This window comes from Pseudomonas sp. RIT357 (assembly GCF_000632245.1).
GTDB lineage: Bacteria > Pseudomonadota > Gammaproteobacteria > Pseudomonadales > Pseudomonadaceae > Aquipseudomonas > Aquipseudomonas sivasensis.
This window is the reverse complement of record NZ_JFYX01000034.1, coordinates 53,753-108,883: the sequence shown is the minus strand read 5'-3', so window position 1 is coordinate 108,883 and position 55,131 is coordinate 53,753. Positions and strand designations below refer to the sequence as shown.

At 58.6% G+C, this 55,131-nt stretch carries 62 protein-coding genes and 3 pseudogenes (2 of these 65 only partly in view); 19 read left to right on the top strand and 46 right to left on the bottom strand.

Annotation, left to right across the window (positions count from 1 at the left end; all coding sequences use genetic code 11):
• Positions 1-90 carry the end of a helix-turn-helix domain-containing protein gene (locus tag BW43_RS09300; RefSeq protein ID WP_032888697.1) on the top strand. The gene continues 789 nt to the left of window position 1, outside the view, so 90 of the gene's 879 nt are visible here — the last part of the coding sequence; its start codon lies beyond the left edge, outside the window; it ends in the stop codon at positions 88-90.
• Here BW43_RS09300 and BW43_RS29015 read toward each other — a convergent pair.
• Complete coding sequence (locus tag BW43_RS29015) at positions 83-259, bottom strand: hypothetical protein (protein ID WP_163033154.1); 177 nt, start codon at positions 257-259, stop codon at positions 83-85. The genes BW43_RS09300 and BW43_RS29015 overlap by 8 nt on opposite strands.
• A gap of 100 nt (positions 260-359) precedes the next feature.
• A complete protein-coding gene (locus BW43_RS09305; RefSeq protein WP_032888694.1) occupies positions 360-1,265 on the bottom strand; it encodes a LysR family transcriptional regulator in 906 nt (301 codons plus the stop codon).
• A gap of 107 nt (positions 1,266-1,372) precedes the next feature.
• Here BW43_RS09305 and BW43_RS09310 point away from each other — a divergent pair, with 107 nt between their 5' ends.
• On the top strand, positions 1,373-2,239 hold the full coding sequence (locus BW43_RS09310; RefSeq protein ID WP_032888692.1) for an MBL fold metallo-hydrolase: 867 nt from the start codon (positions 1,373-1,375) through the stop codon (positions 2,237-2,239).
• Between the two features lie 34 nt (positions 2,240-2,273).
• The gene (locus tag BW43_RS09315) at positions 2,274-2,888 is read left to right on the top strand and encodes an NAD(P)-dependent oxidoreductase (protein ID WP_032888690.1); all 615 of its coding nucleotides are present in this window, start codon (positions 2,274-2,276) and stop codon (positions 2,886-2,888) included.
• A 40-nt stretch (positions 2,889-2,928) separates the two neighbouring features.
• Here the strand turns inward: BW43_RS09315 and BW43_RS09320 are convergent, their stop codons facing one another.
• A complete protein-coding gene (locus tag BW43_RS09320) occupies positions 2,929-3,807 on the bottom strand; it encodes a LysR substrate-binding domain-containing protein (protein ID WP_032888687.1) in 879 nt (292 codons plus the stop codon).
• A 110-nt stretch (positions 3,808-3,917) separates the two neighbouring features.
• Between BW43_RS09320 and BW43_RS09325 the strand changes: the two genes are divergently transcribed.
• The 4 genes from BW43_RS09325 to BW43_RS09340 all read left to right on the top strand — a co-directional run bounded on the left by BW43_RS09325 (position 3,918) and on the right by BW43_RS09340 (position 9,480).
• Positions 3,918-5,543, top strand: a complete 1,626-nt coding sequence (locus BW43_RS09325; RefSeq protein ID WP_032888684.1) for a 5-guanidino-2-oxopentanoate decarboxylase — start codon at positions 3,918-3,920, stop codon at positions 5,541-5,543.
• Positions 5,540-6,982 (top strand): aldehyde dehydrogenase family protein, encoded by a 1,443-nt coding sequence (locus BW43_RS09330; protein WP_032888683.1) that lies wholly within the window; start codon positions 5,540-5,542, stop codon positions 6,980-6,982. Before BW43_RS09325 ends, BW43_RS09330 begins: the two co-directional genes overlap by 4 nt.
• Positions 6,983-7,219: 237 nt before the next feature.
• On the top strand, positions 7,220-8,407 hold the full coding sequence (locus tag BW43_RS09335) for a CynX/NimT family MFS transporter (protein WP_032888680.1): 1,188 nt from the start codon (positions 7,220-7,222) through the stop codon (positions 8,405-8,407).
• 137 nt (positions 8,408-8,544) lie between these two features.
• Positions 8,545-9,480, top strand: coding sequence for a LysR family transcriptional regulator (locus BW43_RS09340; RefSeq protein ID WP_032888678.1), 936 nt, complete (start codon positions 8,545-8,547; stop codon positions 9,478-9,480).
• A gap of 3 nt (positions 9,481-9,483) precedes the next feature.
• On the opposite strand, the gene BW43_RS09345 is transcribed toward BW43_RS09340, so the two are convergent.
• From BW43_RS09345 to BW43_RS29010, 3 genes are all read right to left on the bottom strand, one after another.
• Positions 9,484-9,846, bottom strand: a complete 363-nt coding sequence (locus tag BW43_RS09345) for a 5-carboxymethyl-2-hydroxymuconate Delta-isomerase (RefSeq protein ID WP_032888675.1) — start codon at positions 9,844-9,846, stop codon at positions 9,484-9,486.
• A 46-nt stretch (positions 9,847-9,892) separates the two neighbouring features.
• A complete protein-coding gene (locus BW43_RS09350) occupies positions 9,893-10,816 on the bottom strand; it encodes a LysR substrate-binding domain-containing protein (protein ID WP_032888674.1) in 924 nt (307 codons plus the stop codon).
• A gap of 106 nt (positions 10,817-10,922) precedes the next feature.
• Entirely contained in the window at positions 10,923-11,069 is a 147-nt protein-coding gene (locus BW43_RS29010) for a hypothetical protein (protein ID WP_163034878.1), read from the bottom strand.
• 197 nt (positions 11,070-11,266) lie between these two features.
• Here BW43_RS29010 and BW43_RS09355 point away from each other — a divergent pair, with 197 nt between their 5' ends.
• Together BW43_RS09355 and BW43_RS09360 are read left to right on the top strand one after the other, a co-directional pair.
• Positions 11,267-12,571, top strand: a complete 1,305-nt coding sequence (locus tag BW43_RS09355; protein ID WP_032888673.1) for an MFS transporter — start codon at positions 11,267-11,269, stop codon at positions 12,569-12,571.
• Positions 12,571-13,329, top strand: a complete 759-nt coding sequence (locus BW43_RS09360; protein ID WP_032889270.1) for a substrate-binding domain-containing protein — start codon at positions 12,571-12,573, stop codon at positions 13,327-13,329. Before BW43_RS09355 ends, BW43_RS09360 begins: the two co-directional genes overlap by 1 nt.
• Here BW43_RS09360 and BW43_RS09365 read toward each other — a convergent pair.
• Positions 13,321-14,223: a LysR family transcriptional regulator gene (locus BW43_RS09365; RefSeq protein WP_032889268.1), complete on the bottom strand. Its 903-nt coding sequence runs from the start codon at positions 14,221-14,223 to the stop codon at positions 13,321-13,323. The two genes, BW43_RS09360 and BW43_RS09365, sit on opposite strands and share 9 nt — an antisense overlap.
• Before the next feature lie 211 nt (positions 14,224-14,434).
• Between BW43_RS09365 and BW43_RS09370 the strand changes: the two genes are divergently transcribed.
• Together BW43_RS09370 and BW43_RS09375 are read left to right on the top strand one after the other, a co-directional pair.
• On the top strand, positions 14,435-15,277 hold the full coding sequence (locus BW43_RS09370) for a DUF6216 family protein (RefSeq protein ID WP_032888670.1): 843 nt from the start codon (positions 14,435-14,437) through the stop codon (positions 15,275-15,277).
• A gap of 68 nt (positions 15,278-15,345) precedes the next feature.
• The gene (locus tag BW43_RS09375) at positions 15,346-16,236 is read left to right on the top strand and encodes a hypothetical protein (protein ID WP_256226603.1); all 891 of its coding nucleotides are present in this window, start codon (positions 15,346-15,348) and stop codon (positions 16,234-16,236) included.
• 515 nt (positions 16,237-16,751) lie between these two features.
• On the opposite strand, the pseudogene BW43_RS29325 reads toward BW43_RS09375, so the two are convergent.
• Positions 16,752-16,844 (bottom strand): annotated as a pseudogene (locus BW43_RS29325) (VOC family protein); the annotation flags it as partial.
• A 311-nt stretch (positions 16,845-17,155) separates the two neighbouring features.
• Between BW43_RS29325 and BW43_RS09380 the strand changes: the two are divergent.
• The 4 genes and pseudogenes from BW43_RS09380 to BW43_RS09390 all read left to right on the top strand — a co-directional run bounded on the left by BW43_RS09380 (position 17,156) and on the right by BW43_RS09390 (position 20,626).
• Positions 17,156-18,049 (top strand): hypothetical protein, encoded by an 894-nt coding sequence (locus tag BW43_RS09380; RefSeq protein ID WP_032888667.1) that lies wholly within the window; start codon positions 17,156-17,158, stop codon positions 18,047-18,049.
• A gap of 76 nt (positions 18,050-18,125) precedes the next feature.
• Positions 18,126-18,857 (top strand): annotated as a pseudogene (locus tag BW43_RS29625) (PAS domain-containing protein); the annotation flags it as partial.
• Between the two features lie 45 nt (positions 18,858-18,902).
• Positions 18,903-19,409, top strand: coding sequence for a methyl-accepting chemotaxis protein (locus tag BW43_RS29620; RefSeq protein ID WP_370467935.1), 507 nt, complete (start codon positions 18,903-18,905; stop codon positions 19,407-19,409).
• Positions 19,410-19,588: 179 nt separating this feature from the next.
• On the top strand, positions 19,589-20,626 hold the full coding sequence (locus BW43_RS09390; protein WP_032888665.1) for a GGDEF domain-containing protein: 1,038 nt from the start codon (positions 19,589-19,591) through the stop codon (positions 20,624-20,626).
• 289 nt (positions 20,627-20,915) lie between these two features.
• On the opposite strand, the gene umuC is transcribed toward BW43_RS09390, so the two are convergent.
• Positions 20,916-22,193 carry a translesion error-prone DNA polymerase V subunit UmuC gene (gene umuC / locus BW43_RS09395; RefSeq protein WP_032888662.1) on the bottom strand — a complete coding sequence of 426 codons (1,278 nt, stop codon included), beginning with the start codon at positions 22,191-22,193 and terminating at the stop codon, positions 20,916-20,918.
• The gene (locus tag BW43_RS09400; RefSeq protein WP_032888659.1) at positions 22,186-22,611 is read right to left on the bottom strand and encodes a LexA family transcriptional regulator; all 426 of its coding nucleotides are present in this window, start codon (positions 22,609-22,611) and stop codon (positions 22,186-22,188) included. Before BW43_RS09400 ends, umuC begins: the two co-directional genes overlap by 8 nt.
• A 281-nt stretch (positions 22,612-22,892) precedes the next feature.
• Here BW43_RS09400 and BW43_RS09405 point away from each other — a divergent pair, with 281 nt between their 5' ends.
• On the top strand, positions 22,893-23,264 hold the full coding sequence (locus BW43_RS09405; RefSeq protein ID WP_032888657.1) for a hypothetical protein: 372 nt from the start codon (positions 22,893-22,895) through the stop codon (positions 23,262-23,264).
• A gap of 57 nt (positions 23,265-23,321) precedes the next feature.
• Here the strand turns inward: BW43_RS09405 and BW43_RS09410 are convergent, their stop codons facing one another.
• The 36 genes and pseudogenes from BW43_RS09410 to BW43_RS29615 form a co-directional block, all read right to left on the bottom strand.
• Complete coding sequence (locus tag BW43_RS09410; protein WP_081797754.1) at positions 23,322-24,404, bottom strand: acyltransferase; 1,083 nt, start codon at positions 24,402-24,404, stop codon at positions 23,322-23,324.
• Positions 24,405-24,630: 226 nt separating this feature from the next.
• Positions 24,631-25,428: a DNA adenine methylase gene (locus tag BW43_RS09415; protein WP_032888654.1), complete on the bottom strand. Its 798-nt coding sequence runs from the start codon at positions 25,426-25,428 to the stop codon at positions 24,631-24,633.
• 148 nt (positions 25,429-25,576) lie between these two features.
• The gene (locus BW43_RS09420; protein WP_032888652.1) at positions 25,577-26,119 is read right to left on the bottom strand and encodes a lysis system i-spanin subunit Rz; all 543 of its coding nucleotides are present in this window, start codon (positions 26,117-26,119) and stop codon (positions 25,577-25,579) included.
• Positions 26,101-26,664, bottom strand: a complete 564-nt coding sequence (locus BW43_RS09425) for a glycoside hydrolase family 19 protein (RefSeq protein WP_032888649.1) — start codon at positions 26,662-26,664, stop codon at positions 26,101-26,103. Before BW43_RS09425 ends, BW43_RS09420 begins: the two co-directional genes overlap by 19 nt.
• A gap of 48 nt (positions 26,665-26,712) precedes the next feature.
• Positions 26,713-27,759, bottom strand: a complete 1,047-nt coding sequence (locus tag BW43_RS09430; protein ID WP_032888646.1) for a phage late control D family protein — start codon at positions 27,757-27,759, stop codon at positions 26,713-26,715.
• Between the two features lie 97 nt (positions 27,760-27,856).
• Positions 27,857-28,063, bottom strand: coding sequence for a tail protein X (locus BW43_RS09435; protein WP_032888644.1), 207 nt, complete (start codon positions 28,061-28,063; stop codon positions 27,857-27,859).
• Positions 28,038-28,883, bottom strand: coding sequence for a phage tail protein (locus tag BW43_RS09440; RefSeq protein WP_032888642.1), 846 nt, complete (start codon positions 28,881-28,883; stop codon positions 28,038-28,040). Before BW43_RS09440 ends, BW43_RS09435 begins: the two co-directional genes overlap by 26 nt.
• 10 nt (positions 28,884-28,893) lie before the next feature.
• Positions 28,894-31,755, bottom strand: a complete 2,862-nt coding sequence (locus BW43_RS09445) for a phage tail tape measure protein (RefSeq protein WP_032888639.1) — start codon at positions 31,753-31,755, stop codon at positions 28,894-28,896.
• 150 nt (positions 31,756-31,905) lie between these two features.
• Positions 31,906-32,190 (bottom strand): phage tail assembly protein, encoded by a 285-nt coding sequence (locus BW43_RS29320; RefSeq protein ID WP_234452500.1) that lies wholly within the window; start codon positions 32,188-32,190, stop codon positions 31,906-31,908.
• Positions 32,191-32,229: 39 nt separating this feature from the next.
• A pseudogene (locus BW43_RS29315) lies at positions 32,230-32,505 on the bottom strand (phage tail assembly protein); the annotation flags it as partial.
• A gap of 14 nt (positions 32,506-32,519) precedes the next feature.
• Positions 32,520-33,023 (bottom strand): phage major tail tube protein, encoded by a 504-nt coding sequence (locus BW43_RS09455; RefSeq protein ID WP_032888635.1) that lies wholly within the window; start codon positions 33,021-33,023, stop codon positions 32,520-32,522.
• A 12-nt stretch (positions 33,024-33,035) separates the two neighbouring features.
• Positions 33,036-34,202: a phage tail sheath family protein gene (locus BW43_RS09460; protein ID WP_032888633.1), complete on the bottom strand. Its 1,167-nt coding sequence runs from the start codon at positions 34,200-34,202 to the stop codon at positions 33,036-33,038.
• Positions 34,203-34,303: 101 nt separating this feature from the next.
• Positions 34,304-34,729 (bottom strand): phage tail protein, encoded by a 426-nt coding sequence (locus tag BW43_RS09465; RefSeq protein ID WP_032888630.1) that lies wholly within the window; start codon positions 34,727-34,729, stop codon positions 34,304-34,306.
• Positions 34,726-36,675, bottom strand: a complete 1,950-nt coding sequence (locus BW43_RS28445) for a phage tail protein (protein WP_081797752.1) — start codon at positions 36,673-36,675, stop codon at positions 34,726-34,728. The genes BW43_RS09465 and BW43_RS28445 overlap by 4 nt, the downstream gene beginning before the upstream one ends.
• Positions 36,668-37,276, bottom strand: a complete 609-nt coding sequence (locus BW43_RS09470; RefSeq protein ID WP_032888628.1) for a phage tail protein I — start codon at positions 37,274-37,276, stop codon at positions 36,668-36,670. Before BW43_RS09470 ends, BW43_RS28445 begins: the two co-directional genes overlap by 8 nt.
• The gene (locus BW43_RS09475; RefSeq protein ID WP_032888626.1) at positions 37,273-38,160 is read right to left on the bottom strand and encodes a baseplate J/gp47 family protein; all 888 of its coding nucleotides are present in this window, start codon (positions 38,158-38,160) and stop codon (positions 37,273-37,275) included. Before BW43_RS09475 ends, BW43_RS09470 begins: the two co-directional genes overlap by 4 nt.
• Positions 38,157-38,483, bottom strand: coding sequence for a GPW/gp25 family protein (locus BW43_RS09480; RefSeq protein ID WP_032888624.1), 327 nt, complete (start codon positions 38,481-38,483; stop codon positions 38,157-38,159). The genes BW43_RS09475 and BW43_RS09480 overlap by 4 nt, the downstream gene beginning before the upstream one ends.
• Before the next feature lie 5 nt (positions 38,484-38,488).
• Complete coding sequence (locus tag BW43_RS09485) at positions 38,489-38,767, bottom strand: hypothetical protein (RefSeq protein ID WP_032888621.1); 279 nt, start codon at positions 38,765-38,767, stop codon at positions 38,489-38,491.
• A gap of 56 nt (positions 38,768-38,823) precedes the next feature.
• The gene (locus tag BW43_RS09490) at positions 38,824-39,357 is read right to left on the bottom strand and encodes a phage baseplate assembly protein V (RefSeq protein ID WP_032889258.1); all 534 of its coding nucleotides are present in this window, start codon (positions 39,355-39,357) and stop codon (positions 38,824-38,826) included.
• Positions 39,358-39,386: 29 nt separating this feature from the next.
• Entirely contained in the window at positions 39,387-39,902 is a 516-nt protein-coding gene (locus BW43_RS09495; protein WP_032888619.1) for a hypothetical protein, read from the bottom strand.
• Positions 39,902-40,561 carry a hypothetical protein gene (locus BW43_RS09500; RefSeq protein ID WP_032888617.1) on the bottom strand — a complete coding sequence of 220 codons (660 nt, stop codon included), beginning with the start codon at positions 40,559-40,561 and terminating at the stop codon, positions 39,902-39,904. The genes BW43_RS09495 and BW43_RS09500 overlap by 1 nt, the downstream gene beginning before the upstream one ends.
• Positions 40,558-40,878 (bottom strand): hypothetical protein, encoded by a 321-nt coding sequence (locus tag BW43_RS09505; protein WP_032888616.1) that lies wholly within the window; start codon positions 40,876-40,878, stop codon positions 40,558-40,560. The genes BW43_RS09500 and BW43_RS09505 overlap by 4 nt, the downstream gene beginning before the upstream one ends.
• Before the next feature lie 2 nt (positions 40,879-40,880).
• Entirely contained in the window at positions 40,881-41,876 is a 996-nt protein-coding gene (locus tag BW43_RS09510) for a major capsid protein (RefSeq protein WP_032888614.1), read from the bottom strand.
• Positions 41,877-41,938: 62 nt separating this feature from the next.
• On the bottom strand, positions 41,939-42,277 hold the full coding sequence (locus BW43_RS09515) for a head decoration protein (RefSeq protein WP_032888612.1): 339 nt from the start codon (positions 42,275-42,277) through the stop codon (positions 41,939-41,941).
• The gene (locus tag BW43_RS09520; RefSeq protein WP_032888610.1) at positions 42,274-43,404 is read right to left on the bottom strand and encodes a head maturation protease, ClpP-related; all 1,131 of its coding nucleotides are present in this window, start codon (positions 43,402-43,404) and stop codon (positions 42,274-42,276) included. Before BW43_RS09520 ends, BW43_RS09515 begins: the two co-directional genes overlap by 4 nt.
• Positions 43,401-44,882, bottom strand: coding sequence for a phage portal protein (locus tag BW43_RS09525; RefSeq protein ID WP_032888607.1), 1,482 nt, complete (start codon positions 44,880-44,882; stop codon positions 43,401-43,403). The genes BW43_RS09520 and BW43_RS09525 overlap by 4 nt, the downstream gene beginning before the upstream one ends.
• Entirely contained in the window at positions 44,882-45,088 is a 207-nt protein-coding gene (locus BW43_RS09530) for a phage head-tail joining protein (protein ID WP_032888605.1), read from the bottom strand. The genes BW43_RS09525 and BW43_RS09530 overlap by 1 nt, the downstream gene beginning before the upstream one ends.
• 1 nt (position 45,089) lies before the next feature.
• Positions 45,090-47,114 carry a phage terminase large subunit family protein gene (locus BW43_RS09535; RefSeq protein WP_032888603.1) on the bottom strand — a complete coding sequence of 675 codons (2,025 nt, stop codon included), beginning with the start codon at positions 47,112-47,114 and terminating at the stop codon, positions 45,090-45,092.
• A gap of 3 nt (positions 47,115-47,117) precedes the next feature.
• On the bottom strand, positions 47,118-47,720 hold the full coding sequence (locus BW43_RS09540; protein ID WP_032888601.1) for a hypothetical protein: 603 nt from the start codon (positions 47,718-47,720) through the stop codon (positions 47,118-47,120).
• A gap of 248 nt (positions 47,721-47,968) precedes the next feature.
• A complete protein-coding gene (locus BW43_RS09545; RefSeq protein WP_032888599.1) occupies positions 47,969-48,469 on the bottom strand; it encodes a hypothetical protein in 501 nt (166 codons plus the stop codon).
• 32 nt (positions 48,470-48,501) lie between these two features.
• Positions 48,502-48,846, bottom strand: a complete 345-nt coding sequence (locus BW43_RS09550; protein WP_032888597.1) for a phage holin family protein — start codon at positions 48,844-48,846, stop codon at positions 48,502-48,504.
• 189 nt (positions 48,847-49,035) lie between these two features.
• Positions 49,036-49,518, bottom strand: coding sequence for a hypothetical protein (locus tag BW43_RS0127625; RefSeq protein WP_032888595.1), 483 nt, complete (start codon positions 49,516-49,518; stop codon positions 49,036-49,038).
• 328 nt (positions 49,519-49,846) lie between these two features.
• Entirely contained in the window at positions 49,847-52,537 is a 2,691-nt protein-coding gene (locus tag BW43_RS09555; RefSeq protein ID WP_032888593.1) for a DUF5906 domain-containing protein, read from the bottom strand.
• Positions 52,534-52,719, bottom strand: a complete 186-nt coding sequence (locus BW43_RS28440) for a TraR/DksA C4-type zinc finger protein (RefSeq protein WP_371260738.1) — start codon at positions 52,717-52,719, stop codon at positions 52,534-52,536. Before BW43_RS28440 ends, BW43_RS09555 begins: the two co-directional genes overlap by 4 nt.
• Positions 52,720-52,729: 10 nt before the next feature.
• Complete coding sequence (locus BW43_RS09560) at positions 52,730-53,218, bottom strand: phage regulatory CII family protein (protein ID WP_032888591.1); 489 nt, start codon at positions 53,216-53,218, stop codon at positions 52,730-52,732.
• Between the two features lie 142 nt (positions 53,219-53,360).
• On the bottom strand, positions 53,361-53,600 hold the full coding sequence (locus BW43_RS29615) for a YdaS family helix-turn-helix protein (RefSeq protein ID WP_177326450.1): 240 nt from the start codon (positions 53,598-53,600) through the stop codon (positions 53,361-53,363).
• Positions 53,601-53,723: 123 nt separating this feature from the next.
• Between BW43_RS29615 and BW43_RS09565 the strand changes: the two genes are divergently transcribed.
• The 3 genes from BW43_RS09565 to BW43_RS09575 all read left to right on the top strand — a co-directional run.
• Positions 53,724-54,494, top strand: coding sequence for a S24 family peptidase (locus BW43_RS09565; RefSeq protein ID WP_032888587.1), 771 nt, complete (start codon positions 53,724-53,726; stop codon positions 54,492-54,494).
• Between the two features lie 132 nt (positions 54,495-54,626).
• On the top strand, positions 54,627-54,827 hold the full coding sequence (locus BW43_RS09570) for a hypothetical protein (protein ID WP_032888585.1): 201 nt from the start codon (positions 54,627-54,629) through the stop codon (positions 54,825-54,827).
• A protein-coding gene (locus BW43_RS09575; protein ID WP_032888583.1) for a deoxynucleotide monophosphate kinase crosses the window boundary here: on the top strand, positions 54,824-55,131 show its 5' portion. The gene runs 274 nt beyond the window's last position; the window shows 308 of its 582 coding nt (coding positions 1-308); its start codon is at positions 54,824-54,826; the stop codon falls past the right edge of the window. Before BW43_RS09570 ends, BW43_RS09575 begins: the two co-directional genes overlap by 4 nt.

The following is a 55,131-nucleotide window of genomic DNA, read 5'->3' as shown; positions in this document are numbered from 1 at the left end:
ACTAACTTTTCCCGGCTGTTTCGCCGCCGGGTCGGATTCTCACCCAAGGCGTTTCGCGAGCAACTCAAGGCCGAATCGACAACTACCTGAGCGCACTGAAACTGCCGGTGTGGGGGACACATTGGTCCTGGTTGCAGCTGATCGCAAAGGTCGGCTGCATACGGGTCTGCTCCACACGGTAGGCGGCAGTCCCGTACAGTGCGCTGGCCAAGGCGCAGAGAGTGAAAATCATCAGGTACTTTCTGGTTTTTATGCTCATGACAGAGACCTCTGGACGGATCTACATGACGCTGTTTAAAGCATAGGCCAGTCAGGGCGAGTTGCCATTATTGGACGACATTCAACAGGGTTATGTCGCCTCAGAGACCGATGTCCCACGCCGGCTCTTCGGGGAACCTCACCACCAGAAAATCCAGCAGGCTGCGCAACGCCGACGGCATGTGTTTGCGTGAGGCGTAGACCGCGTAGATGTTCATCTGCCGGGGTTCGGCGTGGGGTAGCAGGCGCACCAGTTCACCACGTCGGATGTGATCGCCGGCCTGGTAGCTGGGCAACATCGCCACCCCAGCGCCGGCCAGCGTCAGGCGTAGCAGCGTGCTCGCCTCGTTGGCGGTGATATTGCCGTGCACCGGCACCGACACGTGCTCGCCACTTTCTTCGAAATGCCACAGGCTTTTGCCGAAGTACGAGTGGGTCAGGCAGTTGTGCCGGGCCAGGTCTTCGACTTTTTGTGGGGCCGGATGCTCGCGCAGATACGCGGGGGTGGCGCAGACCACCGAGCGACAGACGGTCAGGCGCCGTGCGATCAGGTTCGGGTCCAGGTCATTGCTGGTGCGGATGGCCAGGTCGATGCGCTCGTCCACCAGATTCACCGTGCGATCGAGCATTTGCAGGTCGACCGTGACCAAAGGGTAGCGTTTGACGTACTCGGCAATCGCCTCGGCCAATTGCGCCTGGCCAAACGAGGTGCTGACACTCAGGCGCAGCAGGCCACGGGGCGCGTCATCGGGCTCACTGACGGCGGCCTGCATGTCGCCGCACAACTCCAGCAATTGGCGGCAGCGCGGCAAGGTCTCACCGCCCGCCGCCGTAAGACTAAGTTTGCGCGTGGTGCGGTGCAGCAGGCGCGCGCCGACCCAGTCTTCCAACTCGGCGAGGTAACGCGATACGACCGGCCGCGACAGGTCCAGATGGTCCGCGGCGGCGGACTGGCTGCCCAGGTCCACCACGGTGACAAACACGCGCATTGCTTGAAGACGATCCATGATTTGCCCGATTTCAGAAACAAACTATGTTCCAGCATCGCATTTTTAGTCTCGTTTAGTGCAACTAAGCTCTGTGCATCCTTTGAACCGATTGCTGGAGCTGCCCAATGCTTTCAACCCTCAAGCGCATGACCCTAGCCACCGCCGCCCTGGCCTTTGCGGCCCATGCCTCGGCGGCCGACTTGACCCTCGACGTGTACAACCCTGGCGAAGCGGCGATCTTCCCGGTGACCTCGGTGCTGGTCAGCGGCGCCAAAGACGCGATCCTGGTGGACGCGCAATTCGGCAAGGGCCAGGCCGAGCAACTGGTGCAAAAGATCCGCGCCAGCGGCAAACACCTGACCACCATTTACATCAGCCATGGCGATCCGGATTACTACTTTGGCCTCGACACCCTGACGGCCGCGTTCCCGGACGCCAAGGTGCTGGCTCCGCAACCGGTGGTCGACCACATCAACGCCACCGTGGCCGGCAAACTTGAGTTCTGGGGCCCGAAAATGGGCGCCGACAAACCGGCTAAAACCATCGTGCCACAGGTGCTGCAAGGCAATAGCCTGACCCTTGAAGGGAAACAGTTGGACGTTATCGGCCTGGACGGCCCGCAGCCGGATCGCAGCTTTGTGTGGATCCCGTCGATCAAGGCGGTGGTCGGTGGCGTCGTGGTTGCCCAAAACATCCATGTGTGGATGGCAGATACCCAGGGCGCGCAATCCCACAAAGACTGGCTGGCCACCCTGCAACGCATCGAAAACCTGAAACCGCGTACCGTGATTCCGGGTCACTACCTGGGTACGCCGTCCGTGGCGTCGGTCACCTTTACTGCCGACTACATCAAGGCCTTCGACGTAGAAACCTCCAAGGCCAAAGACTCCGCCGCCCTCATCGCGGCCATGAAAAAGCGTTACCCCACCCTGGCGGACGAAAGCTCCCTGGAACTGAGCGCAAAAGTCGCCAAGGGCGAAATGAAGTGGTGAAAACTCTCAAACCTTAACCGTACAGGAGAACGTCATGAGCAAGATCGCAATCATTGGGGCTACGGGCCGTGCCGGCAGCCAATTGCTGGAAGAAGCGTTGCGTCGTGGGCACAGCGTGACCGCCATCGCGCGTAACACCGACAAACTGGCAGAGCGCCCGAACGTCACTGTCAAACAAGTGGACGCGTTGGACGCCGATGCCCTGCAACAGGCCATCAGCGGCAACGACGTGGTGATCAGTGCCGCGCACTTCGCCACCCTGCCCGCCAGCGCCGTGATCGGGCCGGTGAAAAAGGCCGGTGTCAAACGCTTGCTGGTGGTGGGCGGTGCGGGTTCGCTGTTGCTGCCGGGTGGCGGTCGCGTGATCGACAGCGAAGGTTTCCCTGCTGAGTACAAGGCAGAGGCCAGCGCAGGAGCTGAATTCCTTGAGACCCTGCGTCAGGAACAAGAACTGGATTGGACTTTCCTGTCGCCATCGGCTCTGTTCGATGGCACCGAGCGCACCGGTAAATTCCGCCTGGGCCAGGATGATTTGCTGGTGAGCAGCGAAGGTACAAGCTCGATCAGCTTTGCCGACTATGCCATCGCGATGATTGACGAAGTGGAAACACCGAAGCACTCGCGCCAGCGTTTCACCGTCGGTTACTGACATTTGTGGGAGGGGGCTTGCTCCCTCCCACATTTGCCCTTCAGTGTTCTGGAGATTGTGCCTGGCTGACTAACCAATCCATCAGAGCTTCGAGCCCGGTCGACGGCGTCGTCCCCGGCGGATACACCAGGTAATACCCCATCCCCGTCTGTACCCGCAGTTCATACGGCATCACCAACCGCCCCGCCTTCACATCCTCGCCAATCAACGCACTGTCGCCTATCGCCACCCCGGAACCCTGGGAGGCCACCGTCATCGCCAAGTCCAGCGTTTCGAAATGATGGCCCTGGCTCAAATTGCTCAAGCGCGTGTTAGCAGCCTTCAACCATAACGCCCAGTCCCGTTCATCCCGCGTGGGATGCAGCAGCACCTGGTGCTGCAAGTCTTGCGGCGTGTGCAAGCCATCCGATAACCCCGGCGCGCAAACGGGCGTAAGTTGCTCATCGAACAAATGCCGCGCCTCGGCTGATTGTTCGGCGATGGGTGCGTAGATCACCGCTGCGTCAAACTGCTCGCGGCGAAAGTCCACGGTGTAAGCCACTGTGGTGGTGAGTTCCACCGGCACGTCCGGGCGCTCCTTTTGCCACTGCATCAAGCGCGGCAGCAACCAGCGCATCACACAGGTGGAGGCCTTGAGTTGCAGGGTCTGGCGGCGACTGCCGATCTGCTCCACCGCATCACCGAGCAAACCAAATACCTGCTGCGCACGCACTGACCACTCGCGCCCCTCTTCGGTCAGGCTCAAGCCCCGTGCCTGGCGTTGGAACAGCGCGTAACCCAAGTGGCTTTCCAACCCGGCAATCTGCCGGCTGACCGCACCCTGAGTGATGTGCAGTTGCTCGGCGGCGCGGGTGAAGTTGCAACACTGGGCCGTGACCCAGAAAGTGTGCAGCGCGGGCAGTGGAGGAAGACGTTTCATCGGGCTCAGCCATGACGTGAGGACATGGCTAGTATGACTTTTTATCGATTGTTGCCGCTACGGGCCAGCCGTTCCAATACCGCCTCGAATCAATAACAAGAGCGACTTGTATGGCGACCTGCGGCGAAGTGTTGGTGAAGCTCCTGGAAGGCTATGGCGTTGAACAGGTGTTTGGCATCCCCGGCGTGCACACCGTGGAGTTGTACCGCGGCCTGGCCCGTTCCAGCATCCGTCACGTCACCCCGCGCCACGAGCAAGGGGCCGGGTTTATGGCGGACGGTTATGCACGCACCAGCGGCAAGCCCGGCGTGTGTTTCATCATCACCGGCCCAGGCATGACCAACATCACCACGGCCATGGGCCAGGCCTATGCCGACTCGATCCCGATGTTGGTGATCTCCAGCGTGCAATCACGCAGCCAGTTGGGCGGCGGGCGCGGCAAGTTGCATGAGCTGCCGAACCAGAGCGCGATGATCGCGGGCGTGGCGGCGTTCTCCCACACCTTGATGTCGGCGGCGGAGTTGCCCGCGGTGCTGGCACGGGCATTTGCACTGTTCCAGGCCGGCCGTCCGCGGCCGGTGCATATCGAGATCCCGCTGGATGTGCTGGTGGAAAACGCCGACGCACTGCTGGGCAGCAAGCCGATCAGCGTCACGCGCGCCGGTGCCGCACCCTCGGCGATCAAGCAGATGACTCAGTTGCTGGCGTGCGCCAAGCGCCCGTTGATTCTCGCCGGCGGCGGCGCCATCGATGCCGCGCCCGCGCTGACCCGCCTCGCCGAAACCCTCGGTGCGCCAGTGGCGCTGACCATCAACGCCAAAGGCATGCTGCCCGCCGCGCACCCGTTGCTGATCGGCTCCACCCAGACCTTGGTCGCCACCCGCGCATTAGTCGCCGAAGCCGATGTGGTGCTGGCCATCGGCACAGAGCTTGCGGAAACCGATTACGACGTGACCTTCGCGGGCGGGTTTGAAATTCCCGGCGCACTGCTGCGCATCGACATCGACCCGGACCAGACCGTGCGCAACTACACACCTCACGTCGCCTTAGTAGCCGATGCGCAGATCGCCACCGAAGCCGTGCTGGCCGAGTTGGACAGCAAGGAGTTACCCCTGCGCAACACCGACTGGGGCAGCCAACGCGTCGCGCGTTTGTGGGCTGAATTGGCCCCATCCTGGGACGCCGCCACCCGTGCGCAAACCCTGTTCCTCAGTACGATCCTGGAGACGTTGCCCGGCGCCGTCATGGTGGGCGACTCCACCCAACCGGTGTACAGCGGCAACCTCACCCTCAACCTCGACCACCCACGCCGCTGGTTCAACTCCTCTACCGGCTACGGCACCTTGGGTTACGCCTTGCCCGCCGCGATAGGCGCCTGGCTGGGGCGCGGCGATGGGCAACCGGTGGTGTGCCTGATCGGTGACGGCGGACTGCAATTCAGCCTGCCGGAACTGGCCAGCGCGGTGGAGGCACGAACGCCGATCATCGTGTTGCTGTGGAATAACCAGGGCTACGAGGAGATCAAGAAATACATGGTCAACCGCGCCATCGAACCGGTCGGCGTGGACATCTACACACCGGATTTTGTCGGCGTGGCCAAGGCGCTGGGCTGCGCGGCTGAACGCATCGAGGGCATCGAGCCGTTACGCAACGCATTGCTGGCCGCCTCTGATCGACAGGGGCCGACGCTGATTGAAATTGACCAAGAGCTTTGGATGAAGGAGGTCGCGGTATGAACGCAGTATTGAACGGTGTGTATATCGACGGCGAATGGCGTGCTGGCCACGACGTGCTGGAGGTGATCAACCCGGCGACCGAATCCCGCTTGGCCCAGGTCAGCGTAGGGGACATGGCTGCCGTGACCCAGGCAGTGGATGCCGCCAGTCGGGCGTTTGCCGGCTGGTCAAAAAGCACCGGCCGTGAGCGCGGCGCCCTATTACGCAAAATCGCCCAAGGAGTACGCGAACAGCGCGAAGCCTTAATGCACCTGCAGTCGAGCAACAACGGCAAACCGCTGTTTGAGGCGGGCATCGATGTGGACGACGTGATCGCCACCTTCGAGTACTACGCAGGTGTTGCCGAGGACCTGGACGCCGGACAAGACCGGCCGGTGGCACTGCCCAGCGATGAGTTCAGCGCTCGTCTGCGCCGCGAGCCGTGTGGCGTGGTGGGGCTGATCGTGCCGTGGAATTTCCCCATGGTGACCACCGCCTGGAAACTCGCCCCCGCCCTCGCCTCCGGTTGCTGCGTGGTGCTCAAGCCGTCGGAAGTCACGCCCCTGGCAGAGCTGCAATTGGCGCGAATTATCGCCGAATCCGGGCTGCCCGCAGGCGTGTTCAACCTGGTCTGCGGCACGGGCCTGGCGGTCGGTGCACCGCTGGCAGCGGACCGTCGTGTGGCGAAAATCTCCTTTACTGGCAGTAATGCGGTGGGCGTGCAGGTGATGCAACGCGCCGCCGAAACCATCAAGGGCGTCAGTCTGGAACTGGGCGGCAAATCTTCGTTGCTGGTGCTGGCAGATGCTGACCTCGACTTGGCCGTGGAACTGGCCTGCGGCGGTGGATTTTTCAACGCCGGGCAGATGTGTTCTGCCACCAGCCGCGTGCTGGTGGCCGACACCTTGGCGGACGAATTCCTGCAACGCTTGCGGGCGCGGGCTGAAGGGGTTCGCGTGGCTGACCCGTTTGCCGAGGACGTGGAAATGGGCGCGCTGATCAACCGTGCGCAGTATCAGCGGGTAGTGGGGCATATCCAGCGAGGCATCGAGGACGGCGCGCGGTTGCTGTGTGGCGGTGAACGTCCGGCGGATCTGGCCAGGGGTTATTTCATCCGCCCGACGGTGTTTACCGCTGTGCCGTTGGACAGTGCGTTATGGAACGAGGAAATCTTCGGCCCGGTGCTGTGTGTACGAAGTTTCGCAACTGAAGATGAGGCGATTGGCCTGGCCAACGACAGCGATTTCGGCCTGGTGGCCAGTGTGGTGGGCGCCGATGTCGAGAGCGCCGAGCGAGTAGCAAATGCCCTGCAGGCCGGACTGGTATGGATCAACGCGCCGCAGGTGATCTTCCCGCAGACGGCGTGGGGGGGTTACAAGCAGAGCAGCATCGGACGCGAGCTGGGGCCTTGGGGGTTAGCGGCGTTTCAGGAGATAAAGCACGTCATTCGGTCTAACTGACACTGCAGCCCCTGCTGTAGAAGGTGGACCCATGTGGGAGGGAGCTTGCCCCCGATAGCGGTGGATCAGTTACAGATGCTTAGACTGAAACACGGCTATCGGGGGCAAGCCCCCTCCCACATCTTGATTTGCGGTGTTTGTGGGAACTGCAATTTTTAGATAGTGCCTGCGACTTTCTCATTTGCCCCCCTGCCCCATACGTGGCCTGATTCACCCTTGTTCACTCAAGGCAGGCCCATGGAAAACGTTCACGCAAAACCCACCACTGCCGTTTGGCTGATGATCAGCGTGGTGCTGGTCGCCCTTAACCTGCGCCCGTCGATGGCTGCCGTGGGGCCGTTGTTGTCTTCGATTCGTGGCGATGTGCCGTTGAGTTTCAGCAGCGCGGCGTTGCTGACCATGTTGCCGGTCATGACCATGGGCATGGCGATGTTCTTTGGCATGGGCCTGGCCAAGCGTTTTGGTGAGCACCGCAGCATTGTCCTGTCGCTGCTGGTGATCGGCGTGGCGACGCTGTCGCGGTTGTTCCTGGATTCGGCGCTGGAGCTGATCGTCAGCGCGATTGCGGCGGGGATCGGTATTGCGATGATCCAGGCGTTGATGCCGGCGCTGATCAAGTCGCGCTTCAGCGATAACGTTTCACTGTTCATGGGCCTGTACGTCACCGCCATCATGGGTGGCGCGGCGCTGGCGGCTTCGCTCTCGCCCTTCGTGCAAACGCACACCGGCAGTTGGCGTATCGGCCTGGCGATCTGGGCTGTGCTGGCGTTGCTCGCCTTGGTGTTCTGGTACGCCCAGCGTTCGGTAATGCCGCCATTACCCGAGGCCGGTTCCGGCCCGCAGGAATCATTTTTCGGCAATCGCCGCGCCTGGTTGCTGGCGATCTTTTTTGGTTTGGGCACTGCGTCCTACACATGTGTACTCGCGTGGCTGGCGCCGTACTACGTGGAGCAAGGCTGGAGCGAGCAGGACGCCGGCCTGCTGCTGGGCTTTCTGACCGCCATGGAAGTCGTGTCTGGCCTGATCACACCCGCCATCGCCAACCGCCGCCAGGACAAACGCGGCGTGGTAGCCGTGCTGCTGGTGCTGATCATCATCGGTTTCTGCGGCCTGATCCTCAGCCCGCAATCCCTCAGTTTGCTGTGGCCGTGCCTGCTCGGCCTGGGCATCGGCGGCCTGTTCCCCATGAGCCTGATCCTGTCCCTCGATCACTTGGACAACCCGCGCCGTGCCGGTGGCCTCACTGCCTTTGTGCAAGGCATCGGCTACCTGATTGCCGGCCTGTCGCCGCTGATCGCCGGGATGATCCGTGACCAACTGGGCAGTTTCGAATGGGCCTGGTGGTCGCTGACGGCGGTGATCGTATTGATGTTGCTGATCGTCACGCGCTTCAACCCGAGGCATTACGCGCAACATATCCGCTGAGGTCGTGTTGCAAACAGTATTTGTCCCACTGCAAACATAGAAACGCCCTACAGAGCTTTCTATTGGTACGTACGTTCCGTTAAGCTTTTGGGCTGTCTTGTACTGAGTTCGGTACAAAGGGTTTACGGACGAAACCGATGTTAAACAGTAACTTGCTCAGAAAACTCGATATGCAGGACTTGATGGTGTTTATCGCCGTCTACGACCAGAGCAGCGTTACCGAGGTGTCCGAAACGCTGTTCGTCAGCCAGTCCACCGTGAGCTACAGCCTGAAGAAGCTGCGCACCAGCTTTGAAGACGAGCTGTTTATCAACACCCGAGCGGGCATGCGTCCTACGTACAAGGCCACCACCATGTACGGCCATGTGCAGAAGATCCTCGAAAGCATCAACCTGTGCCACGCCGGTGGCCAGGCCTTCGACCCCACGCAAAAAGCCGTGACCTTCAACGTATGTGCACCGGAATACTTCGAACAGTTGATCCTGCCGCGCCTGCTGAAAACCTTCGACCAGGCCGACTTGCCGGTGATCGTCAATGTGCAGAAGCTGGAAACCGACATCCCCGCCGATGACCTGCGCGAAGGCCGTCTGGACTTGGTGATCTGCTTCGGCCCGCATTTTCATCGCGCCCACAAAGACTTCAAGACCCAGATGCTGCTGGAGGACGATTTGGTGTGTGTCTTCGATAAACGCTCAGCGCCCAGGGAGCCAGCATTCAGCCTGCAATCCTTCGTCGAACGGCGACATGTATTCCCCACGCCGTGGACCTCCGACACCAACATGATCGACGGCTGGCTGGCGCGCCAGGCCCACAAGCGCCAGGTGGTCGCCCGTGCCAACAGCTACAGCGCGGCATTGAAGATGATCACCGGCACCGACTTTATCCTCACCCTGCCCCGCCGCGTGCAAAAGCTACTGGCGCCGGAGCCGGTGTTCGGCCATTGCGAGGCGCCCAACGGATTGCCGGGGTTCACCCTTGATATGCAGTGGAACGAAACCAGTGAACAGGACAGTGCCAATACCTGGTTTCGCGAGCAGGTGGTGAAGGTATGTGCCGATCAGGGCTTGTTGTAAGCCTTAGCCGATAGCGACTTTGCTATAGGCATCGCGGTCCATGTCGCGCAGTTCAACGCTCAGTTGTACCTGCACGCCTTCGGGCCACGGGCTAAGGTCCTGCAACACCGCCAGCAGGCTTTCCGACAGCTGCTGCTTGACCTGCGGCGAACGCCCGCTGAGCAATGACAGCTTCACCGCAATAAATCCGCGCGGATTGAGGGAGGTACCTACCTGAAAATGCTCAAGCTTCACCGCACGGCTTTTGATATCGAACTCGGAGCCGAATTGCCCGGACGCCATTAGCACATTGTTGAGCCGCAACAGGGTTTTATCGACGGTCAGGTCTGTCAGGTTGGCGGTGTATTCCAGGTGCAGATGCGGCATGGGTTGCTCCGAGGCTTGTTGTAGGAAGATTCTTGAATATATAGCGTCACGCCTTGCCGCCCAACCCTCTATCGCTCATGAACGCCTCCAGTCGCGAGCGCACCCAACGCTCGGCGGGGTCGGTGTCCACATGGCTGAGCCAAACCATGGACAAGTCCAACGTCGGTGTCTCGAACGGAAACGGCTCACAAAACAGATTGCCCGACACCGCCATGGCTTCGGCGGTGTAGTCCGGCAGGCTGGCGATGAGGTCGGTGCCGGCCAGCAACGCCGGCAACGCGCTGTATTGCGGTACCGATAAAACCACGTGGCGCTTACGGCCAATCTCGGCCAGCCACTCATCGGCAAAACCCGACACGTTGGCGGTGTGAGACACCAGCACATGGGGCCGCGAGCAATATTCGTCCAGGGTCAGCGGTGTGTCCGAGGCATCCGCGCGCAGGAGTCGCGGACGGATATGGCGCAGCAACTTGCGCTTGGCATTCGCCGGCAGACCACGGGTCTGGGTGATGCCAACGGTGATATCGCCGGACGCCAGCAGGTCAGGGATGCGCCAATAATCCACATGCTGCACCACGAACACCACTTGGGGCGCTTCCTGGCGCAGCGCGCGCAGCAACGGCGGCAACAGGCCGAACTCGACATCGTCGGACAGACCGATGCGAAACGTCATGGTGCTGATGGACGGGTCAAAATCGTGGGTCAGGCTCAAGGCCGACGACAAGGAATCGAGGGCCGGGGACAGATGCTGAATGATTTCCTCAGCGCGCGCGGTGGGCTCCATGCGATGGCCAACACGAATAAACAATGGGTCGTTGAACAAGGTACGCAAACGGTTCAGGGCCGAACTGATGGTCGGCTGGCCGAGGAAAAGTTTCTCGGCCACCCGCGTCACATTGCGCTCAAGCATCAGTGCTTCGAAGACCACCATCAGATTGATGTCGGCCTTGCGTAATTCATTGCGATTCATCGGCGCCTGCCCGTTTCACCAAGACAGGTCGCAGTTTAGAAAGCGCGGCGCACGCCGTCTATGCGCTTAATTGCCGATAAGCCAGCATCACAGGCGGACAGGTTGCTCAGGGCTTGAGCGGAAACTCCTGATCGCGCTCGGAAAGCTCCGTACCGTCGTCCGGATGCTTCCAGGTCTGCGGCTTTTCCTCTTCGCGCTGCCGCTGGGGTTGCTCACGCTCTGGTTCATCGCGCCGCTTTTGTTCGTTACCCATAGCCACCTCTTTCCTTAAGCATCGGTCACCTGTTCAAGCATAGGACAGGGAAAGAGATTTTGACGGCCACAGGGATTGATAATCCCTGAACATCAATAAACCCAAAATTTTCACTTATCATTTCTAAATGTGTCAGCCACTATCCATAGTCTTAAGCGAAATAAGCACTTTGAAAAGAACGCTGGAGACACAAAACCATGACTAGCCCTTCCCGCCCCGACTCTGCCCGCTCGAAAGTTGGCGCGGTATTCCGTGTTACTTCGGGTAATTTCCTCGAACAGTTCGACTTCTTTCTGTTTGGTTTCTACGCCACCTACATCGCGGCTGCGTTCTTCCCGGCCGCTAATGAGTTTGCGTCATTAATGATGACCTTCGCCGTGTTTGGCGCAGGCTTCCTGATGCGCCCACTTGGCGCAATCATTCTCGGTGCCTACATCGACGACGTCGGTCGCCGCAAAGGGCTGATCGTGACCCTCTCGATCATGGCCAGCGGTACGTTGCTGATCGTGCTGGTGCCGGGTTATCAGACCATTGGCCTGTGGGCACCGCTGCTGGTGTTGCTTGGTCGCTTGCTGCAAGGCTTCTCGGCCGGTGCGGAACTGGGCGGGGTGTCGGTGTACTTGTCTGAGATGGCCACCCCAGGCCGTAAAGGCTTCTACACCAGCTGGCAGTCGGGCAGCCAACAGATCTCCATCGTGGTCGCCGCTGCGCTGGGTTATGGCCTGAACGTGTGGATGGAACCGTCGGTGGTTGCCGACTGGGGCTGGCGCATTCCGTTCGCTGTCGGTTGCGTGATCATTCCGTTTATCTTTGTGCTGCGTCGCAACCTGGAGGAAACCGAAGAGTTCGCCAACCGCAAGCATCGCCCGACCATGCGCGAAGTGCTGGCAACCCTGGTGAAAAACTGGACCGTTGTGATCGGCGGCATGCTGATGGTGGCCATGACCACTACCGCGTTCTACCTGATCACCGTGTACGCGCCGACCTTCGGCAAGACCGTGCTGCAACTGAGCACCTCGGACGCCCTGCTGGTGACCTTGCTGGTGGCCGTGTCGAACTTTGTATGGCTCCCCATCGGCGGCACCCTCAGCGATCGCTTCGGCCGCAAGCCGGTACTGATCGCCATGACAGCGCTGGCGGTTCTTACAGCGTATCCAGCACTGTCTTACGTGGTGAATGCACCGAGCTTCGGCCATATGCTGGAAACCCTGCTGTGGTTCTCCTTCCTCTATGGCATGTACAACGGCGCGATGATCCCGGCACTGACCGAAATCATGCCGGTGGAAGTGCGCGTGGCGGGCTTTTCCCTGGCCTATAGCCTGGCAACCGCGATCTTCGGTGGCTTCACCCCGGCGATCTCCACCTGGTTCATCCACATCACCGGGGACAAGGCCTCACCGGCCTACTGGATGATGTTCGCCGCACTGTGCGCACTGTGTTCGACCCTGGCGTTGTACCGCCGCGCCAACACTCGCGGGCAGATGCTGCAGGGGGCGGTATGATGCGACCTCTGCTCAACACACTGGCGGCCTTGGCCCTCGGCGCGCTGGCGCTGTCGGCCCAGGCCGAGGAGCTCAAGGTAATGACCTCCGGTGGCTTCACCGCCGCTTATAAGTTGCTTGGCCCGCAGTATGCCCAGCAAAGCGGTGACACCCTCGATACCATTCTCGGCCCGTCCATGGGCAAGGCGCCGGAAGCGATTCCCAACCGCCTGGCCAGGGGCGAACACGCCGATGTGGTGATCATGGTCGGCTACGCCCTGGATGACTTGATCAAACAAGGCAAGGTCGACCCGGCGTCTCGCGTGGAACTGGCGGACTCGCGGATCGGTTTGGTGGTGAAGGAAGGCGCGGCGAAACCCGCCATCGGCACCGATGCAGAACTGAAGGCAGTGCTGAGCAAGGCCAAGTCAGTGGCGTACTCGGACAGTGCCAGCGGTGTGTATGTCGAGAAAGAGCTGTTCAAGAAGCTCGGCATGCCGGCCAAGGGCACGATGATCGAACGTATTCCGGTGGCTGAGCAGGTTGCCAAAGGTGACTACGAAGTGGGTCTGCAGCAGGTCGCCGAATTGTTGCCCGTACCGGGCGTGATCTATGTGGGCAAAATCCCCGAAGACGTGCAGTCCGTTACGCGTTTTGCAGCAGGTATTCCGGTGAACGCCGAACACCCGACCCAAGCCAAGGCGTTGCTGAAGTACCTGGCCTCGCCCGAGGCGCAACCGCTGGTGCAATCCACCGGCCTGGACTCGGTGTCACACTGACCGAAACGGCATCTCCCGCACCAACCGTTCCAACTCCAGCGCCGCGGGCGGCAATGTCCGCCCGCGGCGCTTGATCAAGCCCACATTGCGCATCACCTGCGGCTCCACCAACGGCACGCTTACCAGAACCGGGTGCGCGCACGCCGGCATCGCAATCGAAGGCACCATCGCTACCCCCAACCCCGCCTCCACCAACGCGATCATGGTGGTCACGTGGTGCGTCTCGCAGACACTCGGTTTTTTCACACGTACGCCGCGCAAGGCCTGGTCAAGCAGGAAGCGGTTGCCCGAAGTTTTGTCCACCGTGATGTAGTCATGCTCAAAGGCTTCGGCCCAGGTCACGCTGTCACGTTCGGCCAACGGGTGATCACGGCGACAAGCGAGTACGTATCGCTCCTGCAGCAGCAGTTCGAACTCCACTTCATCGGGCAGGCTGCCGCTGAAACTCACGCCAAAATCCGCCTCGCCATTTTCCACCGCATTGCACACCTCACCGGCACTGGCATCCAGCACCCGCAGGCGAATCTTTGGATACAGCTTGTGGAATTCGGAGATCACGTGAGGCATGAAGTAGTACGCAGTCGAAGGCACGCAGGCGATGATGACATCGCCCATGCGCGTGGACGCGACGTTACTGATGCCCATCAGCGCGATGTCGAGGTCGTCGAGCATGCGCTCGACTTGCGGCAGGAATGCACGGCCCACCATGGTCAGGCTGACCCGTCGGGTGGTGCGCTCGAACAGCTTTACATCAAGCGCGGATTCAAGTTTTTCGATGCGCCGACTGAGCGCCGGTTGCGAGATACGGATGGCCTCCGCGGCGCCGCGAAAACTGCCCTTGTCTACCACAGCGCGGAAGGCTTGGAGGTCGTTGAGGTCGAAGTTGATGATCACGGAGAACGGCCAGTCAATAGCGGGATGGACGGCATTATCGTACGACTGTCGGTGGGAAGCCATGCATGAGGACCGCCAGAAAAACTGCAGTTGTGGCTTAGCCGGATTCTGAGAGCCCCGTCAGTTGCTTCCTGTTTTTTCTGACGTAAAGACACGCTCGCTCTGGTTCCCTAGAATCCCGCGTTCGACTTTATGACTAATGGACCCAGCCATGGCCGAACCGATCGTAAAAAGCACACCACTGACTTGGTACGTCGAGCATTTCGCCTTCTTCAGCGGTGCCTTTACCTTTCTCGCTATCGCGGGGCTGTTGATATTTATCTACCGACGTTCCGGATCGCTGCTGTTTTTGCGGGATTGGATATGGCGGTTTTTTGGGGGCAAAACGCGCTTCGAAACAGAACGTTTTGAACGCATGCGCAAGGATTTGCGCGAGCTTGAATATTACCGCTACGAATTCAACATCCCTGCCAAAACGCTGCGGGAGGCAGACTTGGCCGAGGATTGGATGTACAGCAATGAATTCGCCCCGCGAGACTTCGGCCGCGTGAAGCGCTACATAGAGTGGGGCGACTTCACAGCGCTGAATTTCATCACCCAGCGGTTCGCACAATGGCGCATCAACTGTTTTTTTGTACTCGCTTTCGTGCTTTTGGCAGGTGTAGCCATTGCGGTTCCTCTGATTGAATCGAAGTACCTGATGGTGTCCCTGAAAAACGCCCCAGATGCTCCATCGTTCTATTTATCTGAAGATAACGTGAAGTTCGGCATCTGGTCCGACAACGTCCTGATGGTAGAACACTGCCGGTCGTCCGAGTCGCTACAGGCTTTTCTTCTCCCGGGATTACCGGAAGAGAAACTCGACATCATTTGCTCATTCTTCCTCGACAAGAACTACAACAAATACGTACGAGAGGGTTTGAGCGAACAGCGCGGGCTACTGTTCTCGCTGGTACTCGTGTCGATGGCCTGGATGATTTACCTGGTGATCCTGATCGCGCGAATGGAAGTCGCCCGACGACTCTACAGACAATGGCAGGCCAACCAGTCTTGAAAAAGCTGCCTTGAAAAAAGCACTTAGGTGCGTAGTCTGCAATCCGACCGTTTTCGACTGAGAGTTCAATGAGCAAGGCATCCGGCAGAAAAACGCTACACCGAGCGCTGAAAGGAGCTGTATGCCTGGTAGGCCTGCCCTGCCTCGCCGCGCTGGGCTTCTTCACTTGGCAAAACTTCTACCCCGTGAGTACGGCGAGCGGCTGGACTGTTCAGGTGCTGCACCGCGATGTGCCCAAAGCTGCCTCGCTGATGCCGTTACCGGACGGCGCGTTGATGGTCAGCCAGGAGCTCGACGACGCCAAGGGCAGTATCGTGCGCATTCACCTGGACGGAACACGCGAAGTGGTGGTGGGCAAGCTGTCCAAACCCGACGGTATGCTCTCCACCCGTGGCGGCTGGGTATTCAGCCAGGAAGCACTCGACTCTCCCGTCAGCTTCCTCAAGGACGGTACCGTCACAGAGTTATTCAGGGGCGAAAACGTGCAAGGTCTGTGGGACGACGGGGACTACCTCTATGCGATGGAGGACCGTCGCGACGAGGGCCGTCTCCTGCGTTATCGCTGGAGCGACCGGACCTTGAACGTCGTGCGCAAAGACCTCGATGAGGGTGAATCCATCATCCGCTGCACCGATGGCCGCATGCTCTACACGAAGAAGAAAGAAGGCACGGTGCGTGAGCTAGCCGCAGACGGCAGTGATCCGGTGGTACTGGCCAAGCTGAACCAACCGACGTTTTTGATGTGCGATGAGCGCGGGTTATGGATCAATGAAGACGCCACCCACCGCGCGCGGCTGTTGCTGATCGACAAGCAAGGCCGCCAGCAGACGATTTTGTCATTCTTGAAAGCGCCACAATCGATCGTGCCGACTGCGCGCGGGACTTATCTGCTGGCCGAGGGCGGACGTGATCGCGTATTGGAGCTGACCCCGCCCCAACCCGCCGTCGCGCAGGAGTGAGCGCGCTGCTTACGCAGGTGATGCCATTCAGTGCGAGCGCCTCGGTGAGCGTCTCTCGGTAAATCAATATACCCATCTCCCAAAAAACGATGGCGTGTCGACGAAGACCGGCAAACACCCAGGCTTCAATCTTGGAAGGAGGTATGAACAAAGCTGTGCGGAAGGGTATGTAGGACTTTTATAGCACCAAAAACGAAAAAGCCCCGTAGCTTATTCAGCTACGGGGCTTTTCCTATGTAATGGCGGAGAGATAGGGATTCGAACCCCTACCCCAGCGCCTGTAGGCCGCAAAAGGCCAGAAAATACTACGTCCTCCCCGCTTGCATCCTGCGCCAAGCGGCCAGAAGCGGCCCCGAAAATGCCCTATTTTTGCCCTAAACCACGCTGACGGTTGAACGCAACGGCTCGTTAGCGGCAGTCGCGTACCACCAACAGGTAGCTATCGGCCATTAACGGACGTTGAACTACGTCCGCTTAACCCCAAATCTGACTATCGGCTTGACTCAGATTCAAATTCAGATTGAGCAAATCGGCTTCTCACCCAACCGCTCTACCAACCTGATGAGATAACCGTCGGGATCCTGGGCGATGAATTCACGCTGGCCCACTCCAAGATGGGTTAGATCCTGCAACTATAGTTCGGTGCCACGAGGGGATCGTGGCGAGCATCATGATGCAAGGGCGGGCGGGAATTATAGTGACGCGTTGATGGCTGCTATTGGTCGAAGGGATTTATGCACGCCGCGCATCTTTAGGCAGCTGGGCATCGATCAGACACACTCGGATAAGCGGTGATCGAAGCGCGTCAGGTCATAAAACATTTTTGGGGTGAACCTGCCAGCGGTTCGAATACGCATATACTCTGCGTATTGCGACTGGTAGCTGTTTGATATTACCGATTAAGGGTTGTGTAACTTCGATGAACAAGACTGATCTGCTTGAGTATTTGAAAGAGACCAGTTCCGAAATGACCAGGGGCAATATAGATGAAGCTGTTCTACTGCATTTCGATTTGGTCATGGAAAGCTATCGAGAAAAGCCTTCATTTTATAAAAATTTGTGGAAATATGACCGGTTCATGGTGGCCCTGTCTTTATTGAGCTTCAGCTACAAAGACGAGAAAGCTCCTTTATCCAAAGTAAAGGCATTTTGCCAAGAACGTGGCTATATGTCTCGAAACAGCCTGGACTCTTATTGCTCATTCTTGTCCATCGCCGGATATCTGGATGTTCGGCTACATGGCCAGGATGGACGTCAACGCAGTTTCCGACCTACGGAAAAAGCGCTAAGCAATACCGTGCAACTAATCAAATCGTATTTGATGCCTTCGCAAATGCTCTCTCCATACGACAGCTGGTTATCGGGTTTGGGGCAGAATGCTGATCTATCGCGCGTATATTTTCGAGGGTTTGCCAAGATACTTGAAGGTGACTTCCTGCTCGACAAGCTGTTGCCTGAAGCGAAATGGATTCTCAACCGGGACGGCGGTCATCTGCCGATGCTCGCACTCTATGCTGATGCCCTGCGCACCGGCTCGTTAGAGACCGGCTACAACGTATCCTCTTACGTTGAGCTTTCATCGCGTCTGGGCGTGTCCAAAACGCATATGCAGCGCATGATCAAAGAAGGCCAATTACTGGGCTATTTCAAATGCGACAAACGTTTGGTGGAGTTAAGTCCGGCCTTTCTCGAATTGATACGGCGGGCCATGTCAATCTACTTTGCAATTGCACGTGTCAGCATGGAGTTGGGAGTTGATGAGAGCGAAGTAGAAAACGAGCCTGGTGGTATTTGCAGTGTTTGTGGGCGTTAGCGCGATGAGTTCGCTTGTTATTCGATCGTCCTTTTGGGGAGCGATTTAATCACTGTCCTTTTTGTTGTAATTGTTTATGCCGGAGTTCAGCGTGTTTAATCGCCAGTTGAAGAATGCTCTTTTTACCTGCCAAGAGGAATTGTGCCTGGCGCTCGGGACAGTCGCCGACATCGAAGCGGTTTTTCTTTCAGTACGTGTCAATGGAGATGGCCAGATTATCTCGGCCAACCAGCGGTTTGCGCAAACGCTGGGATACTCGCTGGAACAGCTTTCAAATATGGCAATGAGTAACATCAACGCGGAACTGCAGAATGATTTTGCACCCAACCTGTGCGCCATCGAGCGGCAACGCTATCGTGCCTCCGACGGCCGTGCTGTGACACTTAATATAGCCTGGATCGCTGCAGCGAACAGGACGTTTCAAGGCTACGGCATGGTTGCACCACCGCTGGAGCGGGACGAACAGGAGGCCATCGAAATGTTCAGCGCACTGAACCGCTCGATGGCGATCATCCAGTTCAGTCTCGCGGGTGAGGTCGTTTACGCCAACGAATCGTTCGTCCAGGCCATGGGTTACAGTCTTGCGGAGATACAGGGCAAGCATCACCGCCTGTTCTGCCTGGCGGAGGACGTGGCGTCGGCGCATTACACCGAGTTCTGGAAGCGTCTGAACAAGGGCGTGTTTAACGCTGGTCGCTTTCGCCGGGTAGATAAAAGCGGAAAAGTGGTTTGGCTGGAGGCTACTTACAATCCCATCAGAGACGCTTCCGGCCGGGTTTATAAAATTGCCAAATTCGCCAGCGTAGTGACCGAGCAAGTTGAAAAAGCCGACGGAATCAAACAAGCAGCGACCATGGCTTACGACGTGTCGCTAGATGCCGATGTGAAAGCTAACCGAGGTATGGAACTGGTCGCCGACTCCGTGCTCGGCACACAGAATATTGCCCAACAGATGGCCTTGGTGACCGATAGCATGACCGCGCTGGAATCGCAGTCGCAGTTGATCGGTTCAATCGTCGACACGATCGGCGCCATTGCCACCCAGACAAATCTCTTGGCGCTTAACGCCGCGATCGAAGCTGCACGCGCTGGAGTGCATGGGCGGGGATTCGCTGTCGTGGCGGATGAAGTGCGCAAGCTCGCCGGCCGTACCAGTGTGGCCACGCAGGAGATTAACGGCGTGGTCAGGCAAAATCGAGAATTGGCCGGCGAAGCCGCGTTGCATGTCCAGTGCAGCAGAGACCAAGCCGACGTTTTATTGGAGTTGTCCGAACAGGCAGGTATGGCGATGGCGGCTATACAGTCAGGCGCAAAGCAAGTAGTGAAAGCCATTGGTAGAGTCACCAGCGATCTGCATTGAACGCTCTATCTGCGTCGCGGTAACGCCTCCTCCTATGGTGAAAGCAATATGGAAGTTTTTGCGTGCAGTTTTTCTGATTGATAACAGGCGTTTGGATGCTGAAACACACTTAATTCATTGATCAGGTATGCCCAGGCGTTGACATCACATTCAGGTCGTTTCGGAAAAGGAGTTTAGGGATGCCGGCGATTTTCAAAATCAGACCAAGAATGCGAACGCTGCTGTCACCAGCGGTAACCAAGATTGAAATGGCGGGAATTGTTTCCTGGCTTTGTGTGTTGCTGGTTGAGCCTGCGACAACGTTAAAGCTGCCAAACCTTTTGGTTACAGCATCGTTGTTGGTTATTTGGTACGTTCATCGCGTAGTTGCTGATTTCCGCATATGGAGAATGCTCGGCGGCGTCTATATATTGGTTTTGTCACTCGGCTTTTCGCATGTGATTGACACCAATGTGCAGCTGCGCGTCTTTACGCTGCCCCTAGCTGTGATCATCGTGGTAAGCAGTGCTATCTTATTCGTCACGGTTCAGGACTATCTTCTGTCTACACTGCTGGTCTGGATACTGATGTGGCCCACTTTGGACGTTGGGTTTTACCGGGAACTGGAAGTTTATCTGGTCATTTTTTGCGTTGCTTCCGTGTCCATCGGTTTTACTCTCAGCTTTACCTATCTAAGAAACATGCGGTCAGTGTTGTTGGTCGAAAGTGAATTCAGGACATTGGCAGAGACAGATTTTCTCACCTCCTTACTTAACCGACGGGCGTTTATGGGGATCTTCCAAAATGCATTGGCAGAAGGTCACAGCGGCTACTTTATAATGTTGGACATTGACGGGTTTAAATTAAAAAACGATCAGTACGGTCACGATGTAGGTGACAAGATTTTGTGTGCAATGGCCGCGTGCCTGAAATCCACCCCTGGCAGCCACAGTGTCGGGCGGATTGGTGGTGAGGAATTCGGTGTCTTGTTGTTGGGCGAAGATGATGCTGTTGCTAATGAATACGCGTTGCGCCTGCTGGCCAACATCCGTTGCAGTGTATTGCCTCCGCATCAATTCACTTGCAGCGCGGGCGTCGCGCAGTTCCGAGCGACATCGGACATGTCAGCAGTGCTCAAATGCGCCGACAGCAATATGTATAAAGCCAAGCATGATGGTAAGGATCGGGTGTTTCAGGATGGAAGGCAGGTCAAACCGCTACTTCCTGTAACTACTTAGTTAAGATTTGACTGGAGGACGTCTGTGAAAATCGTTTTCGAAGAAATCGAATCTCCCCTTTGTTGCTTGCTTACGCTGGGCACCTTCACTTTAATGTTCCAGAACCGTTCAGAGGCTGAAAGCTTTCTCAAGCTCCTGATGGGGGCGGAGACATCGTTCAGCCCACATCGCTGAGCGTCTGCTTATGGCCGATTGCTGCCTTTCGCGAAGGGCAGCTTAGAGTCGAAAGCGGTCCGCTCCATCATGGCGACATCTAGCTAGGCACAAGCAAGCAAGCCGAAAGCTGCAGTTATTTGCATGTGATTGACCAAAGCTGATCTAGCTTGGTCGTGTAGCTCCGGCTCATCATCTCCCTGCGCATAGACCAAGCCGGGTTGCTGGGCACGCTGGCTGACCGAAGCGTTCCCCTCCCCCATCGACCGTTGATCTCGTCCAGCACGGTCATCACTCGGGTGGACTCGGCAGGCTGCGAAGTCGCGAAGAGATCATCGGTGTACTCACCGGGCTGACACAGGTTGAGCAGCATCACTTCGGCCTTACTGTATTTAAAGCCTGGCCGGTAAATACGGTCGACAGCATCAACAGCCGCCTTTGTCAGCAGTCGCACGTCATCGGTGGGATAGGGCATATCTACCACCACCCCGTTGGCATACTTCGCCTCCTCTGGATTGAACATGCCTGTGCGAATGCATACACGCACCTTCTTGCATAACGATCCCTGGGCCCGGAGTTTTTCTGAGGCCCGCATCATGTAGGTTGCCAATGCCTCTTTAATCGGCGGTAGATCAGTCAGCCGTTTGCCGAACATCCGGCTGCAGCAGATCTCCTGCTTGGGCGGATCGGGCTCGTCCAGTTCAAGACAAGACGTTCCGGCCAGCTCACGGGCGGTCTTCTCGATCACAATGCTGAACTTCTTACGGAGCGTCCACGGGTCGGCCTTGGCTAGGTCCATGGCGGACTTAATGCCCATTGCATCGAGGTGGCGTTTCATCTTGCGGCCAACGCCCCACACCTCCCCCACGTCCGTATTGCGCAGCACCCAGTCACGCTTAACCGGATCGGTGATGTTAACCACCCCACCGGTTTGGGACTGCAGGCGCTTCGCTGTGTGGTTTGCCAGCTTTGCCAAGGTCTTTGTGTGAGCGATGCCTACGCCGACAGGGATACCGGTGCAACGGAGCACCTGGGCGCGAATCTGTCGGCCTAAGGCATCCAGCCCACCGATACCGGTCAAATCGGCGAATGCTTCATCAATGCTGTACACCTCGACCGTCGGCACCATGGCCTCGATCAGGCTCATCACACGCTCACTCATGTCGCCGTATAGCGCATAGTTGGAGGAGAAAGGGACAATACCGTGCTGTTTGAGCTTGTGCTTGATCTGGAAATACGGCTCTCCCATCTTGATGAAAGGCTTGGCGTCGTAGCTACGGGCGATGACACAACCGTCATTGTTGCTCAGCACCACTATGGGCACCTTCGCCAAGTCTGGGCGGAACACCCGTTCACAACTGGCATAGAAGCTGTTGCAGTCAATCAGTGCAAAGGTAGGCTCTTGCTTAGACATGACTGCGAACTGTGCTGGTGATCACGCCCCAGATTGATAGCTCGTCGCCTTCCAGAATGTAGCGTGCTGGGAATTTGGGGTTTTCGGACAGCAGGACCACCTCCCGGCCTCGCTTACATAGGCGCTTGCAGACTGGCTCATTGTTCAGGAGGGCCACCACTACATGCCCATGGATCGGCTCGATGGCACGATCCACAACAGCAAGGTCACCATCGAAGATCCCGACTCCTTGCATACTTTCGCCGGTGATTGCTACCAGGTACACGTTAGGCGCACGGATATTCAGAACCTCATCCAGTGAGATGTGCTGCTCAATGTGATCCGCTGCCGGCGAAGGAAAGCCGGCCGGAACCTGGAACGAGCACATGGGCAGCTTCGCGCCGCCCTCGGCGAGGGGACCTAGAATGGTAAAACTCATAGAGGCGCCTTTCACAAATACTGTACGAACGTACAGTTAACTTTGTAGCACGCTTTCGGTCAAATTTTCTGTGGGTGATTTCGACAGACGGAAAGATTCGCAGGCATTAGCTCCCCGAAGCCGCATTACCCCGTTGAGCTCTAAAATTGTAGTAGTAGCGAATGGTGCTGCTGGATTAGAGTCGGATAAACCTGTCAAAAAACAGGCAAAACCTCTACGTATCGGAGCAAAAGCCATCACCTGATTCGTAGCATGTCTTTAAAATCACCAGGAGATAAAACATGGGCTACGTCAATTTGGAAGGAGCTACCATTTTTGGCAACGGCGGCGCAGGAATTCTAATAGTAGGTGATGGAACCGTTGAGGCGACCGGCGCCTTCATTTCTGGGAATGCTGGTGGCGGAGTGGTTTACCGTCAACACAGTCCTATTGATGAACTAGCCGGTCAATGCCGTACAGATGCTAAAGAGTTGGCGGTGCTTTTGAAAATCTTACTATCGCTACCGGAAGAGGAGCGTCACGCTGCGGCGGAAAAGGACGAGCTGACCTCAAAAATAAAATCATTCGGTTTGGATGGTTCCACGTTCATCAACAACATTGTTAGCCTAGCAACTAACCCACAAGTAACTCAGTGGATACAGTGGCTATCCTAATTAACAGACAGCTCCCTGTAAAAAGATCTTGTCTTACAGGGGCAGTCTATCATTGACCTACACGATTTTCGTGGCCTGAACTTTGAGCTGGTCGCGCTCAGGGCTGATCAATTTTCGCTTCAGCCAGCTCCGCAAATTTATGTGCTTATCCTCCAGAAGCCACGCACAAAAAGCTGCAAATACTAGGCATAAGAAAATCGAGAGCCAAGCATTAGAAATCAGAGTTACATTCATACGCGTACTAATAAAAATACGAATCGGCTCATGCGTCAGATACATTGCGTAGGAAACGTACGCCCCCTTAGTCACCACCCACTTGACAGGCGAAGGAATACGCAGGTTCGCACTTGCCAAAACAACAAGCATCAACCCAATACCCACCAAAATCATAAGCTGCAAGTCATACATGTTTACCTTGCCGGCGAGCGAGAGCATCTGAAAGCGCCACGACATTGCAGCCACAATAGCAGCAAGTGGGATAGCAGCTTGTCTCCAGCTTATCTGCGGGGAGTAAACATATATGGCAGCGCAGGCAGCACCCAGGAACCACTCCCAAGCAACAGACTCCCAAATTGTAAAGTACCCGACCACCAGGACCGCTGGTCCCGCAAGCAGTAGCGCGAATGCTCTTTCAACCTTTGACATTGATTGCCAAAAGAAGGCAATACCAAAGAAGACATATAGCCACCATTCGATGGCAATGGTCCATAAAACACTGTTACCCCCCAAAATATTTATAGGTGGTATGCCTTCGATCATCCTAGAAAATGGTGTGTGCTGAAGCTGTACAATATGGCCCACTACATCCCAAGCCGTTGGAGACACACGCCCCAACACAACAACAAAAACGAAATACGAGACAATCATTGCTGGAACATACAAAACATATATCCGGCTAAACCGGTCGATCATGTATTCGCCAAAACTATATTTAGACTTTCTCAAACACTGATAAGCTATAAGAAACCCTGAAAGCCAGAAGAATACAACAACTGCTAGACTTTGGAATGGTACTACTCTTCCAAACCAACTTATGGGCACAACGCCCACCATCGTATGCCCGACTAATACCGAAAACGCAGCTATCGCTCGTATTGCATTGAGCATAGTTGACTGACCAATGGTCAAACCCTTAATCACAAACGAATCCCTTCTTGGCAAATCTCAAAATTACGACATTTATTTTTGTCTATGTTATAGGACAAACAGACAAAAAATTCCTGCTGCGAATTGTAAGCAACAGGGCACAATTTCTCTACATTGTTTTTGCTGATGGGTCGCTGGCATGTTCTGCCAAGACGCCCCATCACACGACCACGCTAGATGATCTGCTCGCTCAAGCCTCCAGCACACGGCTGGTGATGGCTCAGCAGAACAACCCTCCCAGCGCCGCCGGCTCCCAGTTCAGGATCACCAACTCGCCGCTAGACTCAGCCTTACCGTGCCGCTGGTTGCTTGTGCTGTAGCGAATTTCGACAGTCTCAAAATGGAAACCCTCAAAGACCTGCCGTATGTCAGGGTGATCATTGATGCTGACCATCACCTTTCCCTTGCATAGGCGCATGAACTCGGCCATCCGCTCGTAGTTCTCGAAGGGAAAGTCCACGCCATAGCCGGCCGTTTGCCAGTAAGGCGGATCCATGTAGTGAAAGGTGTGTGCACGGTCATAGCGCTCCGCGCATTCAAGCCAGGGGAGATGTTCGACATAGGTACCGGACAGGCGCTGCCAGGCGGCCGAGAGGTTTTCCTCGATCCGCAGCAGGTTGATGGCCGGACCGGTGGTCGCGGTACCGAACGTTTGTCCGGTCACCTTACCGGCGAAGGCATGATGCTGCAGATAGAAAAATCGAGCGGCGCGCTGGATGTCGGTGAGGGTTTCAGGGCGGGTCATCTTCTGCCACTCGAACACCTGGCGCGAACTGAGCGCCCACTTGAACTGGCGCACGAACTCTTCTAAGTGGTTCTGCACGACGCGGTACAGCGTCACCAGGTCGCCGTTGATGTCGTTGAGGACTTCAACCGGCGCGGCCTGGGGGCGCATGAAGTAGAGCGCGGCGCCGCCGGCAAAGACTTCAACGTAGCATTCGTGGGGTGGGAAGAGCGGGATAAGGCGGTCGGCCAGGCGGCGTTTGCCGCCCATCCAAGGGATGATGGGTGTGGACATATAAAGCAAGACCTTTGCTGTATGAATAAACAGTGCTAGGCTCGCTCCGCTTTGTGCACGAAGCAGGAGCCTTGGCTGGACTTGCAGGGACGATCTGCGGGGAAGGTGGCCGGGTTGGATGTTGACGCATCCTGCCCGGCCGCTCCTTTTACTTCGGTGTAGAGACTTCTTTTGCATAGGCCTGACAGGCCCGCAGGGCGATCAATCCTTGGTCGCCGGCATCGGTGATGCCGATAATTCGTTGAGCATGCGCTGGGTCAAGTTCGGCTCTTGTGGGGCCATGAACCACGCGGCCGGTGGTGGCGGTGGTTGACACTGAACAGCTGCTGGTGGCATCGGTGGCGGCGAGTACGACTGACAACCGCAGATCAGCAGTAGCCAGGCGATCACGCAGACGCGCCTGCTTCGTTTGCTCATCGGTCAATTCCTTGTGGTGGGTTTCGTCTTTGTTCTGCAGGCGCTGCTCCAGGGCGAAGCGCTTTTCCTGCTCAGTGCGCTGCAGGGCAGCAGCGGCTCGGGATAACTCGTTGAGGGTGTCAGCCTGCAGCCTGGCCTGGCGCTCCAACTGCTGGCCGTAACGCCAGCCTTGAGCGGTCCATGCCAGGGCCGCAGACCCGGCTGCCAAGATCATGAGCAACACGCCGATGGCCGCGATGCGGTATTGAGCAGGGATCAGGTCGAGGAGACGCATAACACCTCCCTCGCCCTGGCCCAGATCTGCAAGCGATCCTCCAGGCCATTCAACCCGCCGTTGATCCGCCGGGTGATGGTGTTGAATTGCTCCTGATCCGCGAGCGCGTTCAATCCGTTTACCGACCAGAACCATGCGGCAGACTCTGCTGCCAACTCGGGCAGTTCGAGCAACTCCGGCGTGCGCAGCAATCGCTCATCGCCGAACAGTGCCAGGCTGCAGCGCAGGTAGTTGTCGTGACCGGTGATCTGGATCAGGCCGCGACCACGATAGCGCTGTCCATCGCCGTCTGGCTCCGGGGTATTACCGAGTTTGGCAGCCAGGGTGCCGGTGTCGTATTTGCTTAGGTACTGATCGCCGCCCAGCTCACGGACGCACTGCAGTTGACCCGACTCGTGACCGACCTGCGCGAGGAACGCGGCCTGCCGTTTGGGTGTGTTGATCTGTCGGTGCCCCATGGCCGCGTTCAGGGCAGATACAAAAACGCCCGCTTGGCGGCGGGCGTTCGGCATGATGCGTTGCAGCTGTTGCTCGGTAACAGACATAAAAACTCCAGACATAAAAAAACCGCACTCAGGCGGCGATGGGATGCACTACAGCTTCTCGACGCTCACAACCTTGAGCGGCTTCGTTTCTTTCTTCTTCTTGCCTTTGGATTTACCTTGCTTGCCGGCATTGCACTCCACCGTGGTCGACCAGCCAGACTGGGTAAACACCTGCTCGACTGAGTCCGCCAGATACTCGCCATCCAGGCCGACCTTGAAGCCCTGGGCGTTGATCAGGCGTTCGGCAAAAATGTCCGTCCGGCCAGGCATCTCAAAACGCACGTCGGCAGTCGAGCGATTGAACGCCGCCAGCCGTGCCTTGGCAGCAGCCTCGGCGGCGGTCTTGTTCGGGTATATATGCCGATCGGTATGCACTGCTGGCAATCCATCTGGGGCGTCGTCGTTATCAACGGTGACCACCGACAGCTTGCCGTCCTTCTTGTTCTGATGCTTGGCGGACACTGCCTTGTGCGAGTTGCGATCCCCAAGGCTGAATTGCCATCGACTGAGATCGCTCTTAGTCAGGGTGATCGCGCCGAACGTCTTGCCGCTGGCAGTCTGGCTGCCTTGACGCGGCATCACCAACAGCTTGCCGTCGGCGACCTTGGCCGTGCAATCGTATTGCTTGGCAAGGCGCGTGATGAAATTAAAATCGGACTCGTTGAGCTGATCAACTCGGGCGACCTTTGTTGCCACCGGACAGCCCGACTGCCAACCATTGCGCGCCGCGATGTCGGCCACGATTTTCGACAGCGGCACGTCCTCCCAGCTTCCGCTACGGATGGTCTTGCCACTGCCGCGCATGTCGCTGGCCTTGCCCTTGATCACTATCGTTTCCGGCGGCCCCGACACTTCGACCGTGTCCACCGCGTAACGCCCCAGGCGCATCAAAGATGTTTCCGCGTAGCCCAGATAGACCTCAATAGAGCTGCCACGCCGAGGCAGCAGCACCTGCCCATCTCGGTCATCGATGCGCAACTCAAACTCGTCAGACTCCATCCCGGGCTTGTCAGAGGTGCGCAGTAGCAGTAACCGATCATTGATTTTGGCCGTCACATCGGCGCCATCCGCCACGATTCGAAACATGGGAGTCATGGATTTAATCCAAAAAAAGCCCGCGCATGGCGGGTCAAAAAAACAAATGGCCGTTACGCGTAACGCAACGGGCCGCCGGCAGCGGGAGCGCCCGAGGTCAATCCCACAAGCTGACCCCCTCCCCGGTCGGGCTGGGCAGATCCGGCAGATAGATCACCACGCCGGCCCGGTAGGGCTGGGGCTCATCCGCCAGCCCCTGATTGGCGTCCAGCACCGCCTCGGTGCTACCGTTCAGATGGCCATAAACGTTATGGCAAATGACATCAAGCATGTCCCCGTCAGACGTTCTGCATGTCGTCGCCATAGCGTACAAACTCCAGACTGAACCCTTGTTTACGCGGAATCCCGCCGTGCAACAGCGCGCCCTGCTCCTCGTTGATGTTTTTCAGGCACCAGGTGCCGATCACATCGCCGTAGCCGGTGGTCAGGCTCAGCGGCTGAAGCCTGGCCCCAATGCTGCGCAACGTGTCGAGCTGCTTAAGCCCGCCCTTGAAGCCCGGGTAGATCGTCCCTTTGAGCGTTAGCTTGTCATCTCCGATGCCTACGGCCTGCTGCGCCGGGCGGCGCGACAAGCGCTCCTGTGAGGCCCACCGGAATTCGGTAGAGCGGCTCAATTCGTCGAAGGCGGCAGTGTCCAGGTTGAAATAGTAGGGCTGCTCCTTGGGGTCACGGGGCTGGATAATCAGCAAGTGCGGGAACGGCTTCACGGCTTCCGGTGCCGGTGTGGCATCCATGGCAAATGCGCTGGTGGGCACGATGTTGGCCAACGACGGGCTGACCTTTCCGGCGATCTTATTGATCGCCGTCGCAGCCTTACCCGCCTGTTCTTTCAGCGCGCCCATCCGTTCCTGAACTTCGGCGGCCGCCCGTGTCGCACGGCCGTACACGGATACCACCTGGCCGACCTTGGCCTGTGCTGCATCCACGCCGCGCATCACCCGCTGCAGCTTGGCACCGACAGTCGGCCCCACGAACGGGATGTTTTCCAGCTCGGACGCCGCGCCAGTTAACTCCCGAATGGCGCCATTGACCGGCCCCAGCATGCCGTCAGCACTGCGCCGCCCAGCCTCCCCAGCCTCGACCAGGTACTTGAGGCTCGACAGCATTTGTTCCATGTAAGCCATGGAGACCTCCTTACAGGTGCGGTTCGTCGTACAGCTTCGCAGCGTTTTGTTTGGCCGCATCCGCCATCATTAACCGCATGTGCGGCATGAGGTCTTGCGCCAGGCGCTGCGGATCTTTCACATCCCCTTGCACCGTTACCGGCATACTCAGCGAATATTCAAACTTCTGATCCACCTTGGCCGGTGCGGGCTTCTCGGTCTCTTTAGGCTGAATTGCCACCGCCGCCGATTTGGTCGGCGCAGACACTGCCAGGGAGCGCGCTGCATCCCCCATCGCAGGCGCCTGAGGTGCCGGTGCCATCAACAGCGCACCCGAACCACTAGCGCCATTGAATGACTTGCCCATGGTAGCCAGGCTCGGAATAGCTGGACCCGGCCGGGGCGCCATCAGCAACGGCGTTACCGGTGGAGCGGGCTTTTCGTCATCACCACCAAACCAAGATTTACCCGCTGCGCCACCCAGCGCAGAGCCGCCCATGCTGCCCAAGTAAGCACCCACCAGCCCGCCAATGGCAGTGCCAATGATCGGCACCACGGAGCCAATCGCCGCCCCGGCTGCAGCGCCCGCCATAGTGCCGGCAAGGTTGCCGGCGGCGGCGCCATAGCCCTCGGCCTTTTCATCCTTGGTCTTGGCGGTCTCATAGGTCTCGAAGGCCATGGCGCCGGCCTCCATCAGCGAGCCCCCGGGTATCATCTTGGCGGCTTTACCGATCTTACCGACCGCTTGCACTACCCCGCCCAGCTTGGACAAAGCACCGCTGGGCACCGGAACCGGTGGAATCGGTGGCCGTGGGATGGGCACCGGGGGGCGTGGCACTGGCGGTCGCGGTGGTCGACCCGCCCGTGGTGGCGTCGGCCGACGTCGCGGAGGGTTGCGCTTTGACCCGGGCTTACGCCTACGCGCTTCCCCTGGGCCTCCTGCACCGCCACCAAGGGATCCGGCGTTGACCACGAAAACTTTCTTGACCCCGTCCCCCTCCAATCCCGCTGCACCACCATCATCAGCGCCTGAGGCGGCGTGCTTGGCAAGAGAAACCACCTTGAGGCCGGTCGCGATCACATCGAACTTGCCCGGCTTCTTGCCAACTTCCCCCGCCGCATCTGCGTCGCCATCGACGGACTGCCCCTTAAGGGCAGCAACCGCCTTGAGCCCGGTCTCCACCAACGACAGCGCTTTGCCGGCCTTACCTTTGGGCTGGCCATTATTTCCGCCGCCGTTGCCGTCCTCAGCGTTGGTCACAAAGACCTTTTGCACTTCGCCGGACTTGCCACTCAGCGAGCCCCGCGCCACGTTGAGCAAACCTTTAGCGATTTTGAAGGAGCTAAGCAGGCCTTTGAGCGCAATCAATCCGCCACCAACCGCCGCGATCCCCGTCACCACCCCGGGCGCGCTGTCAGACAGCGAGGTAATGCCCTTGGTGACTTTGGTCAGCATTTCGGCCACGGTATCCGTGACAGGCCGCAGTGCGTCCCCCACGCTGCGCATGGCGTCATCCATCGACTGAGCCATTTCGGCCCACTTCTGCGACGACGCTTCACGCCGCTCGCTGAGGTTTTTGTCGAGGATGCCCGTGGCATCACGCGAATCGTTTTTGAGCTGGCTGTAAAGCGCCTTGTTCTGCATAAAGGCAGACAGGGCGGCCTTCACCTGCATGTCAGCGAACAGGTCGCCAGTGCGCAAGGATTCCTCCAGCGAGGCCATCATGGCCTTAGCTTTCTCCGGGTCGGATTCCTTGCTGATTTTTGCCGTGGCCTCGGCCATCGCCGCTGCACGCTTCGGATCGGTGGCTTGAATATACTTCTGCGCCAACGCCATGCTGGTTTCCAGCGTGGACATACCGTTCTGCAAACCGGTCTGCATCGAGCCCTTGTAGTCGATACCTGCCTTGGCATACGCCTTAACGGTATCGCCGGAGCCGATTTTGCTCATCCAGTTTTTGAGGTTGTTGGCTGCCTCATCGGCGCCGCCGGCAGACTTCATCTGCACTTGCAGCATGGCGCCCAACTGCGTCACCGCATCCATGCCGGTGATGCCCAAGCTACCCATGTTAGCCAATAGCTCAGGGAACCATTTAGCCATGTCGGCCGCTTCAAAGCTGCCCGCCTGCCCTTGATAGGCAATCGCCTCCAGCGCCTGCTGCATCTGCTTGGCGTCGGTAATCTTGGCGTTTTGCCCCAGGGCATTGATCATCTTCGCCGTGTCGACACCGTTCGACCCTTGGCCCACAACAAACTTGGCCGCGACCGGCGCATATTCGAGGGCCTTGCTCAACTCCATACCGGCGCCGACCAACTGGTTAACCACGTCGGCTACGTCATTACGCGCCATGCCGGTGTCACGCGAGGTATCAATGATCTTGCGCGACATCTCCTGTTCTTGAGGCTTGTTGGCAATGCCAGCCTTGATCGCGATGTCACGAACAATGGCCCCAAAGTCAGCGCTAACCTTCGTCGGAACAGCCAGCACACCGACACCAACGACGGCGGCGCCGACCGCGCTTTTCATACCCTTGCCACCAGCCTCAAGCTGCTGATGTCCCTTGGCTTTAAGCTCGGCTTTGTTGGCAGCCTGCCCCATAGAGCGGTAGGCCTTCTCCAGTCTACCGACCTCGATCCCCTGTTTTTTCAAGCTGTCGAGGTTGGAGTTCAACCGGCCCAGCAGCTTGGACGCCCCAGCCGAGCCACTGTCGTGTGCTTTCTTCCACTCATCACGCAGGCGAATCGTGTCGCCGATGGCACTTTGCAGAACGCGCGACTTTTTGCCTTCAGCCTCAAGGCGTTTGATTCGCCCAGTCACATCCTTGAACGCCGCACCGACCGTCGAACTGACGGCGCCGCCGATCACAAGCCCGAGGGCGAGTTTGTTCGCCATGTCATGGCCCCCATTTGCACAGCCTTACCGAAGGCAGCTCAATCCGTGAGCCACCACACCATCTCAGCAAACGGCATTGACTGAATCTCGGCGGCGGAAAATCCGGTTTCCGCCGCCAGACGTTTCGCGGCCATTTTTATGACGGCAGGATCAAATCCCGTCGTCTTGGTCCATGCGAAAATAGCCGGCCTGCAGGCGGTTAAAATCCACCAACTTCAGGCCCTCCAAATCTGCAATAGGCGCGCCGGCCAGCGAGGCAAACAGCACCAGCTCACGCTGCTCAGCATCACCGGCAGCGTCTCGATTTGCCGCGCGCACATCGCCCACTGTCGGGGAGCGCAGGGCCAATGTATCGACCGACACCCCGTTGATTTCACTCGGACAGGAAAGCGTCACCACTGCCTGATCGGTGGTCACCGACAACCACGACGGCATCTCGTTCGTGTAGTCGGTTTCGGGGACCAGGTGCGAATAAGCAGCTTGAACACGGCGATAGTCCGTCAGCTTGAGGCCTTCAAGATCCTTAACACCCACCTCGGCCAACCCTGCGAACAACATCAGCTCACGCTGCTCCTCATCGCCATTCGACGCCTTATCGGCTGCCCGGACTTCGCGCACGACCGGGGCACGCAAGGTGAACGTTTCGACCAGCACGCCGTTGGCATTGCTTGGACGCGTGAGCGTCACGACGGCAGCCAACGCGCTGAGAGACAACCAGGCCGGCACTTTTTTAACAGTTGCTTGATTCATCTGGATCTATTCCCTTAAAGGCCGAGTGCGGCGCGAATGTCGGCAAGCTGGTCTTTGCCGTCGACGACTTGAATACCCGCGACCATGTCGATTTCGTACATGACGCGGCCGTCGATTTCGAGTTTGTAATAGGACGCCGCAACGGCGTGCTTGATCTCCGCCGGATCACCGGCCTTCCAGTCGCCCAGGTCGACCTCTTTGAGCAAACCACGAATGGTGGCAACTACGGCCGTCACTGCTCCCTTTTGCCCCCTGAAAGCCCCTCGGAACGTCGCGTTGAAGGCCGAGCCATCGGCCAAGCCGAAGTGCTTCAACGACTCACGACGCACGCCCTTGGTGACAAAGGACGGCTCCATTTTTTCCAGCCCTTGGGCCATCTCGATGGGACCGGCCATGCCACCGCAGCGATACTCGTCGGTCTTAACCGTCAGCTTGGGCAGGGTCAGACTTGGCACGTCGCCGGAGAAGTTCACGCCGTCAACAAACAGGTTGGTGTTAAACAAAGTTTGAGGAATCATTTTCCAGGCCCCTTAGGCTGCTTCAAGAACTTCGGTCATCCACTGATCGGTGACTTCGAAAAGGAAATTCGGGTTTTCTGCCGGCGGCACGTCGGTAAAGCGGATGCGCCAATAAACTTTGCCCTGGGCGATCTGGCTGGCCGTGTTCAGCTCGGTGTCCGGGTACACCTCAAAATTGATAATCGCGCCCTGGGCTTTCAGGTCGCGCATGAACGCTTCCAGGCCGTCAGTTACATCCTTGACGTAGGTCTTGGTGATCGAGCGGTCCACCGCCCACTTGTGGCCGGCCTGCACCGCATCCATAAGGATGAACAGCGTGCGAACGCGAGTGACGAAGGCCCACTTCGGATCACTCGACAGGGTGCGGTTACCCCACAGGCGATAGCCGTCGTCGCGGATAATCGTCGCGATATTGGCGTTGTTCAGCAGGTTGGCTCGGCACGTCTCGTCGCCATCCAGGTACTCGACAGCCCGGGTCGTGCCGGTGAGACCGGTGAACTCTTTGTTCGACGGCGACGCCCAGAAACCATATTCAGCATCGGTCCAGGCAAACAGACCCGCTGCCCAGGCCGAGCCCGGCGCATCAACCGTCTGACTGAGGTCGGTGTCCCAGTACTGCACGCCAGGGTCAACCATGAACAGATTGCGACTGCCGAAGTTATCGGCGTAGAGCATGGCGGCCTCATCGGTGGTGCCAGGACCGTCGAGAATGCCGATTGCACGAAGCTTCTGCGCCAGGCCATCGAGCGCGGTGGCCACCGCTTTCTGAGCCGTGTGCCCAGGCGCAATCAACAGCCGCGGCTGTGCGTTGAACAGGCTTTTGCCGTCAAGCAACGCTTGCAGGCCGGTGCGCTGGCCCGACACCAGAACCCCGCCGATAATCGCCGAGGTTTGCAGCGCCGCGTCTTCCAGCTTCGGCACGCCGATGGCGACGATCACCGCCTTGGCCTTGGTATAAATCGCCTTACAGGCCTTGGTGATCGCCGAATTAGCACCGAAAGCGACAATGGCTTCGCGCTCAGAGGTGATCAACTTCAACTCGCCGGCCTTGGCAGTGCCGCCATCCAGCCCGCCCGGGTTGAAGGTGTCGCAGAGCCCGATAACGGAAGACGACGGCAAGGAAATAGTGCGCGCCCCTGTCTTGATGTCGGTCGTGGTAACGCCGTGAAAGAAACTCATAGGGTTCAATCTCCAGAAACGAAAAAGCCCCGCATGAGCGAGGCCGTGGTTGTTCGTGTTGCGTGTAACGGAAAAGAAAACGCCCCGTCAGTGCGGGGCGTTTATTTGATCAGACCAGCCAGCCAGAGAGGCGGCGGCGGGCGATGTTCAATCAACGGAAACTCTCCCGCCTCCGGCCAGTTGCGAAGGGCTCGGCGGTAGGACTGAAGCTCGGTGTATTGCACGGCAGTTAATGTGGTTGCCAGACCATCTTCCAATTCGTCACGATGGCGTGAAACAACACCATCAGTATTCGCAAGCTGGCTGTCACGCCAATCACGCTCAATCTCCGCAAGAAGGTCCGGGGATGGAATAGGCGGATCAACCAGTATCGGATAGCCGCTCTCATCGCACGCGATGACCTGGCCGTCAGCTTGGCCTTGCAGGAGTGCAGCATGCTCACCCTCGGAAATTTCTACGCCGCCGCTGTCGCTTGCCAGAAACAGGAAGCGCCGATCCTCAGCTAGCCATGTAGCCCAAATAGTCATGCGGCTTGTCCTTTCGCAATGTAATGGCAGATAGTCGATGCAAGGTTGCAATGACCATTGAATCCCGAAGGAGTAGCGGAGTCATGCCATGCCGAAACTGCAGCAGTTGAGGTGCTGACAGGCGTGATCACCAACTGGTTTACTGACCCAAACCCCAGAGGAAAAGTGACGTTCACCGGTGCGCCAGGCGTAGGGCTGGACGTAAAACTTCCCCGGCATTCCTGTAGTCCACTCGGCAGCTTTTGATAGCCGTTGGCCCCGGAACCAGCCGCCATTACATAGGCATATTTAAGCGCGAGCGAACCACCCACTAATCGCCACTCACCCGGCACCCTGGATAAGATTGCCGAATCACCTTGCCCCAGAACAACGGTAATTGCGCTGCCACTAATGTTGGTGGTGTTCTCACCGTTTGAACCGAGCAGCGTGACACTTCCGACCCCACCGCTGACCAACATGATCATGGCCCCCGCGCCTACTGCCCCGGTGGGTGGCAAGGTAATGCTAATTGCGGCGGAAGAGGTCGCACTGACGATGCCACCAATACTTCCATTACCCAGCACGGTATTAGCATTTACCGTACTGAAACCCGACCACTCAACCCCCATTCGCTTCACAAACTCAGTTGTCGCAAACGCCTGACTACTATCGAACTGGGGTCTGGTTGTCCAATTTGAACCCGACATAACGGCGGCATACTTGAGCGCCATAGACCCGCCACGCAAGCGCCAGGTACCCGCTACTTTCACGAACTTGGCGCTATCCCCCATGCCCAAGACGACGGGTATCACCCCGGCGGCCTGAGAGGCCAACACATCCAGCCCGGCCGCCAGAACAGTCACCGCACCAGCCCCAGCGCTCACCACCTCGACCGACGCCCCATCAGGAACCCCGGCGGTAGGCGGCAACGTGATGTTGATCGGTGTAGCAGATGCGCCGGCTACAATTCCACCCACGCTTGAAGCGCCGAGCACCGTACTGGCTGTGAGCGGCGCGAAGCCCGAATACTCCACCCCCATTCGCTTGGCAAATGCCGTGGTCTGAAGCCGGGTGCTGTTATCGAACTGAGGCGCGGTCGTAGCCGTTGGAGTGCCCAAGAAGGCCGGGGAGTTAATCGGCGCAAAACCTTGGGTTACGTTCTGGAACGTCAGGGCCGTTACGCCCAGGACAATCACGCCATCGGTGACCAGCTGCCAACGGGTGTCGGCCAGCGTCGCACCTTGCTCGACAGATACCAACAGGGCCGATGTGACCTCGGCGTTGCTGTTGGCATCCGGCGCCCGAGCCCAAACGCCCGCAGCCGCGATGTACAGACCGTTGTCTTTAGTGACCGCTTGGTTTTTCACCAACACCCGATCACCCGCTACCAAGACAATACCGTCGATGGTCTGAAGCCCCGCCAGCGCAATGTTGGCCGTTGTGGCCACACGTACCGACTGCTTGCTGTCGAGCTTGTAAAGCTCCTCCATAATCCGCAGATCGACATACTCGCGAGTCGCCAACACCACGGCCGGGTCAATCTTCAGCGTGATATTTCCGGTGCTGGACACAATGAAATTCATCCGCACTACTTGCGTGCGGTTCGATCCTTGGGAGAGCAGCGATTTGTAGGTCGGCGCACAGTTCGCGACTGCCACGAGATCGCCGTCCGCGTCGTAAACACCAATTTCGCGAATCCATCGACCGCCTTCATCGGCCGGAATAATCTGCTCAGCAACGATCACAGCCGGGTTAGCCGGATCAACCCGAACTTGATTCAAAGGACGGCGGCGCCATTCGTTGATCAAACGAGTCTGCGACGGACTGGGGATGGGGTCAGTGTTGTTTGCGTCACCCACGCCCATGTCAGTGAATTTCCAGGGAATGCCGAGCGCGTCAGCGTTCGCCTGCTTAGCCATGCCCACGTTAGTGAGGATGGCGAAAAACTGCGAATTCGCATCAATCATAATAAACGTCCAGGGTGTCTATGGAGTGTTCGCGACCAACCACGCCGATGGTCCCGGAGACCTCAATGTCACGCATGACCGGCGGGTATATGTCGATTTCATCGCCGTCGTACATGGCGACGCTGATATTCAAAACGCCTTGAGTTTCGAGACTGATCGCCAGCCCTGTCAGGTGCCGGCTGACCGGCTTGGCGTCGTCGATCAGGCGCTCCAGCTCCTGATACATCTCCTCATTGATGCCGGTGTCGAGAACCCCGACTTTAAGCGCAAAGGTACCCGGCACGCCCGGTGGCACGGTGTTGAACCACTCGATAATCTCGATCAGGTAGCCCAGGGGCTCGACCACACGGCGCAGCGCGCCGATGGTCCCTTTGTGGGCATGAATGTAGTAAGACGCCTTAATGGCGGCGCGCTTGGTCGCCTCGGTCCATCGGTAGTCCCAGCGGTCGACCGACCACGCCCACGCCAGGTGGGGTAGTAAATGGACCGGGCAGGTATCGGCGTTGTAGAGGTCGCGCAGCGGGATGATCGTTTTCTCGAAAAACGTCGCCTCCATGGCGCGTTCCAATTGCGTGCTGTTAAGTGGCAGTAGGCTTTTCATGTCTGCCCTGCCAACTTCACGGTGTAGCCCGTACAGAACGCCGCCTGAGCCTTAGTTGGGGCCAAGTCCTGCCAGCCGACCAGCTCAACCCGGGAAACGCCGGCAACGTGCAACTGAGCATCAACCCCGGACCGCGCCACCTCAACACCCAGCCGCTTGCGCGGATTGATCCAGGCCCCCAAGCGACTTTTCGCCTCGGCCAAACTGGCATCCGATTCGGGCCCAGCGCTGGTCATGTGCAAAATCGCTTCAATTTGGTAATGAATCACCTGGGCGCTCTGCACCGTCACCCGATCAGCCACGGGGCGCACGTTGTCGTCATTCAGCGCGACGGCTACCGTAGCCAGCAGCTCCGGCGACGCCTCGCCTTCACCGTCCAAACTCAACACCGTTACCGTAACGTCACAAGGTGCCGGACTTTCGGCGGTCGCATCGGCCACCAACCCCGAGGCATTACGCGCATGAAGGATGTAGCTGTTGCGCGGCCCGGCCGTGGTCAACCCTTCATAGGCCAACTGGATACGCTCGCGAAACGCGTCATCGTCCTCCTTGACCTCAGGCACCGGCGGTACTGCCAGCAGATCCTCGGCCTGGATGACCAGCCGCTTAAGATTGACGTTGGCCCCCAAATGATCGAGGTCACCGCCGATGGCATGGGCCAGTAACACCGCTTTGGCGGCGTCGTTGACCCGGGCGCGGTTGCCGACCTTGATGTAAGCGCCAACCTCCAGCACCTTCACCACGGGATCGCTTTCCAGCGCGGCAGTCCAGTTGCCACCCATGTATCCGCGAAAAACCCCCAGCCCTTCTTGATAAACTTCTTCGAAGTCCAGCGGTTCCAACACGGTCGGCGCCGGCAACGACGACAGATCTACGATACTCATACGGCCACCTCCAGCGTGACACCGTCGCCCAGGTATTGCCCGACGATCCTCAGGTTGATTTGCCCGCCAATAACAGACAGAACGCGCACCTGGTCCAGCTTCAAGCGCGGCTCCCAGCGCCCAAGGGCGCGGGCCACTTCCGCCTGTACAGCGCTTTTCCAGCCCTCTGTAACGGGCAAGTCAACGAACCGCCGTAGCTTGCTGCCGTAGTCCAAGCGATGCCGGCGGCTGCCCAACGGCGTGCCCAAGATGTCTGGAACTGATTGGCGCAAGTGCGCGATGCCGGAAATGGGCTGGCCGGTGTGGCGGTCCATTCCGATCATTTTGATTACTCCACCAATTGCTCCAGATCTGGATGTGTTTTCAAGAACGCATATTGATCATCCCCAAACGCGGTAACGCGCCCCGCGATAACAGGAAGCGTCTCGCCGCTGGGCAGGACCAGTGTGCGCGAGGTGAAAACCTTGTCGCGAAACACGCGTGCGGGGCCGATGGATTCCACCGCGTCAGCAGTCACGGGAATACCAAGCGGTACGGGCTTCAACCCAGGAACCACGATAGCTTCGGCGACCTCGGCCGAATCGCTGTCAGTTCTAGACTTACTCATAAGACAGACTCCAGGCATGAAAAAGCCCGCGCTGGGCGGGCTTTCGTGAGTTGAAATTAATGCGTGTGATGGTTGCTGTTACCACCGGCATCGATGATCGCGCCGGCGCTAGTGATGCCCTTCGTAACGTGTAACGCTCCGTCGATTAGCACCGCCGCTTTCAGATTGATGTTGCCGGTGGTCACGTTAACGGCACTGTCCGTGATAACCGCCTCTGTGCTGGCGACTTTAATGCTCACCGTACCGCTGGGTAGAGTGATGCTGTAGCTCTTGGCCTGCCAGTCGTAAATCAGCGAGCCGCCATCATCAAAACGCCAGACTTCAACATGATCGCGGTTATCCGGTGGTGGGCCAGCATTGCCATATAAGCCCGGGATGAAGGTACCTTGCGCCACGTCACCGCTGGCACTGACCAGAGACCCCTGCTCGCCCATGGATGGTGCCCGCCAGTGCCTGGCCTTACCGGCGGCTATGCTGTGCCAGCGCACCCAAGCGCTGACCCATTCGCCATCGGACACCCGACACACCGGCGGCGAGGCGGTCAGGTCGACGGCCACCACGTAACAATCCTTCACCACCCCGGCGAGCATGCGGTCATGCTGGGCGCTGGCATAGCCGCTCACACGTCCTCCGCTGGCACAAAGCCGTCTTTGACTTCGTTGTTAAATCCGAACAGCAGCGATCCAGGGGGTTGATCAGGCCACGGCCATTCCTCGGGGCCGACGTAAATCTGCTGCGTCCATTCCACCAGCCACACGGTGTAGCCATCCAACGCCGGCTGGGTCCAGTCCTGCAGGGCTTGAACGAACTCGGCCGGCTCAACCTCCAGCCCCCAGGTCTGGGCCCGCAGTAAAACGGCAAGCTGAGTGACCAACTGCACCGCCTGTTGCTGATGAAGCGGATAGATCGGGTCAACAATAATGCGCGCCTCGAACTTGCACACCAACGTGGTTTCACCCGTGCCGATGTCGGTACCTGGTTCAATCTCGGCCAGCTCCAAAAACACCGCCGGCAGGGCAATGCGGTCCTGGATGTTCGGCCAGGCCGTTACTGTCTGAACTCCTGGCAGATGCCGCACCAGGTGTTGCTCGACCGCCAGGTAAAGCTGATCCAAGCTAAAAGGTTCGTCAGCCATTACACGATCCTCTTGAGGTACTTCTGCAGCTCAAAGTTAAGTTCCTGTTTCAGGATCTCCAGTAAGCGTTCATCAGCCTTTTGTACCCAGCTCTCAAAGTGGGGACGGGCTTGCTCCAGAGACACCTTCGCCTTTGCCAAAGGAAAGCGACTGCCGTTTTCCGCCACCCACCCCGAACTCGGCCCGCGCCCCGGCGACACCGTGCTGTCAGGGTAATCGTCCGCGTTGAAGTGCTTGCTCGCAGTACGGATCCAGATGTCCGGCTTGTTGCCGTAAACCTTCTTCAGAAACGCGCCTTGATACCGCCGCCCCGCCACCGACACACCGCTGCCAGTCTGCCGTGCGCGGCCGATCCGGCTGGACTCGATTGCGTTCAAACCGAACCACAGCTTGCCGCTCGAAGCCCCGCCGGACACCGGGTAACTGCGCAACCGTTGACGCACTGCCGCGACAGCAATGCGCTCTTGCCGACTGACCGCTCGGGCGATGTGCGTGCGCAACCACCCCAGTGTCTTGTTGATGGCTCGACGGTGAGCAGTGGCCGCAGCTTTGGGCACCAACTTGGCGAATTCCTGAAACGCCTGGAGGTCTGAGGCTGACGACTGGATGGAGATCATCCCGCCGCCCGCCGAGGGCTTAAAGTAGCTACCGACGCTCATGGGCGTAACCTCAGAATCAAGGCGACCAGACCGTCGCCACTCGGCTCCAGCTGGAGCAGGTCGTAATCGCCGCCGCCATCCAAGGCAGGCAGATCGATGCTGACCAATAGCCCGCGCACAAGACCCTCTGAATCGCTGACGCGGATTTCAAACCGAGGCTCGCGCAAGCCGGTGTTCAGCTTGCCGAGCTTGGGCTGCAACCAAGGCGCCGCGAACATGCCGAGCACTGGATCTTCACGACCCTCGATCCGCGCGGTATCGCCCAGCGTTTCGAACACCACCGCGTCGATGTCGTCGATCAACTCTCGGAAGGCCACGGTCACATCTCCAACAGGATCTGCGCCCGAGGTCGTGTGCACAGGTGCAGCGGGTTGGATTGAGCTTCACCAGCAACACCCTTGCCGAACTGCATTGGCTCGATCTTGCTGTAGTACGGGATGCCCTGGGTGTTGACCGTTTCCATGTAGTCGGCCGGAGCGAAACACGAGATGTACAGATCCGGCACGCCCTCGGGAACCAGCAGAGCCTTGTCGTCGTGAACGAACGCAACACCAGCCACCTTGCCGCGATAGCGCTCCCAGACGATCCCGCCGAACTCGAAGCTTTCACGAGCATCGCCACGCAGAGATGCGGCCTGCATGGTGTTCAGGTAGGTCTCCTTGACCGACTTATGAACAATGAGTTTATTCCAGAAGTTCTTGCCGCACATCGCACGGGAGCCGCTGCTGGTGACGCTGCCGAGGGCTTCCTCCTGCATGTCCAACGCTTCGCCGCATTTGACCCGCAGCTCGGTGTCTGGACTGTTCAGGCCCATCTGAAGCTTCTGACGATTCACGCCGAAGGATTTGTAAATGTCCAACAGGACCGTCTTGCCATCGGCGTCCAGTACCTGGCCGTTCAACGCGCCCATGCGCTGGAACTCGTGGGTGGCATCCAACTGGCGGCGCGCTTTCGCGAGGCGCTTGTTGACCACGTCCTGCACGGCCTGCAACTCACTGCGGGTACCGAACGCGCGAATGCCCTGGATCTCGTCGGCCTTGATGGTGAAGCGTTCGGGCAGGTGCACGGTGTTGAACGGAATCAGCTGACGCTTGGGCGCGCCGACCACCAGGCCCGAGGTCCCACGCTCACCCGCTGGCACCAGGGCCAGAGTGTCGCCGTCCTTCTCGATCTGCACAGTCAGGGTGCTGATGCCCTCTTCGCGGAACAGGCCGAGGCTGCTGATGCGGCCCGGCAGGTATTCCTGATCATTGATTGCAGCGGTCAACGAGGAAACGCTGAACGCATCGTCTTCAAAAATGGCGATATCGGCCATGGGGTACTCTCCAGAAACGAAAAATCCCGCACTCGGCGGGATGGATAAATGGGGTGAGCGTCCTAGCGGACGATCACAAAATGGTTTGCCAGGGCCTTCTCGGCGGCAGGGTCGAGGCCTGTCAAGTGCGCTTCGCTGACTTCGGCCAGCCGCACGATGGCGCGCCCGCGACGTGGCACATCCGATTCGCCCAGCGGACCGTAGAGGATGGCAATGGCGTTTTCGGTGCCGTCCTCGGCGGTTGGTTGATACGGGGCAAACTCGCTGGTGAGGGTGACCAGGCCCAGGATCTGACCCGGTTCCAGGGCGGCACCGGCGGCGACGTTGATCGCTTCGCGGGAAATGTTGCCGGCGCCCTCGGACAGCAGGAACTCGCCTGCGTGCATCGATTCAGTTTTCATGCTCTTGCTCCTTTGGAGTTACCGTTTTGTGCCGCCTGACGGCTGGACCAGATTGATTGGGTGTCGACCTGCTTGGCCTTGATCGTCGGGGCTGGATCATCGTCCAGCGGCAGGCTGTTGTTGATTTCAAAGCCGCCGCCACTGCCCACCAGCTTGTCGAACAGACGCGCACGAACTGCGGCTTCATCGAGGCCAGCGGTGATAAATTCGCCGGTCAGCTCTGGCAGGCGTGCCGCGACACAGAGACCGTGCAACGCTTTCGCATTGATCAGCGCGGCCTGGATCACCGCTTCGCTTTCGAGCTTGGTGGTGGCGAGCAGTGGTTCCACCAGGTTGCTGATGCCGGCTGCTGCGCAACCTTGCGTGACCATCAGGGCCAGCTTGGCCGCGTCCAGCACTGGGGCTGGATCGGGTTCCGGCAGTTCTGCTTCAGGCTCTTCGTCCAACTGGGCAAGCAGCTCAGGCGGCGCATGTTGGAAGCGCTGCAACACGCTGCCCTGGCCGAGACAGGCGCTGACCTTGAGGCCGTCGCCGACTTCATCGGCCAAGCCCAGCGCCACCGCCTCATTGGCCGTGAGCCAGGTTTCAGCGTTGACCATGCGCCGCAGCTCGGCTTCGTCGATGTCCGGCGCCTTGGCCTTGTAGGCTGCGATAATCGCTTCCAGGGTCTGGTCCAGCACATCGGCGACGCGGCGGAAGTCTTCAGCATCACCACCGGTGAAGGTGTAGGGGTTGTGGATCATCAGCATGGCGTTGGCTGCGATCACTACCCGGTGAGCGCCGCACACCGCGACACTGGCTGCACTGGCCGCCAGGGCGTCAATGCGACCGGTGCAGCGCTCACCCAGCCGGGACAACGCGTTGTGGATCGCCAGACCGTCGAACAGATCACCGCCGATGCTGTTGAACGCGACGATCACCGGGGACACGCCGTCATCCATGGCGCGCAGATCCTGCACGAACTGATTGGCGGTGACACCCCAGGCGCCGATCTCGCCGTACACGAAGATTTCGATGCTGCGCTGTTCGGCTTCGCCGCTGGCCTGAAAGGTGTACCAGCTTTTATCGGCGACCTTTACCTGCTTGCCCGCCTTGTCATAAACGCGGGGTTTGGCTTTTTTACTCATGGTAATTCCTTGTCATCAATAGGCTCGATGGCATCAAGAGTCGTGTAGTTGAGGCCGAGGTCCGTGGACCTGGCGAGGTCTGCAGCGTTTTCAGCGTCGATGGTTTCGGCGTCGTAGCCGTTGCGCAGACACATCTCACTGCGCGAACCAAAGCCCGCCTGCACTTCCATCCTCCGCGCCTGTACGTCCTGCACGGGCTGAATGTAGGCCCAGCCTTGCGGTACCCAACGTGTGCGCAGGTACTCGCGGCGCCGTTGCGCGTAGTCCTCCAGCACCAGGGCACCGGACAACACCGCCATGTCCATCCACGCGGCGCGCACCGGGCGACACAGCTGATGCACGTAAACGCCGAATTGCAGTTGCTCCAGGCGCCGCCGAAACTCGTTGAGCACCACCCGCAGCGCCCGGTCGTTGACCTCGCGCATGTCGCCGGTGAGGATTTCGTAAGGCGTGCCCGAACCCGCTGCCGCAGCCATCAGTTGCTGCCGCATGAAGTCCGGGTAGTTGTTGCCGGCATCCGGTGGCTTGGAGAACTCCACCTCTTCACCTGGCCCCAGCTCCTGCATGGTGCCGGGCTCCAGGGCGACCATCGGTGTGAAACCGTCGCGGTCAACGTTCAATGGCATGCCCGTAACGGGATCGCGAGGCTGCTGCGTTGCCTCCGGTGCCGGGCGCTTGATGAAGCCCGCGAACAGGTTCGCCACCTCCTGCCGGAACAGCACCGCGTCGTCATAGTTGTCGAGACTGCGCAGGCGCTTCAACACTGGCGCCAGACGCGGCACGCCGCGCAACTGTCCAGGCTCCATCGGTTCGAAGATGTGCAGCACCTGTGTTGCCGGTACACGCACCAACTGGTTGTAGCCAGCGTTCAACGACGACGAGTCGCGGGGATGCGACAGGTACATGTAATACGCCACACGCTTGCCCGCCGGGTTGAACTCAATCCCGGCGCGGATCACGTTGCCGTTTTTGGCCATCTCGAATTTATCGTGAGGGACAAATTCAGGGGCCAGCGCCTGCAGCTGCAGCGGCACGGCCAAACCTTCGCTCGGGCTGCGGGGTCGCAATCGCACAAAGCATTCACCGGCCGTTTCAACGGTGCGCGCCACCAGAGCCTGCATGCCGTAGAAGTCGGTCAGCTCATCGGCATCCGCCTCATCCACCCAGTCATCCCACAGCTGCTGCTTGAGCTTGCGCAGCTCGGCGTCGTCCGTGGTCGGCCTGGGCGTGATGCCGGTGCCGATCAGGTTGCTGACGCGTTTATCGATGACGTTGAACGCGTACGGGTCATTGCGCACCGCCGCCCGCGAACGCGCACGCAGGTTGCGCAGGGCCGGGGTGTTGATGCTGTTGATGCCGTTGTCGGTGGCTTCCCAACTGGCCGAACGTCGGCCCTCACCAGCGCCTTCGTAACTGGCCTTGATGTTCGACGGCAGCAAGAATCCGTTACGGGTCAGCGTCGGATAATGTCGGGCCATTAGATTCCCTTGCCTCCATGGGTAAGCCGGATCACGCGAGAGCGCGGCCCGGCGGCTTGGCTCAGCGACGTGCGGATCTCGTCGCGGGCCTTGAGCAGTTCGTCGATAGAGCGGTACTCCACCGTGCGGTCGCCGTAGCGCACGGTCTTTTCACCGCGTGCAATGGCGCCCTCGATGGCTTCGAGGTGCTTCGGGGTAAACGACATATCAGCGTCTCTTCAGGTAACCGCTGGTGGAGCTGCGGCGTTGTGGGGGTGCAGCGGGTCGCGGTTGGGCCAAAGGTGCTGCAGGAGGCGGTGCGGGTAGCGACTGACGCGCCGCAACCGGTGCTGGTGTTTCGTCAACGTCGACGCGCTCGCCTTGTACGGGTTTGACGCCCAACACATCGTCGAACAAACCGGACTGAGCCAGCGCTTGGCGTACCCGCTCCCAGTCGTGTTCCTGGTAGCGGTTGATACCCAGGTAATGCGCCATCGCCAGGCAGTACACCATCAGATCGAGCGCTTCGTTGCGCTCGGCCTTGCCCTTGACCCACTCGATACGCTTGTAGCCTTTGACGTACCGGGCGACCTTGCGCTCGGCCACGCACTGGGCGAAGAACTCGTCCGGCAGGTCGTTGGCAAAGTGCAGCGAACCAGGGCCGTCCTCGAAGGCGTAGCGGTTGTAGATCCAGTCCTTCGCGGTGTCGGTACCGACAAACCACAGCTCGGCGCCGCCACGTTCGGTCTGGCCCTTCCAGGTCACGTCGACCATAGACGGCCGCTGAGCAATCACCGGTTTGCCGGGCTTGCTCGCACCCTTGATGGCGAAGATATTGCGCCAGCGCCGCACGCGGCAGAACTGGTACACCTCGTCGGTATGGTGACCGCCGGAGTCGACGCCCGTCGCCAGGATCGCCAGGGCTACACCGCAAGGATGCCGGTATCGAACCTTGAGTTTTTCATCCAACACCGCCCAGGTGCGCTCGTCGGCCGGGTCGCCCCAGATCACCTGGTGATCAACCACCCAACGCTCCATACCGACGCCGAAGCCCATCACCATCAGCTCAAGGCGGTTGGCCTGGACGTCGACGGCGCCGGTCAGCATCAGCACGCCCACCGGCATGCTACCGAGGGTGTAGACCTCCAGCCGCGCCCGAGCGACCAGCACTTCGGCCTTGGTTTGCTCTTGCGCGCTGTCCCAGACCTTGGCGAGTCGGGTGTTGTAGAACACCTGCATCAGGCCCATGTCGCCCTTGGCCTGGGCCTTCTTGGCGTCTTCGAACTCCTCGGCAAGCGAGGCCCAGTCCTTCCAACCAATCGGCGAGTACAGCGCGTTGAGGTGGAAGCCAACAGTCTTGCCGTCGCCGCTGCCATGGGCACGCCACTCGCCACGGGCGAGCATGTCGGTTTTGTGATGCTCCTCGATCAGCACGTCACATTCAGGCGCGGCGCACTGGTAGTGAACCGTGCGGTAGTCCTGGCTGTAGAGCAGCCGTTCCCATTCCAGTACCTGCATGTGCCCGCAGGTTGGGCATGGCACGTAGTAGTAACGCTGGTCGCTGGACTCGAACAGGTCCGCGATCCGCGAAGCGCCCTTGTACGTGGGCGAGCTGGAGAAGTAGATCTTGGCGTTGCGCCCGAAGTTTGTAGCCCGTGTTTCGGCCAGCACGACGGGGTCACCTTCCTGGCCGACATCGTTTTCCCATCGGTCGACCTCATCACCGTAGATGTAGCGTGCCGACAGCTCGGACAAGTTGGCCGCCGAGCCCGCCGTGGTGACGTACAAGGCGCCGCCCTCGAACTCCTTGGTGTCCATGGTGTTGCGGGCATCCCGCGAGCGGCTGGCCGCTACACGCTTCGCCAGTTCCGGGGTGGCCTTGATCGTCTTGCTGATCCGCCCGGAGACCCGCTTGGACAGGCTCAGGCTGGGCAACAGCGCCAGAATGTTGGATGGTGCCATGTGTATCAGGCCACCCATCCAGTTCAAGGCGATCTGCGTTTTCATCAACTGCGAGGCCACCATGGTGATGACTCGCCGGCACGGGTGAGCCGGCGACAGGCAGCGCATGGGCTCGCGAGCGTATGGGGTCCGTTCGGTCCGATACTGGCCGGGCTCAGGCGCGCCCGTGTCGCGCGGGATGCGCATGTACTCGTCGGCCCACTCGTCGATCCAGAGATCTGGGTCGGGTCGTAGCCCACGGAAATACGCCTCACGGTACGCACGGTCACCGTCAGGAAATTCCGTGGTCATAGGTCAGCTCGTCGTCATCGCTCGTTCAAGGTCGGAGGAGGACATGCGCTCAGCCTCTTCCAGTGATTTACGGAGTGTCGCCGTCAGGTGTTTTTCGATGTCCCAGGGGTCGGTCATCACGGCCAACTTGTGGGACAGCTGGGGCAGTAAGCCGAACAACTGGTCTCGCAGATGGCGCCCGGCGTTGTAGGCGCCCAGTTCGACGGCGTCCCTGGCGACCAGGGAGCCCTGGGCCTTGTGCAGCTCGATCTCGGCCAGTTGTGCCAGGTTGTGTTCGCGCATGGCGCGAGCCTTCTGGAAGTCGTGGCCCTTGGCGCCGACAGCAATAGGCTGCTGCGGCACAGCCGTGTTAGTCGGCTCGACCTGGGGGGACAGTTGGCTGTAAACGTCGCGCTGGATCCGTTCCTGCTGGTGTCGAGCAGCGACGGCGGCCTTGCTGGGGTCGGCGGTTTCGAGGATCAGCGCTTCGGTTGCCAGCACGTCCACCATCTTGCCGTCGGGCGACAGCACCAGGCGGTTGTTGCCTTTGAGCCAAGTGATGTAGCTCGGCGTCCTGCCGATGCGAGCCGCAAAAGCGCTTTTAGACAGAAAGAGTGAATCCGTCATAAGCCCTCCTTTTCAACGGCTTTTCAATGGAAACCTTTCAATTTCAATGGATTGAATTTCAGTAAGCTGGCAGCCCTCCCGCTAACGCTTTCCCGCGGGTTTCATGCCCCGTACCCTCCGAATGCCCCCAGGGTCCCCGGTGGTTTTCGACGCCCCAAACCAGTGCGCCAACCCTACTCGTCACCTTCGGGGTAGAACTTCGAGGCCACGCGAGCGATAGGCCGTCTCCGGACCGCAAAGGCGGGGGCTTAGGCAAACTCCCGCAGCGCCTCTTGGAGGCGCCTGACTTTCACAATGGCTTCAGCATTACTTTCGCGTTCAGCCTCAACTGAAAGGGCTACCTCTTCGATGCGGCCGGCCAAAGCTTTCATGCGCGTGCTGAACTCGTCAGAAAGACTCACCACCTCTCCAGACAGTGCAGCCAACACATCCAATGCGCCCTCGGGCTTCTTGATCGAATCAACGGTCTGCTTGGCTACCTGAGTCACGGCCTGGTCCTTTCTGAGTTTTGAGGTTGCTGCGTCACGCTGAAACTTTCCTGATACCGGCTCACGGATCAGTCCGGCATCTTTGAGTTCGCCAAGCGCGCGGCGTATTGCAGGGGCTGCGGCACCAGTGGCTTTGGCTGCCTGAGTGGCGGCGTGGATAGCGGGAACGCTCCAACTCGTTTGGATCGGTACATAACCGAAAACTTTCTGGGCAATAGAAGACTGCCCGGCGAGTATCTGCTGCTGCCTGGATTCGTTCATGTCTGAAGACCTGCTTAACGAGTGGATGGATGCTATTCAGCACTATTCGACTGGGAGGTGGTTTCGCATACGCCCAGCCGCTTGGCGGCCCAGCGTTCGTAAAGACCGATAGCGACATCAGCACCAGCCATCGCGGTCAGGCAACCCAAGCTGCCGGCCGTCCAGATCGTCATGCCCGCGCCGATCATCAGCATCATCGCCGACACCCCGCAGACAATGCAGGCACCGGACCGAAGCGCAAGGCGTCGCAACAATGCCCAGCCCCGCGCCCCGTCTTTATCTGCTCGCCACATTTCACCGGATACGCCGCCGACCAAGGCCAGGACGATCACTAACCAGATCGGCATCTCTGCCAGCGCTTGCTGCTCATTTGTCATGTTGTGCCTCAAGTGAAAGAGCGCGCCAAACACAAAAAGAAAACCCCGCCGGAGGGCAGGGTTTTCTGTGTCGAGGCGCTTGCCAGGACGGTGCACAGCACGTGCTCGGGGTAAGCGCCGAGGCGCAGAATTCATATCGTGGTGACTTTTTACCCCCTGAGTACGGAACCGAAAAGAGGGCATTTTCGGTTAACCGACTCGACGCAACTTTGACGCAACTTTGAGGAGACTTTGAGGTAAAGCGCCCCGACCAGCGGTAAGCCACTTACGTGCGTCTTTGCGCTCGGCCAGCACCTCAAAGAGTCGCACATGAAGACTGTGCACAAGGTCGTAGTAGGTTTGCTTCGCCTTGGACACATACCCCAGCTCATGCATTTGCGAAATCCAGGTCGGTGCCGGGTCGTCGCCGTAGCGCAAGACCGCCAACTGTTGCAGCCTTTCTCCCCGCCCATCTTGTCGAGCGATCTCGGAAAGAGCCGCACCGATTTCCTGAGCAACTGCATCAGGCCCCGCACCTGCCCCCATAATGATCCGAGATCCGGGAGCGCCGCGCGGTGCACATCCGCCCCACTCCATGATAGTTGCCATCGGGCTACCCATCCCCCCCACCTCGCCATTAGTCCGAAGTTGCTCGCCCCAGTGCTTCAGCAGCACTTCCATCGCCTCGATCATCGCCCTACCCCCCGAAAAACCGAACCCAACACAGAAAACCCGTTACCCAACACAAACCCAACACAAATAAATTCCTTTAAAATCAATACTCTTATCAACTTTGAGTTGAGTGTGTTGGGTTTGTTGGGTTTTTCTGTCCTCGCATAAGAAAAAATGCTTACCGTTGTCTTCAGTGCAAATAACGTCACGCATGCGCGCCCGCGACGCCAAACCCGACACACCCAACACAAAAGCCGGAAGCCCACGCAAACAAAGGACTGAAACTGTGTTGGGTAGCCAAAACCAACCCGACACACACCCGACACACCCAACACACTTTTAGGCGTATTCATGCGGCAGCCGCCTTAATGTGGTCCCAGCTGTCCACATTCCAACCTGCCAGCTTCGCCTTTGCCCGCCAGGCGACGACCATTACACCCAGCTCGGCCGACTTCAGTGATGGGGGCGGGGAAGCCTCCTGATCAACCGGAAAGAAGAACGCGCCAAACTTACGATTATTCCCATCGGTCCAAGGTATCGATCGCGTTTTTTCCACTTCGGAATTGATGAACAGCGAGAACTTCGTCTGACTCATTACGTGTTCCTTGTTGCGCTGACACCACTCCAGGAACAACGAATAAAGGTCAGTGGAAAGACACGGCCCCCAGAGTCCTTGACCCAGCTCGCTGTATTTCCACAGGTGTAGGAACGTCTGCCAGCCGGCCCGACTCAAGGCCACCAGGCGTTCACGGGCGTCAGTGGATGGCGGGCGCGTTCGCTGATTGAAGTCGCCCAAATCAACCGACAACAGCCAGCCATAGAGAGCTGCGACACCGCCTTGCTCCAGCTCCCGGCCAATGGCTTTTTGGCGCGCCACCGGCAAGGTATCCAAGGGCCAGACAACCAGCATTCGGCGATCGCTGTCACTGATCGGCCATGGCATGATCTCGTTACTCAAGAACACCGCGTTCATATGGTTGGACTCCTCCCAGCCATTGATGAACTTGGATTCCATCCGCACCGTTTTTCCCGTCACCAGGTGTTTGATTTTGCCCACCTGGTTGTAACGCTGATCGCGGCTGACCACCTCTTCGAAAACGGCCCAAAGCTTCCGGCTTTGCCAGGCGTTGAAATTGCTTTCCAACTGAGTCTGTCCGACTGTCGCGGCGTACTGGCCGTACAACTTGCCCATGGTATCGGCGAAAAACAGACTCTTACCCGAGCCCTCCATGCTGGAGTGCATCAGCACAGCGGTATCCATCTTCGCGCCCAGGTGCTGCAGCGGAAACGCCAGCCAGCGAGTCAACCAGAGCGCCGCATTTTCATCGTGGTTACATAGAAACGAGATCAGCCACCGTAAGTTGGCACATGCGGCATCGTCCCTTAGCGGCTCCAGGGGCAGACCATCAAAGGTATTGATGTAGACGCTCGGGTCTTTGGTCATCGTCGGGTCAAAGACAATGTGGTCAACATCAACCACCCGCCGTTCGCTGCTGTTCAACCACAATGGGTACGTGTCACCGAGGGCCATTTTCACAGCACCCTCGGCAACACGGCGTTTCTTCTCGCGATCCCAAACGTCCTTGGTGCCATCGATGTACACGTAACGCTCGGTTGGCGGCATCCCGAAGGCTCCGACCTTCTTGCCCGCCATCCGCCGCGACTGCTCGATGTCGCGCACATGGTCATCGGATATCAGCTTGCGGTGCTCGGTATCTTCCGCCCATTGTTTCGCCAACGGCTTGCCGACACGCGCTTCGAATGCCGACTTCTTCATCACCCGCGACTGATCGAAATCCCACACGTGAGTGGTGCCTTCCACCAGCGCATACCGTCGAAGGATCTGTTCAAGCGTCAGCACCTCCCCCCCGTCAGAAGCCGGAGCGGCCTCGCTGGCTTCGTCCGGCGCACAGCTCGGCTCGCTCGGGTCACCAGATGGGGCCGGGGGAAGATCACGCGGGTCCGGGCGCGCCGCGTGCTGCATACCCAACATGCGAGCGGCGTCCTTCACTGCCTTCGACTGGTCGCCATCGTGATCCAGCAGGCAAAACACCTCAAAGGCGTCATTCTGGTGACCGTTGGCCAGCGGATCCGCGCCGTGGTGCGAATAGACCTTGCGGTCGGTGACCGTAACACCTGGTAGCCCGGTGCTGCTGTGTGGATACAGCCATTTGCTACCGCGTTTTATATAATCGTGGGCACGCAACAGCTCTTCCACATCGTGGCACCGGTTGAACTCATCAATAACCGACGGTTTACCGTCAGCGGGTGGAGTACGCTTGATAGGTTTCGCGGCGGGCTTCTTCGGTTTTGGCGCCCAAGGGCACGCGGCCTCGGCGTTGCGCTTGAACACATCCCAACTCTGCCAAATGTTCAGCAGCTCGTTGGTAAGCACCGGCAGACCGTCAGCAGCATTCGGCGGCGTGCGCCAGGTGTACGGTTTGCCTGTGCCCGGGTGAATCGATGGCGGGAACACGTCCTGCACCAGGCCCGCACGAAGTTCAAACACCGTGAAGCGCTTGTATTCGTCAGCCTCGGCCTTGGCCGCCACCTCACCGACAGAATCGCCCTGCTCTTTAGCGGCCTTGGCCTGCGCCATCAATCCTTTGTGAATAGACCCGTCGGGGTCTTTCTCGTTGGGCCAGGAAAGAGAGTGGCGAGTCAGCTCGATGTCATCCGGCATTTTGAACAGCACGCGGAACCGCAACGGATTACCCACGATGGTCGGATAGACCACGGCCATTGCATCCAGATCGAGGCCCATCTGGTCGAACAACACAAACCGCGTCCACTGCACATCGTCCACGTCCAACGAGCAGATACGGCTAGGCCCAAGCACTACGCCCAGGTTGTGGTTAGGGTTGCGTTGCCAGAATGCTTCGGCGGCAACCGGGTCGGTGATGTAACCGCCCGGTTTGTTCCAGCCCATGCCCTTTGGCGCCTTTTCGCCCGGGTCAATCGGGACCAGGGCAAGATTAAAGGTTTCAATGTAGCGGCGAGCCCAGGACGATATCGCTGTGCTGGTGGATTGCTCACTCATCGCCGCCGCTCCCGCAACCCCTGACAACTGACGCAGGTAGCACAACCCTGGATCGTCTGTTGACGAAGTAACGGGATGGGTTCGTCGCAATCCTCACAGAATTGCGCGCTGACAGAGCACGTCGGGCGCGGACGGCACGCCAATGCGTGCTGGCGGAAGCGTTCAGCAGCTTCGTTGGCCATATCGATATCATCAGACATTCTGGCGGGCCTCCATCGCTTCTTTGGCCCCGGCCATAATGCCCAGTACCGCGCGGATCACGTCGGCGCCGTGCTTCTCCAGGCATTCAACCTCGTGTGGCTCCCAAATGTTGTCGGCAGCACCTTCATGCATGCTGGAAACAAACAGACCTGTTTGGTGCAACACTTTGCTGACAGCCAGCAAGGCTTCCTTGGTCGGCGCCGCCGCTTCCGGCTTGTACCAAACCATCCCTGCAGGACGCATCAAGGCATCCAGCAACAAGGGGTTGGCCGTCAGGCGTATCACCTCTTCCAACTCATCCGGATCAAGCCAGCGCTGTTCGAAGTCGTGCTTGACCTTCTTTTGCAGACTGTCGTAGTCCATCACCATATCGAGCGCCAGTGCGGTGACACCGCCATGGAAGTCATGCGCTGCGCGATAGATTGCCTTGCGAAGTGAAAGAACCGGCGCGATGGCCGGTGACTGTTCTGTTCGACTCATAACCGTAAATTCCCCGTTTACGGTCTAGTCATAGAAACGGGCACGCCCTATCCTACGACCACGACCGATGTGCATGTGCTGTATGTCGTCGTAGCCGGACTGGGGGATTCTTTGGTGAGAGGCCCCAGTCCGGCACCTTTTCTTATGCTGCGTGAAGCGACTGAATATCTTCTGGTAAACAGAACACATCTGGCCTTAACCGAATTCGGTCTATGCCCGTTAACAGTTCAACGCGAAGTACAAGCTCCGCAGGTACCTCGCCTTTCTTGAGCCAGTACGACACAAGCTGCTGAGACACTGGCTTTCCAGGCGCCGAGATAAGTCGAGCGAAAGCCGACTGCCCTCCAGCCTTCTCAATAGCTTCAGCAAAGGCATTTCGCATGGATTCAGAATTGCTCATAGCAGCCTCTTTACGTCGTGACAGACGGAATTTACGTGTTTTTTTGTTGGACCTCAACGTGTTTTTACGTTTGATAAGCTACAAATTTATTTGTAGCCTCTGCTAATGATCGATCTCAATACATACCCAAGCCCTGTAGCCAAGATGTTCAAGGCCCGACGCCTTGAGCTGGGCATGACCCAGGACGAACTGGCAACCAAAGTCAGCCGCCTGCTACCAGATGGCGAGCGCCTTTCTCAGCAGTCATATGCGGCTTTTGAGCGTGGAAAATCACAGACGTCCAAGTACTCGATACAAATTGCACGGGTGCTTGGCATAGAACTGGATCGACTTACCAGCCGGGATGCCCCCCATCACCAACCTTTAGAATTCTCTGAAAAGGCGCTTGAAAACCGCGCCCTGCTTCTTGGCCCGATTGATGTCTGGGATGACGACACGCCGTTAGATGACGATGAGGTAGAGGTGCCTTTGCTAAAGGAAGTAGAGCTTTCGGCAGGGTCTGGAAGAGTTTCAATTCAGGCACACAGCAAAGCTAAATTGCGATTTGGAAGCATCACACTTCGAAAAATGGGCGTCCAACCCGAAAACGCAGTGTGTGTCTCCATTTACGGAAATAGCATGGAGCCTGTACTACCTCACGGAAGCACTGCGGGAGTCGACAGGGGTAAAACGTCTATAAAAGATGGAGACATATACGCTCTCGACCATAACGGCCATCTGCGAGTGAAGCTTTTATATCGCCTCCCCTCTGGCGGTATACGGCTTAGAAGCTTCAATAGAGATGAGCATCCCGACGAGGAATACACCCCAGAGCAGATTCAGCTCCAAGACATCAATATCCTAGGTCGTGTCTTCTGGTACTCAGTTCTTCGATAGTGACTCATACAAAAAAAAACCCGCCGCGAGCGGGTTTTTTTGTGGGCCACACAAAACAAAACAAAAAATACTGTTGTTAAATACGTGTTTTCTTGTAATCTTAGTTTGCACCTCTCACCAAGGATTACAGCTATGCAAACCACACAGCACAGCAACACCCGCTGCCCGGTTTACCTTCACCCGGCGGCGGCAACCAGCCCCGGCGCCGTAGAACGCATCCAGCGAAGCACTGGCCTTCTGGTCATCGTCAACCTGGGTTGCGCCACTATTGCGCGCGCCCCTGCAGTGGTTGCCAGCGATGACCAGGGCCCATGGGGAGGCAACGCAGCATGAAGCCTCTTCTGATTGGCCTCACTGGCCGTGCCCGCTCCGGCAAGTCGACCGCAGCCGAGCACCTGGTTGGCACTTACCTGCTGGAGCACTACGCATTCGCTGATCCGCTCCGCGATGGCCTGATGGCGATCTTCAACCTCGACCCTACCGACTTCGAAGGCGACCGCAAGGAGCAGCCTCTGGCCTGGCTGGAGCGTTCGCCGCGTCAACTGATGCAGTCGATGGGTACCGAGTGGGCACGCAATACCGTGCACCCAGATGTCTGGGTGAAGCTCGCCGAACAGAACCTCGATTACATGACGAA

Coding starts and splice junctions, on each gene's coding strand:
- BW43_RS29015 (WP_163033154.1), bottom strand. CDS start 259: ATGAGCATAAAAACCAGAAAGTACCTGATGATTTTCACTCTCTGCGCC.
- BW43_RS09305 (WP_032888694.1), bottom strand. CDS start 1,265: ATGGATCGTCTTCAAGCAATGCGCGTGTTTGTCACCGTGGTGGACCTG.
- BW43_RS09310 (WP_032888692.1), top strand. CDS start 1,373: ATGCTTTCAACCCTCAAGCGCATGACCCTAGCCACCGCCGCCCTGGCC.
- BW43_RS09315 (WP_032888690.1), top strand. CDS start 2,274: ATGAGCAAGATCGCAATCATTGGGGCTACGGGCCGTGCCGGCAGCCAA.
- BW43_RS09320 (WP_032888687.1), bottom strand. CDS start 3,807: ATGAAACGTCTTCCTCCACTGCCCGCGCTGCACACTTTCTGGGTCACG.
- BW43_RS09325 (WP_032888684.1), top strand. CDS start 3,918: ATGGCGACCTGCGGCGAAGTGTTGGTGAAGCTCCTGGAAGGCTATGGC.
- BW43_RS09330 (WP_032888683.1), top strand. CDS start 5,540: ATGAACGCAGTATTGAACGGTGTGTATATCGACGGCGAATGGCGTGCT.
- BW43_RS09335 (WP_032888680.1), top strand. CDS start 7,220: ATGGAAAACGTTCACGCAAAACCCACCACTGCCGTTTGGCTGATGATC.
- BW43_RS09340 (WP_032888678.1), top strand. CDS start 8,545: ATGTTAAACAGTAACTTGCTCAGAAAACTCGATATGCAGGACTTGATG.
- BW43_RS09345 (WP_032888675.1), bottom strand. CDS start 9,846: ATGCCGCATCTGCACCTGGAATACACCGCCAACCTGACAGACCTGACC.
- BW43_RS09350 (WP_032888674.1), bottom strand. CDS start 10,816: ATGAATCGCAATGAATTACGCAAGGCCGACATCAATCTGATGGTGGTC.
- BW43_RS29010 (WP_163034878.1), bottom strand. CDS start 11,069: ATGGGTAACGAACAAAAGCGGCGCGATGAACCAGAGCGTGAGCAACCC.
- BW43_RS09355 (WP_032888673.1), top strand. CDS start 11,267: ATGACTAGCCCTTCCCGCCCCGACTCTGCCCGCTCGAAAGTTGGCGCG.
- BW43_RS09360 (WP_032889270.1), top strand. CDS start 12,571: ATGCGACCTCTGCTCAACACACTGGCGGCCTTGGCCCTCGGCGCGCTG.
- BW43_RS09370 (WP_032888670.1), top strand. CDS start 14,435: ATGGCCGAACCGATCGTAAAAAGCACACCACTGACTTGGTACGTCGAG.
- BW43_RS09375 (WP_256226603.1), top strand. CDS start 15,346: ATGAGCAAGGCATCCGGCAGAAAAACGCTACACCGAGCGCTGAAAGGA.
- BW43_RS09380 (WP_032888667.1), top strand. CDS start 17,156: ATGAACAAGACTGATCTGCTTGAGTATTTGAAAGAGACCAGTTCCGAA.
- BW43_RS29620 (WP_370467935.1), top strand. CDS start 18,903: ATGGCTTACGACGTGTCGCTAGATGCCGATGTGAAAGCTAACCGAGGT.
- BW43_RS09390 (WP_032888665.1), top strand. CDS start 19,589: ATGCCGGCGATTTTCAAAATCAGACCAAGAATGCGAACGCTGCTGTCA.
- umuC (WP_032888662.1), bottom strand. CDS start 22,193: ATGTCTAAGCAAGAGCCTACCTTTGCACTGATTGACTGCAACAGCTTC.
- BW43_RS09400 (WP_032888659.1), bottom strand. CDS start 22,611: ATGAGTTTTACCATTCTAGGTCCCCTCGCCGAGGGCGGCGCGAAGCTG.
- BW43_RS09405 (WP_032888657.1), top strand. CDS start 22,893: ATGGGCTACGTCAATTTGGAAGGAGCTACCATTTTTGGCAACGGCGGC.
- BW43_RS09415 (WP_032888654.1), bottom strand. CDS start 25,428: ATGTCCACACCCATCATCCCTTGGATGGGCGGCAAACGCCGCCTGGCC.
- BW43_RS09420 (WP_032888652.1), bottom strand. CDS start 26,119: ATGCGTCTCCTCGACCTGATCCCTGCTCAATACCGCATCGCGGCCATC.
- BW43_RS09425 (WP_032888649.1), bottom strand. CDS start 26,664: ATGTCTGTTACCGAGCAACAGCTGCAACGCATCATGCCGAACGCCCGC.
- BW43_RS09430 (WP_032888646.1), bottom strand. CDS start 27,759: ATGACTCCCATGTTTCGAATCGTGGCGGATGGCGCCGATGTGACGGCC.
- BW43_RS09435 (WP_032888644.1), bottom strand. CDS start 28,063: ATGGCGACGACATGCAGAACGTCTGACGGGGACATGCTTGATGTCATT.
- BW43_RS09440 (WP_032888642.1), bottom strand. CDS start 28,883: ATGGCTTACATGGAACAAATGCTGTCGAGCCTCAAGTACCTGGTCGAG.
- BW43_RS09445 (WP_032888639.1), bottom strand. CDS start 31,755: ATGGCGAACAAACTCGCCCTCGGGCTTGTGATCGGCGGCGCCGTCAGT.
- BW43_RS29320 (WP_234452500.1), bottom strand. CDS start 32,190: ATGCCGTCGTGGTTGTCGGTGACCACCGATCAGGCAGTGGTGACGCTT.
- BW43_RS09455 (WP_032888635.1), bottom strand. CDS start 33,023: ATGATTCCTCAAACTTTGTTTAACACCAACCTGTTTGTTGACGGCGTG.
- BW43_RS09460 (WP_032888633.1), bottom strand. CDS start 34,202: ATGAGTTTCTTTCACGGCGTTACCACGACCGACATCAAGACAGGGGCG.
- BW43_RS09465 (WP_032888630.1), bottom strand. CDS start 34,729: ATGACTATTTGGGCTACATGGCTAGCTGAGGATCGGCGCTTCCTGTTT.
- BW43_RS28445 (WP_081797752.1), bottom strand. CDS start 36,675: ATGATTGATGCGAATTCGCAGTTTTTCGCCATCCTCACTAACGTGGGC.
- BW43_RS09470 (WP_032888628.1), bottom strand. CDS start 37,276: ATGAAAAGCCTACTGCCACTTAACAGCACGCAATTGGAACGCGCCATG.
- BW43_RS09475 (WP_032888626.1), bottom strand. CDS start 38,160: ATGAGTATCGTAGATCTGTCGTCGTTGCCGGCGCCGACCGTGTTGGAA.
- BW43_RS09480 (WP_032888624.1), bottom strand. CDS start 38,483: ATGATCGGAATGGACCGCCACACCGGCCAGCCCATTTCCGGCATCGCG.
- BW43_RS09485 (WP_032888621.1), bottom strand. CDS start 38,767: ATGAGTAAGTCTAGAACTGACAGCGATTCGGCCGAGGTCGCCGAAGCT.
- BW43_RS09490 (WP_032889258.1), bottom strand. CDS start 39,357: ATGCTCGCCGGGGTGGTGAAGGATTGTTACGTGGTGGCCGTCGACCTG.
- BW43_RS09495 (WP_032888619.1), bottom strand. CDS start 39,902: ATGGCTGACGAACCTTTTAGCTTGGATCAGCTTTACCTGGCGGTCGAG.
- BW43_RS09500 (WP_032888617.1), bottom strand. CDS start 40,561: ATGAGCGTCGGTAGCTACTTTAAGCCCTCGGCGGGCGGCGGGATGATC.
- BW43_RS09510 (WP_032888614.1), bottom strand. CDS start 41,876: ATGGCCGATATCGCCATTTTTGAAGACGATGCGTTCAGCGTTTCCTCG.
- BW43_RS09515 (WP_032888612.1), bottom strand. CDS start 42,277: ATGAAAACTGAATCGATGCACGCAGGCGAGTTCCTGCTGTCCGAGGGC.
- BW43_RS09520 (WP_032888610.1), bottom strand. CDS start 43,404: ATGAGTAAAAAAGCCAAACCCCGCGTTTATGACAAGGCGGGCAAGCAG.
- BW43_RS09525 (WP_032888607.1), bottom strand. CDS start 44,882: ATGGCCCGACATTATCCGACGCTGACCCGTAACGGATTCTTGCTGCCG.
- BW43_RS09530 (WP_032888605.1), bottom strand. CDS start 45,088: ATGTCGTTTACCCCGAAGCACCTCGAAGCCATCGAGGGCGCCATTGCA.
- BW43_RS09535 (WP_032888603.1), bottom strand. CDS start 47,114: ATGACCACGGAATTTCCTGACGGTGACCGTGCGTACCGTGAGGCGTAT.
- BW43_RS09540 (WP_032888601.1), bottom strand. CDS start 47,720: ATGACGGATTCACTCTTTCTGTCTAAAAGCGCTTTTGCGGCTCGCATC.
- BW43_RS09545 (WP_032888599.1), bottom strand. CDS start 48,469: ATGAACGAATCCAGGCAGCAGCAGATACTCGCCGGGCAGTCTTCTATT.
- BW43_RS09550 (WP_032888597.1), bottom strand. CDS start 48,846: ATGACAAATGAGCAGCAAGCGCTGGCAGAGATGCCGATCTGGTTAGTG.
- BW43_RS0127625 (WP_032888595.1), bottom strand. CDS start 49,518: ATGATCGAGGCGATGGAAGTGCTGCTGAAGCACTGGGGCGAGCAACTT.
- BW43_RS09555 (WP_032888593.1), bottom strand. CDS start 52,537: ATGAGTGAGCAATCCACCAGCACAGCGATATCGTCCTGGGCTCGCCGC.
- BW43_RS28440 (WP_371260738.1), bottom strand. CDS start 52,719: ATGGCCAACGAAGCTGCTGAACGCTTCCGCCAGCACGCATTGGCGTGC.
- BW43_RS09560 (WP_032888591.1), bottom strand. CDS start 53,218: ATGAGTCGAACAGAACAGTCACCGGCCATCGCGCCGGTTCTTTCACTT.
- BW43_RS29615 (WP_177326450.1), bottom strand. CDS start 53,600: ATGCGAAATGCCTTTGCTGAAGCTATTGAGAAGGCTGGAGGGCAGTCG.
- BW43_RS09565 (WP_032888587.1), top strand. CDS start 53,724: ATGATCGATCTCAATACATACCCAAGCCCTGTAGCCAAGATGTTCAAG.
- BW43_RS09570 (WP_032888585.1), top strand. CDS start 54,627: ATGCAAACCACACAGCACAGCAACACCCGCTGCCCGGTTTACCTTCAC.